45 protein-coding genes and 1 pseudogene (2 of these 46 cut by a window edge) are annotated in these 57,315 nt (G+C 72.3%); 23 read left to right on the forward strand and 23 right to left on the reverse strand.

The annotated features are described in order from the left end of the window. The 6 genes from ACZ6C6_RS33075 to ACZ6C6_RS33100 all read right to left on the reverse strand — a co-directional run. Window positions 1-470 carry the 5' end (the start) of a condensation domain-containing protein gene (locus tag ACZ6C6_RS33075; protein ID WP_469208272.1) on the reverse strand. The gene continues 3,349 nt to the left of window position 1, outside the view, so 470 of the gene's 3,819 nt are visible here — the first part of the coding sequence; the start codon lies at window positions 468-470; its stop codon lies off the left edge, out of view. Between the two features lie 62 nt (window positions 471-532). Further along, on the reverse strand, window positions 533-2,353 hold the full coding sequence (locus tag ACZ6C6_RS33080; RefSeq protein ID WP_469208274.1) for a non-ribosomal peptide synthetase: 1,821 nt from the start codon (window positions 2,351-2,353) through the stop codon (window positions 533-535). A gap of 8 nt (window positions 2,354-2,361) precedes the next feature. Continuing rightward, window positions 2,362-3,399, reverse strand: a complete 1,038-nt coding sequence (locus ACZ6C6_RS33085) for a TauD/TfdA family dioxygenase (RefSeq protein WP_469208276.1) — start codon at window positions 3,397-3,399, stop codon at window positions 2,362-2,364. A gap of 45 nt (window positions 3,400-3,444) precedes the next feature. Beyond that, window positions 3,445-4,227 (reverse strand): thioesterase II family protein, encoded by a 783-nt coding sequence (locus ACZ6C6_RS33090; RefSeq protein WP_330314387.1) that lies wholly within the window; start codon window positions 4,225-4,227, stop codon window positions 3,445-3,447. Next, window positions 4,224-16,868, reverse strand: coding sequence for a non-ribosomal peptide synthetase (locus tag ACZ6C6_RS33095; RefSeq protein ID WP_469208279.1), 12,645 nt, complete (start codon window positions 16,866-16,868; stop codon window positions 4,224-4,226). The genes ACZ6C6_RS33090 and ACZ6C6_RS33095 overlap by 4 nt, the downstream gene beginning before the upstream one ends. Window positions 16,869-17,035: 167 nt before the next feature. Then, complete coding sequence (locus ACZ6C6_RS33100) at window positions 17,036-18,385, reverse strand: helix-turn-helix domain-containing protein (protein WP_469208280.1); 1,350 nt, start codon at window positions 18,383-18,385, stop codon at window positions 17,036-17,038. Window positions 18,386-18,699: 314 nt separating this feature from the next. On the opposite strand from ACZ6C6_RS33100, the gene ACZ6C6_RS33105 reads away from it, so the two are divergent. Beyond that, complete coding sequence (locus ACZ6C6_RS33105; protein ID WP_469208282.1) at window positions 18,700-18,891, forward strand: hypothetical protein; 192 nt, start codon at window positions 18,700-18,702, stop codon at window positions 18,889-18,891. 12 nt (window positions 18,892-18,903) lie between these two features. On the opposite strand, the gene ACZ6C6_RS33110 is transcribed toward ACZ6C6_RS33105, so the two are convergent. After that, window positions 18,904-22,089, reverse strand: coding sequence for an AfsR/SARP family transcriptional regulator (locus tag ACZ6C6_RS33110; protein WP_469208284.1), 3,186 nt, complete (start codon window positions 22,087-22,089; stop codon window positions 18,904-18,906). Window positions 22,090-22,217: 128 nt separating this feature from the next. Here ACZ6C6_RS33110 and ACZ6C6_RS33115 point away from each other — a divergent pair, with 128 nt between their 5' ends. Continuing rightward, on the forward strand, window positions 22,218-22,616 hold the full coding sequence (locus tag ACZ6C6_RS33115; RefSeq protein WP_469208286.1) for a nuclear transport factor 2 family protein: 399 nt from the start codon (window positions 22,218-22,220) through the stop codon (window positions 22,614-22,616). Here ACZ6C6_RS33115 and ACZ6C6_RS33120 read toward each other — a convergent pair. The 4 genes from ACZ6C6_RS33120 to ACZ6C6_RS33135 form a co-directional block, all read right to left on the reverse strand. Next, on the reverse strand, window positions 22,598-23,608 hold the full coding sequence (locus ACZ6C6_RS33120; RefSeq protein ID WP_469208288.1) for an AraC-like ligand-binding domain-containing protein: 1,011 nt from the start codon (window positions 23,606-23,608) through the stop codon (window positions 22,598-22,600). The genes ACZ6C6_RS33115 and ACZ6C6_RS33120 overlap by 19 nt on opposite strands. Before the next feature lie 100 nt (window positions 23,609-23,708). Beyond that, entirely contained in the window at window positions 23,709-24,926 is a 1,218-nt protein-coding gene (locus tag ACZ6C6_RS33125) for a metallophosphoesterase (protein ID WP_469208290.1), read from the reverse strand. Between the two features lie 99 nt (window positions 24,927-25,025). Then, window positions 25,026-25,232: a hypothetical protein gene (locus ACZ6C6_RS33130; protein ID WP_469208292.1), complete on the reverse strand. Its 207-nt coding sequence runs from the start codon at window positions 25,230-25,232 to the stop codon at window positions 25,026-25,028. A gap of 13 nt (window positions 25,233-25,245) precedes the next feature. Next, on the reverse strand, window positions 25,246-25,827 hold the full coding sequence (locus ACZ6C6_RS33135; RefSeq protein ID WP_469208293.1) for an ArsR/SmtB family transcription factor: 582 nt from the start codon (window positions 25,825-25,827) through the stop codon (window positions 25,246-25,248). A gap of 131 nt (window positions 25,828-25,958) precedes the next feature. Here ACZ6C6_RS33135 and pcaDC point away from each other — a divergent pair, with 131 nt between their 5' ends. The 8 genes from pcaDC to ACZ6C6_RS33175 all read left to right on the forward strand — a co-directional run bounded on the left by pcaDC (window position 25,959) and on the right by ACZ6C6_RS33175 (window position 32,577). Further along, the gene (gene pcaDC, locus ACZ6C6_RS33140; RefSeq protein ID WP_469208295.1) at window positions 25,959-27,245 is read left to right on the forward strand and encodes a bifunctional 3-oxoadipate enol-lactonase/4-carboxymuconolactone decarboxylase PcaDC; all 1,287 of its coding nucleotides are present in this window, start codon (window positions 25,959-25,961) and stop codon (window positions 27,243-27,245) included. Between the two features lie 12 nt (window positions 27,246-27,257). Further along, window positions 27,258-27,917: an MBL fold metallo-hydrolase gene (locus ACZ6C6_RS33145; protein WP_469208297.1), complete on the forward strand. Its 660-nt coding sequence runs from the start codon at window positions 27,258-27,260 to the stop codon at window positions 27,915-27,917. Between the two features lie 48 nt (window positions 27,918-27,965). Beyond that, on the forward strand, window positions 27,966-28,745 hold the full coding sequence (locus ACZ6C6_RS33150) for an exodeoxyribonuclease III (RefSeq protein WP_469208299.1): 780 nt from the start codon (window positions 27,966-27,968) through the stop codon (window positions 28,743-28,745). A 54-nt stretch (window positions 28,746-28,799) separates the two neighbouring features. Then, entirely contained in the window at window positions 28,800-29,240 is a 441-nt protein-coding gene (locus ACZ6C6_RS33155; RefSeq protein ID WP_469208301.1) for a DUF6278 family protein, read from the forward strand. Between the two features lie 137 nt (window positions 29,241-29,377). Continuing rightward, window positions 29,378-30,121: an amino acid ABC transporter ATP-binding protein gene (locus ACZ6C6_RS33160; protein WP_469208303.1), complete on the forward strand. Its 744-nt coding sequence runs from the start codon at window positions 29,378-29,380 to the stop codon at window positions 30,119-30,121. A gap of 14 nt (window positions 30,122-30,135) precedes the next feature. Beyond that, window positions 30,136-31,047 carry a glutamate ABC transporter substrate-binding protein gene (locus ACZ6C6_RS33165; RefSeq protein ID WP_469208305.1) on the forward strand — a complete coding sequence of 304 codons (912 nt, stop codon included), beginning with the start codon at window positions 30,136-30,138 and terminating at the stop codon, window positions 31,045-31,047. A 16-nt stretch (window positions 31,048-31,063) separates the two neighbouring features. Beyond that, window positions 31,064-31,708 (forward strand): amino acid ABC transporter permease, encoded by a 645-nt coding sequence (locus tag ACZ6C6_RS33170; protein ID WP_469208307.1) that lies wholly within the window; start codon window positions 31,064-31,066, stop codon window positions 31,706-31,708. After that, on the forward strand, window positions 31,705-32,577 hold the full coding sequence (locus tag ACZ6C6_RS33175) for an amino acid ABC transporter permease (protein ID WP_469208309.1): 873 nt from the start codon (window positions 31,705-31,707) through the stop codon (window positions 32,575-32,577). The genes ACZ6C6_RS33170 and ACZ6C6_RS33175 overlap by 4 nt, the downstream gene beginning before the upstream one ends. An 86-nt stretch (window positions 32,578-32,663) precedes the next feature. Here ACZ6C6_RS33175 and ACZ6C6_RS33180 read toward each other — a convergent pair whose 3' ends face one another. Next, entirely contained in the window at window positions 32,664-33,854 is a 1,191-nt protein-coding gene (locus ACZ6C6_RS33180) for a L,D-transpeptidase (protein ID WP_469208385.1), read from the reverse strand. Window positions 33,855-34,098: 244 nt separating this feature from the next. On the opposite strand from ACZ6C6_RS33180, the gene ACZ6C6_RS33185 reads away from it, so the two are divergent. From ACZ6C6_RS33185 to ACZ6C6_RS33205, 5 genes and pseudogenes are all read left to right on the forward strand, one after another. Further along, on the forward strand, window positions 34,099-35,262 hold the full coding sequence (locus tag ACZ6C6_RS33185; protein ID WP_469208311.1) for a lipid II:glycine glycyltransferase FemX: 1,164 nt from the start codon (window positions 34,099-34,101) through the stop codon (window positions 35,260-35,262). Next, window positions 35,259-36,953, forward strand: a complete 1,695-nt coding sequence (gene murJ, locus ACZ6C6_RS33190; protein WP_469208312.1) for a murein biosynthesis integral membrane protein MurJ — start codon at window positions 35,259-35,261, stop codon at window positions 36,951-36,953. Before ACZ6C6_RS33185 ends, murJ begins: the two co-directional genes overlap by 4 nt. Window positions 36,954-37,012: 59 nt before the next feature. Next, window positions 37,013-37,690 (forward strand): annotated as a pseudogene (locus ACZ6C6_RS33195) (response regulator); the annotation flags it as partial. Between the two features lie 165 nt (window positions 37,691-37,855). Then, entirely contained in the window at window positions 37,856-39,277 is a 1,422-nt protein-coding gene (locus ACZ6C6_RS33200; RefSeq protein ID WP_469208314.1) for an ATP-binding protein, read from the forward strand. An 11-nt stretch (window positions 39,278-39,288) separates the two neighbouring features. Beyond that, window positions 39,289-39,801 carry a hypothetical protein gene (locus ACZ6C6_RS33205; RefSeq protein ID WP_469208316.1) on the forward strand — a complete coding sequence of 171 codons (513 nt, stop codon included), beginning with the start codon at window positions 39,289-39,291 and terminating at the stop codon, window positions 39,799-39,801. A gap of 15 nt (window positions 39,802-39,816) precedes the next feature. On the opposite strand, the gene ACZ6C6_RS33210 is transcribed toward ACZ6C6_RS33205, so the two are convergent. After that, a complete protein-coding gene (locus tag ACZ6C6_RS33210; RefSeq protein ID WP_469208318.1) occupies window positions 39,817-40,614 on the reverse strand; it encodes an SAM-dependent methyltransferase in 798 nt (265 codons plus the stop codon). Window positions 40,615-40,846: 232 nt separating this feature from the next. Between ACZ6C6_RS33210 and ACZ6C6_RS33215 the strand changes: the two genes are divergently transcribed. Next, window positions 40,847-41,311 carry a hypothetical protein gene (locus tag ACZ6C6_RS33215; protein ID WP_469208320.1) on the forward strand — a complete coding sequence of 155 codons (465 nt, stop codon included), beginning with the start codon at window positions 40,847-40,849 and terminating at the stop codon, window positions 41,309-41,311. Then, on the forward strand, window positions 41,311-42,081 hold the full coding sequence (locus tag ACZ6C6_RS33220; protein WP_469208321.1) for a hypothetical protein: 771 nt from the start codon (window positions 41,311-41,313) through the stop codon (window positions 42,079-42,081). Before ACZ6C6_RS33215 ends, ACZ6C6_RS33220 begins: the two co-directional genes overlap by 1 nt. Window positions 42,082-42,251: 170 nt before the next feature. Here the strand turns inward: ACZ6C6_RS33220 and ACZ6C6_RS33225 are convergent, their stop codons facing one another. Genes ACZ6C6_RS33225 through ACZ6C6_RS33235 form a run of 3 tightly spaced genes read right to left on the reverse strand, consistent with a single transcriptional unit; the run spans window position 42,252 to window position 44,616 of the window. Then, on the reverse strand, window positions 42,252-42,656 hold the full coding sequence (locus tag ACZ6C6_RS33225; protein ID WP_469208323.1) for a RidA family protein: 405 nt from the start codon (window positions 42,654-42,656) through the stop codon (window positions 42,252-42,254). Beyond that, window positions 42,653-43,780 (reverse strand): mandelate racemase/muconate lactonizing enzyme family protein, encoded by a 1,128-nt coding sequence (locus ACZ6C6_RS33230; protein WP_469208325.1) that lies wholly within the window; start codon window positions 43,778-43,780, stop codon window positions 42,653-42,655. Before ACZ6C6_RS33230 ends, ACZ6C6_RS33225 begins: the two co-directional genes overlap by 4 nt. Window positions 43,781-43,809: 29 nt before the next feature. Beyond that, a complete protein-coding gene (locus ACZ6C6_RS33235) occupies window positions 43,810-44,616 on the reverse strand; it encodes a creatininase family protein (RefSeq protein ID WP_469208327.1) in 807 nt (268 codons plus the stop codon). A 41-nt stretch (window positions 44,617-44,657) separates the two neighbouring features. Here ACZ6C6_RS33235 and ACZ6C6_RS33240 point away from each other — a divergent pair, with 41 nt between their 5' ends. Continuing rightward, window positions 44,658-45,611, forward strand: a complete 954-nt coding sequence (locus tag ACZ6C6_RS33240) for an ROK family protein (protein WP_469208329.1) — start codon at window positions 44,658-44,660, stop codon at window positions 45,609-45,611. Between the two features lie 8 nt (window positions 45,612-45,619). Here ACZ6C6_RS33240 and ACZ6C6_RS33245 read toward each other — a convergent pair whose 3' ends face one another. Genes ACZ6C6_RS33245 through ACZ6C6_RS33265 form a run of 5 tightly spaced genes read right to left on the reverse strand, consistent with a single transcriptional unit; the run spans window position 45,620 to window position 50,715 of the window. Continuing rightward, a complete protein-coding gene (locus ACZ6C6_RS33245; RefSeq protein ID WP_469208331.1) occupies window positions 45,620-46,438 on the reverse strand; it encodes an ATP-binding cassette domain-containing protein in 819 nt (272 codons plus the stop codon). Further along, the gene (locus ACZ6C6_RS33250; RefSeq protein WP_469208333.1) at window positions 46,435-47,262 is read right to left on the reverse strand and encodes an ATP-binding cassette domain-containing protein; all 828 of its coding nucleotides are present in this window, start codon (window positions 47,260-47,262) and stop codon (window positions 46,435-46,437) included. The genes ACZ6C6_RS33245 and ACZ6C6_RS33250 overlap by 4 nt, the downstream gene beginning before the upstream one ends. After that, window positions 47,259-48,164, reverse strand: a complete 906-nt coding sequence (locus tag ACZ6C6_RS33255) for an ABC transporter permease (protein WP_469208335.1) — start codon at window positions 48,162-48,164, stop codon at window positions 47,259-47,261. Before ACZ6C6_RS33255 ends, ACZ6C6_RS33250 begins: the two co-directional genes overlap by 4 nt. Beyond that, window positions 48,161-49,141 carry an ABC transporter permease gene (locus ACZ6C6_RS33260; RefSeq protein WP_469208337.1) on the reverse strand — a complete coding sequence of 327 codons (981 nt, stop codon included), beginning with the start codon at window positions 49,139-49,141 and terminating at the stop codon, window positions 48,161-48,163. Before ACZ6C6_RS33260 ends, ACZ6C6_RS33255 begins: the two co-directional genes overlap by 4 nt. Then, complete coding sequence (locus tag ACZ6C6_RS33265) at window positions 49,141-50,715, reverse strand: ABC transporter substrate-binding protein (RefSeq protein ID WP_469208339.1); 1,575 nt, start codon at window positions 50,713-50,715, stop codon at window positions 49,141-49,143. Before ACZ6C6_RS33265 ends, ACZ6C6_RS33260 begins: the two co-directional genes overlap by 1 nt. Before the next feature lie 54 nt (window positions 50,716-50,769). On the opposite strand from ACZ6C6_RS33265, the gene ACZ6C6_RS33270 reads away from it, so the two are divergent. Next, a complete protein-coding gene (locus ACZ6C6_RS33270; RefSeq protein ID WP_469208341.1) occupies window positions 50,770-51,645 on the forward strand; it encodes an IclR family transcriptional regulator in 876 nt (291 codons plus the stop codon). A 29-nt stretch (window positions 51,646-51,674) separates the two neighbouring features. After that, window positions 51,675-52,754 carry a serine hydrolase domain-containing protein gene (locus ACZ6C6_RS33275; protein ID WP_469208343.1) on the forward strand — a complete coding sequence of 360 codons (1,080 nt, stop codon included), beginning with the start codon at window positions 51,675-51,677 and terminating at the stop codon, window positions 52,752-52,754. A 19-nt stretch (window positions 52,755-52,773) separates the two neighbouring features. Here ACZ6C6_RS33275 and ACZ6C6_RS33280 read toward each other — a convergent pair whose 3' ends face one another. Further along, window positions 52,774-53,517: a hypothetical protein gene (locus ACZ6C6_RS33280; RefSeq protein WP_469208344.1), complete on the reverse strand. Its 744-nt coding sequence runs from the start codon at window positions 53,515-53,517 to the stop codon at window positions 52,774-52,776. Between the two features lie 105 nt (window positions 53,518-53,622). Between ACZ6C6_RS33280 and ggt the strand changes: the two genes are divergently transcribed. Together ggt and ACZ6C6_RS33290 are read left to right on the forward strand one after the other, a co-directional pair. Next, window positions 53,623-55,440, forward strand: a complete 1,818-nt coding sequence (gene ggt, locus ACZ6C6_RS33285; protein WP_469208347.1) for a gamma-glutamyltransferase — start codon at window positions 53,623-53,625, stop codon at window positions 55,438-55,440. A 63-nt stretch (window positions 55,441-55,503) separates the two neighbouring features. Further along, window positions 55,504-56,325, forward strand: a complete 822-nt coding sequence (locus ACZ6C6_RS33290) for a glycoside hydrolase family 75 protein (RefSeq protein ID WP_469208386.1) — start codon at window positions 55,504-55,506, stop codon at window positions 56,323-56,325. On the opposite strand, the gene map is transcribed toward ACZ6C6_RS33290, so the two are convergent. Continuing rightward, on the reverse strand, window positions 56,322-57,089 hold the full coding sequence (gene map, locus ACZ6C6_RS33295; RefSeq protein ID WP_469208349.1) for a type I methionyl aminopeptidase: 768 nt from the start codon (window positions 57,087-57,089) through the stop codon (window positions 56,322-56,324). The two genes, ACZ6C6_RS33290 and map, sit on opposite strands and share 4 nt — an antisense overlap. A 55-nt stretch (window positions 57,090-57,144) precedes the next feature. Between map and ACZ6C6_RS33300 the strand changes: the two genes are divergently transcribed. Continuing rightward, window positions 57,145-57,315, forward strand: partial view of a helix-turn-helix domain-containing protein gene (locus ACZ6C6_RS33300; protein ID WP_469208351.1) — the 5' portion only. 99 nt of this gene lie beyond the right edge of the window; the window shows 171 of its 270 coding nt (coding positions 1-171); it begins with the start codon at window positions 57,145-57,147; its stop codon lies off the right edge, out of view.

Consider the following 57,315-nt stretch of genomic DNA (forward strand, 5'->3'; position numbering starts at 1 on the left):
GGTGCGCGGCCCTCGCACCGGGCCGCGTAAGCCCGGTCGAGGTCGGTGAGCAGGCAGCCGACGGACCATCCGTCGGTCGCGATGTGGTGAACGAGCAGCACGAGCACGGCACTTCCGTCCTGCACCGTGAACAGCCGTGCCCGCAACGGCAGATCGCGCGTGACATCGAACGGCAGCCGCACGAAGCCGGTGACCAGCGCGTCCACGTCGTCGCCCGGCCCGCACTCCCGCACCTCCAGGCGCACGCCGGGATCGCCGACGACCTCCTGGTACGGCTCCCCGTCCACGGCCTTGTAGACCGTACGGAGCACTTCGTGGCGGTCCACCACGTCACGGACCGCCGCCTCCAGGGCGCGCCGGTCGGGCGCGGCCTCCAGGCGCAGCACGACGGGCGCGTTGTACGCGGCCGACGGGCCTTCGAGACGGTTCAGGAACCACAGCCGGTGCTGGGCGTACGAGAGGGGGATCACGGTTGCTGCTCCTCGGGGACGACGGGGGAGGGCGGGAGAACGGGACGGGGCACAGACGGCGGTCAGCCATCCTTGGCGGCCGTCAACTCCTCGATGTGGGCGGCGAGATCACGCAGCCTCGGGTGGGCGTACACCGCCTTCACAGGAAGCGCGACGGCGAGTTCGGCACGTACGCGGGACACCAGCTTGATGGCGAGCAGCGAGTGGCCGCCCAGCTTGAAGAAGTTGTCGTCCGGGCCGATCGACGCGGCGCCCAGCACCTGCGCCCACACCCGGCCGATCAGTTCCTCCGCCCGCCCGTTCAGCCCGGCGCCCCGCTCCGGCGCCTCGACCGGCGAGGCCGCCTCGATCCGGGCCGGCAGCGCGGACCGGTCCAGCTTGCCGCTGGGTGTCGTCGCGAACCGGTCGACCGCGACGAACGCGGACGGCGTCATGTACGTGGGCAGCGCCCCCGCCACGGCGCTGCGCAGCGCGCTGGCGTCCCCGCCCCGGTGGTAGGCGATCAGGCACGGTGTGCCCCCGGCGTCCTCGCCCAGGACCACCGCCGCCTCCGTGGCGCCCGCCCGGCTCAGCGTCGCCTCGATCTCCTGCACCTCGATGCGGTGGCCGCGCAGCTTCACCTGCCCGTCGAGCCGCCCGAGGTGCACGAGGCGCCCGTCCGGCAGCAGCCGGCAGCGGTCCCCGGTGCGGTACATGCGGCTCCCCGGCGCGCCGAACGGGTCGGCGACGAAACGCTGGGCGGTCAGGTGGGGGCTGCGCCGGTAGCCGCGCGCGATCCGGGGCCCGGCGAGATACAGTTCCCCGGCCTCACCCGGCCCGACCGGCACCATGCGGGCGTCGAGCAGCCGCATCCGCAGCCCGGGGAGCACGGCACCGATGTGCGGCTCGCCCGGCTCCTCGATCCAGCCGGCCGTCGCGTCGACCGTGCACTCGGTAGGCCCGTACACGTTCACCGCGCGCAGCACACCCGCCCGGTGGGCGTCGGCCAGGCGGTCCCACAGCGCCGGGCCGATCGCCTCGCCGCCGACGAGCAGCGTCAGCGGGCGCGGGCCGCCGTCCGGGGTGAGCAGGTCCAGGAGCGGTTCGGCGTGCGACGGGGTGATGTCCAGGTCGGTGAGCCCCTGCGCGTCGATGAAGGCGGCCAGCATGGCCGGGTCGCGCCGGGTCTCCTCGTCCATCATCACCAGCGTGTCCCCGCGCGACAGCCGCACCCACTGCTGCACCGACGCGTCGAACGACGGCGACGCGTTCCATCCGACCCGCCGCCCCTCACCGCGCGCCGCACCCTCGTCCTCCAGCTCCCGCAGCAGCAGCGAGGCCGCACCGCGCGCGATCTCCACACCCTTGGGCCGGCCCGTGGAGCCGGAGGTGTAGATGACGTACGCGAGTGCGTCCGGCCCCACCGGCACCGGCGCGAACGCCCCGCCGGGGAGCGCGGTCAGCTCGCCGACCGTGACGGCCCGGTGGCCGGGAAGCGCCGGACCGGTGCCGTCGGTGACCACCAGGTCGGCGCCGGAGTCCTCGAGGAGCAGCCGCCGCCGCTCCTCGGGGAGCGCCGGGTCCACGGGCAGGTAGGCGGCGCCCGCCGTGAGGGTGCCGACGATCGCGGTGACCAGGTCGGCCCCGCGCGGCAGGCAGAGCGCCACGACGCTCTCCGGACCGGCGCCCAGCCGGGCGATCCCGGCCGCGAACGACGCTGCGTGCTGCCGGAACTGAGCAAACGTCAGCTCTTGGTCGCCGGCGACCACGGCGGTGCGGTCGCCGGGCACGGCCGCGAGCCGGGCCATCAGGTCGGCGGCGCCGGTCCCGGCGGCCGTGAACGTCTCGCAGGGGCGGCAGCCGGCCGGGTGGGCGGTCGCGCGCTCGGGGAGTACGGCGGTCATGGCGGGGCTCACTTTCCGTACAGGGTGGTGGAGGGGGCGGAGGCGGGCGAGCAGTCGGACAGCGGCACCGGCTCGCCCATCGCGACGAGGATCTTCCGCTCGCCGGTGAACGCCTCGCGGCCGTGCGCGCAGAGGATGTTGTCCACGAGCATCACGTCACCGTTCTGCCAGCTCTCCCGTACGGTGACCGCCTGGTACGCGTCGTTGATCGCGTCCACCTCCGCGTCGGTGAGGGCGGTGCCGTCCCCGAGGAAGGTGTTGAACGGCAGCCCCTCCGCGCCGAACGTCTCGACCAGCACGTCACGGACGTCCTCGTCCAGGCTGCGGGCGTTCCAGAACGCGAAGTGGTTGAACCAGACCTTCTCGCCGGTCACCGGGTGCGTGATGATCGCCGAACGCCGCTGCCGCGTCCGCAGGGTGTCCTCGTCCAGCCAGTCGTAGCCGATGGCGTGCGCGTCGCAGTACTCCTCGGCACCGGCCGGGTCCTCCGAGGAGAACGCCTTGCGCCACGGCATGCCCGCCAGGTCCGAGTAGTTGCGTACGAGGAGCCAGCCGGCCTCCGCGAACCGCGCGGTCAGCTCCGGCGGCAGCTTCGCGAGCGCCGCCCGCATGTCGCCGACCGTCGTCGCGCCGCCGGTCTCGGGCGCGGTGACGCAGCCGAAGAGCAGCACACCGGGGAAGTCCAGCGTGTAGCTGTTCTCGTTGTGCAGCCGGATCGGCTGGACGGCCGGCAGGTCCGTGGACGAGAACACGCCCTCACCGAAGTCGGTGCGCGGGGTGGCCTTCTCCTTGTAGCCGGCCCGCTCCGCGATCAGCGCGTCACGTGCCTCGGCGAACGTCGCCGCGTCCCGCACCGGCAGTCCGCGCAGCATGACCGCGCCGGAGCGGTGCAACTCGGCCTGGATCGCATGCCGCTGGGCGTTCAGCCACGCGGTGGCCTCCGCCATGGTGCCGAACTCCGGCGTGTGGACGATCACCGGCTTGCCCGGCTCGCGAACGGGGGCGATACCGGTGGCGGCGGCAGGCGGCTGGGCGAGAGCGGTCACGATGGGTTCCTCTTTCTCGGCTTGGTTCGAACGAAGTGGGTGGGGTTACGCGGACGCGGCGGCGGAGTCGCGCAGGGCGTCGAGGACCGGGTTCAGACGGGCGAAGAAGCCCGCCAGGTCCTGCTGGAAGTAGAAGTGGTCACCGGGCAGCACCTGCGGCTCGACCTCGTGCCCGGTCACCAGCGACCAGCCCGCCAGCATCTCCGCCGGGACGATCGGGTCGGCGTCCCCGCCGAACACCGCCACGGGGCAGTCCAGTTGGGCGTTCGGGGCGGTGCACCGGTAGGCATCGTCGATCGCGAAGTCGGCGCGGATGGACGGCAGGACGATCTCGCGCAGCTCGGGGTCGTCGAGGATGCCGTCGTCGGTGCCGCCGCGCTCCTTGATGGCCGCGACCAGCTGGTCGTCGTCCAGCAGTTCCGGATGCACGGGGCACTGGTTCGGCAGCACCGGCGCCCGGCACGCGGAGGCGATCAGCAGGCGCGGAGTGCGGCCGGCGGCCCGCAGGGCGCGTACCACCTCGAAGGCCACCAGCGACCCCATGCTGTGCCCCAGCACCACCAGCTCACCGGTGTCGGCGGGCAGCGAGTCCACCACGGGCTGCGCCAGGTCGTCCACGGACAGCGGCAGGTCCTCGCAGTAGCGGGCGCCGCGGCCCGGGTACTGGCCGATCAGCAGCCGCACATCGGCCGGCAGGTGCTCGCGCCAGCCGCCGTAGGCGTGGGCGTTGCCCCCGGCGTGCGGCAGCACCAGCAGCGAGAGGCGGTGCGGGCCGTCACCGGGAAGGTCCCAGACGACGTCTTCGGGGGCGGGGGACACGGAGGTCATGAGCTGATCCGTTCTGTCTCGGTACGACGGCGGAGGGTGGGCCGGGCCTTCTTGGCGGCCGGCGCGGACTTCAGCGCGGTGATGTGCTCGGCGAGTCGGGCCGGTGTCGGGTGCTCGAAGACGTCGCGGACGGTGAGCCGGACGTCCAGGGAGACCGCGATGTGGTTGGTGAGGCGGGCGCCCAGGAGGGAGTGGCCGCCGTGGTGGAAGAAGTCGTCATCGATGGTCAGTGCTTCCTCGGCCCCCAGCGTGCGGGCGAAGAGGCCGGTGAGGGTCTCTTCCAGCGGGTTGCGCGGGGCGCGGCCCTGCGAGGCGACGGCGGCCGGTTGGGGCAGGGCGCGTCGGTCGATCTTGCCGTTGGGGGTGAGGGGGAGCCGGTCCAGGACGGTGAGGTAGGCGGGGACCATGTGCTCGGGGAGCCGGTCGGTGAGGTGTCGGCGGATGTCTTCCGTGGCGGTCTCGGTGTCGGTGACCACGTAGGCGGCGAGTTGGTCGCGGTGGGTGGTGACGGTGGCCTGGGTCAGGTGGGGGTGGGTGAGGAGCGCGGCCTCGATCTCACCGGGTTCGATGCGGAAGCCTCGGATCTTCACCTGGTTGTCGGCGCGGCCCTGGTAGTGCAGGTGGCCTTCGTGGTCGAAGTGGGCGAGGTCTCCGGTGCGGTAGAGGCGGGTGCCGGGTTCGCCGTAGGGGTTGGGGATGAAGGTGGTGGCGGTGAGGTCGGGGCGGTTGAGGTAGCCGTGGGCGAGGCCGTGGCCGGTGAGGTGGAGGTGGCCGGTGACGCCGGGTGGGACGGGTTGGAGGGTGGTGTCGAGGATGTAGGCGGCCTTGTTGGTGAGGGGTGAGCCGATCGGGATGGTGGGGTGGGGTTCGGTGGTGGGTGTGATGGTGTGGGTGGTGGTGAAGCCCATGGACTCGGCGGGGCCGTATCCGTTGACGACGGTGGTGTGGGGCGAGAGCTGTTGGAGTTTGTGGACGTGGGCGGGGGAGGCTGCCTCGCCGCCGGTGTAGGCGATGGTGACGGTGGTGAATGCCTCGGGGTGTTCGTCGGTGAGGTAGTTGAAGAGGCTTGCGGAGAGTTGGAGCATCGTGACGCCGTGTTTGTGGGACAGCTCGGCGATCAGAGCGGGTTCCGGCTTTTGGCCGGGCTGGAGGATGGTGGTGCCGCCGTGGAGGAGTGCGCCCCAGAATTCGAGGCTGAAGGCGTCCCAGGAGACGGGTGAGCACTGGAGGAACACCTCGTCCGGGCCGAAGTTGCCGTATGTCTGCGCGGTGACCGTGGAGACGAGGTTGCGGTGCGAGGACAGGATGCCCTTGGGCCGTCCGGTGGAGCCGGAGGTGAACATCACGCAGGCCACGTCCTGGCCCTGGATCGGCAGGCCGAGGTTGCCGGTGTCGTGGTGGGTCAGGTCGTCCGGGTTTTCGGTGCAGGTGGTCCAGGTTCCGGGGAGGCGGTCGGTGAGTGCGGTGTGGGTGACGAGGTGGCTGATGGCGGCCTCGGTCGCGGCGGACCGCAGGCGCTCGTCAGGGAAGTCCGGGTCGAGCAGCACGTGCCCGGCGCCGGTCTTCAGTACGGCGATGAGCGCGGCGGCGAAGGTGGCGTTGCGTTCCAGGAGGATGCCGGCAAGGTCGCCCCGGCCGAGGCCGCGTGCGCGCAGGTGGTGGGCCCAGCGGTTGGCGGTGGCGTTGAGCTCCGCGTACGTGAAGCTGTTCTCGCCGTCGATGAGCGCGACGGCCTCCGGGGTTCGGGCGGCCTGGTCCTCGAACCGCGCGACCAGCGAAGTCTCGGCGATGTCGGCGGTGGTCCCCGCCCAGGGCCCGAGGATCAGCCCCCGTTCGGCGGCCGACACCACGTCCAGCTCACCGACGCGCAGCTCGGGATCGGCCAGTGCCTGGCGCAGCACCTCGCCGAGCACCCTCACCATGCGCTCGACGGTGGACCGGTCGAACAGGTCCTCCGCGTAGATCACCGTGCCCCGCAGCCCCCGGCTGTCGTCCGTTCGGAGCAGGAACTCCACGTCGAACTTGGCCGCGCCGCTCGTGACATCCGGCATCGCGGTGACCGTCGCGTCCCCGAGCCGCAGCTCCGGAACGCCTCCGGATTCCAGCGTGAGGCAGATTTGGAAGAGGGGATGGCGGGCGAGTGTGCGGGTGGGGTTGAGGGTGTCGAGGACGAGGTCGAAGGGTGCGTCCTGGTGGGCGAAGGCGTCGAGGTCGGTGGTGCGGACGCGTTCCAGGAGTTCCCGGAAGGTGGGGTTGCCGTCGGTGTGGGTGCGCAGGACCAGGGTGTTGACGAAGAACCCGACCAGATCGCGCAGGGCCTCGTCGGTGCGTCCTGCGACGGGTGAGCCGATGGCCAGGTCGGTGCCGGCGCCCAGTCGGGTGAGCGCTGCGGCCAGGGCCGCGTGCACCACCATGAAGGGGGTGCAGCCCTCGGCCCGGGCCAGCGCGCCGATGCGCTCGAACAGGTCGTCTCCCAGGGCCACTTCGAACTGACCGCCCCGGTGCGAGGCGCGTGCGGGGCGCGGGCGGTCCAGGTTCAGCGCGTGCTCCTCGGGGAGCCCTTCCAGCGTCTTGTGCCAGAACGCCAACTCCTGGGAGAGCACGCTGTCCGCGTCGTCGACGGCCCCCAGCGCCCGCTGCTGCCAGACCGCGTAGTCCGCGTACCGCACCGGCAACGGTTCCAGGACACTCGCGGTCGCACCCGCGCTCCGCGCCTCGTAGGCCCGGGACAGGTCATCGAACAGCACTCCGGTGGACCGGCCGTCCGTCGCGATGTGGTGGAGCAGGAGGAGGAGCACCGAGGAGTCGTCATCGACCTCGAACAGGGTGGCCCGGACCGGGAGTTCGCTGCGGAGATCGAAGACGTGGCGCGCGGCCCCGGCCATGGCGCGGTCCAGCTCGCCGGAGGTCACCTCGCGGCACTCGAAGGGCACCTGGATCTCCGCGGCCGGCACGACGTGCTGGAGCGGTTCGCCGTCGACCGTCGCGAACACGGTCCGCAGCGGGGTGTGGCGTACGACCACGTCGTGCAGCGCCGCGTCGAGCACCCCGGCGTCCAGCGGGCCGGTCAGCCTTACCGCCATCGGTACGTTGTACGCGGCGCTGCCGCCGTCCAGCTCCGCCATCAGCCACAGGCGGCGCTGGGCGAAGGACACGGGCGCGTCGCCGTCACCGGACCAGGCCCCGGCGGTGAGCGGCGGGAGCGCGGGCCGGCCGTCGAGGGTGGCGATGTGCTGGGCGAGGCGTGCGGGCGTCGGGTGCTGGAACACGTCCCGCATGGTCAGCCGGATGCCCAGCACCTCGGCGAGGTGGTTCGTGAGGCGGGCCGCCAGCAGCGAGTGCCCGCCATGGGCGAAGAAGCTGTCCTCGACACCCACGGGCACCGGTGTGCCCAGAACCTTGCTGAACAGGGCGACCGTGACCTCTTCGAGCTGGCTCCCCGGCGCACGGCCCTGCGAGACGACGGCGGCCGGTTCGGGCAGGGCGCGCCGGTCGATCTTGCCGTTGGGGGTGAGGGGGAGCCGGTCCAGGACGGTGAGGTAGGCGGGGACCATGTGCTCGGGGAGCCGGTCGGTGAGGTGTCGGCGGATGTCTTCCGTGGCGGTCTCGGTGTCGGTGACCACGTAGGCGGCGAGTTGGTCGCGGTGGGTGGTGACGGTGGCCTGGGTCAGGTGGGGGTGGGTGAGGAGCGCGGCCTCGATCTCACCGGGTTCGATGCGGAAGCCGCGCACCTTGACCTGGCTGTCCGCCCGGCCTTCGTAGTGCAGGTGGCCTTCGCGGTCGAACCGGGCGAGGTCTCCGGTGCGGTAGAGCCGGGTGCCGGGCTCGCCGTAGGGGTTGGGGATGAAGGTGGTGGCGGTGAGGTCGGGGCGGTTGAGGTAGCCGTGGGCGAGGCCGTGTCCGGTGAGGTAGAGGTGGCCGGTGACACCGGGCGGGACGGGTCGGAGGGTGGCGTCGAGGACGTAGGCGGCCTTGTTGGTCAGAGGCGCGCCGATCGGGATGGTGGGGTGGGGCGCGTCGGCGCGGGCGATGGTGTGGGTGGTGGTGAACCCCATGGACTCGGCGGGGCCGTATCCGTTGACGACAGTGGTGTGGGGCGAGAGCTGTTGGAGTTTGTGGACGTGGGCAGGGGAGGCTGCCTCGCCGCCGGTGTAGGCGACGGTGACCGATGCGAACGCTTCGGGGTGTTCGTCGGTGAGGTAGTTGAAGAGGCTGGCGGAGAGTTGGAGCATCGTGACGCCGTGGCGGTGCGACAGCTCGGCGATGAGGGCGGGTTCGGGCTTCTGGCCGGGCTGGAGGACGGTGGTGCCGCCGTGGAGGAGTGCGCCCCAGAATTCGAGGCTGAAGGCGTCCCAGGAGACCGGCGAGCACTGAAGGAACACCTCGTCCGGGCCGAAGTTGCCGTACGTCTGCGCGGTGACCGTGGAGACGAGGTTGCGGTGCGAGGACAGGATGCCCTTGGGTCGCCCGGTGGACCCCGACGTGAACATCAGGCACGCAACGTCGTTCCCCGTGACCGTCACACCCAGGTTGTCCGCCGCCGCATCCGCCGGCACCCCGCCGGAGCACGAGACCACACCCCAGGGGCCGGTCACGCGCTGCCCGAGGACGTCGTCAGTGACGAGCAGGACGATGCCCGCATCCTGCCCGGCCGAGCGAAGGCGCTCGTCCGGGAAATCGGGGTCGAGCAGGGTGTAACCGGCGCCGGTCTTGAGTACGGCGATGAGGGCGGCAGCGAAGGTGGCGTTGCGTTCCAGGAGGATGCCGGCGAGGTCGCCCCGGCCGAGGCCGCGTTCGCGCAGGTGGTGGGCCCAGCGGTTGGCGGTGGCGTTGAGCTCCGCGTACGTGAAGCTGCGCTCACCGTCGATGAGCGCGACGGCCTCCGGGGTTCGGGCGGCCTGGTCCTCGAAGCGCGCGACCAGCGAAGTCTCGGCGATGTCGGCGGTGGTCCCCGCCCAGGGCCCGAGGATCAGCCCCCGCTCGGCGGCCGACAGCACCTCCACGTCCCCGATGTGTGCTTCTGGGGCGTCCAGGGCCTGGTGCAGCACCCCGCCGAGCACGGTCACCATGCGCTCCACGGTTGCCCGGTCGAACACGTCCTCCGCGAAGACGACGACCCCGTGCAGGCCCCGGCTGTCGTCCGACCGGAGCAGGAACTCCAGGTCGAACTTGGCCGAACCGTTGGTCAGCCCCCGCACCTCGGCCGTCTGGCCGCCCAGTTCCAGCGCCGGAGCCTCCCCGGCCTCCAGAGCGAGGCAGATTTGGAAGAGGGGGTGGCGGGCGAGTGTGCGGGTGGGGTTGAGGGTGTCGAGGACGAGGTCGAAGGGGGCGTCCTGGTGGGCGAAGGCGTCGAGGTCGGTGGTGCGGACGCGTTCCAGGAGTTCCCGGAAGGTGGGGTTGCCGGTCGTGTCGGTGCGCAGGACCAGGGTGTTGACGAAGAACCCGACAAGTTCGCTGAGTGCCTCATCGGTGCGTCCTGCGACGGGTGAGCCGATGGCCAGGTCGGTGCCGGCGCCCAGTCTGGTGAGGGCTGCGGCGAGCGCGGCGTGCACCACCATGAAGGGGGTGCAGCCCTCGGACCGGGCCAGCTCGCCGATGCGCTCGAACAGGTCGTCTCCCAGGGCCACTTCGACCTGGCCGCCCCTGTGCGAGGCCACCGCCGGACGGGGCCGGTCGAGGCTCAGCCCGTGCTCCTCCGGAAGGTCCGCCAAGGCGCCCTTCCAGAAGGCGAGTTCGCGGGAGAGCACGCTGTCCGCGTCTTCGGCCGAGCCCAACACCCGCTGCTGCCAGACCGCGTAGTCCGCGTACTGCACCGGAAGCGGCTCAAGCACGCTCGCGGTCGCACCCGCGCTCCGCGCCTCGTAGGCCCGGGACAGATCATCGAAGAAGACACCGGCCGAGCGGCCGTCCGTCGCGATGTGGTGGAAGAGCAGGAACAGGACGGGGTGCCCGTCTTCGAGGTCGAACAGGGTGGCCCGCAGCGGGTTTCCGGTCCTGAGGTCGAACCGGTGCCGGGTGGCCGCGTCCAGGTCACCGTCCAGCGAGGCCGCCGTCGACGTCCGGCGCTCGATGACGACCCGGGCTCCGGCAGCCGGCTGGACGCGCTGCCGGGGCTCGCCGTCGCCCGTCGTGAACACGGTGCGCAGCGGCGCATGGCGCTCCACGACGTCGTTGAGCGCGGCTTCCAGGGCATCGACGTCCGGGGCGCCTCCCAGGCGTACGGCCATCGGCACGTTGTACGCGGTGCTCCCGCCGTCCAGCTCGGCGAGCAGCCACAGGCGGCGCTGGGCGAACGAGACGGGGCTGCCCGGCCCGTCGCCCGCCTCGCCCGCGACCAGGGGCGGCAGCGCGGGCCGCCCCTTCAGCGAGGCGATGTACTGCGCGAGGCGCGCGGGCGTGGGGTGCTGGAACACGTCCCGGATGGTCAGCCGTACGCCCAGCACATCGGCCATGTGGTTGGTGAGGCGGGCCGCCAGCAGCGAGTGCCCGCCGTGGGCGAAGAAGCTGTCGTCCACACCCACCGGCTCCGAGGTGCGCAGCACCCGGCTGAAGAGGGCAACTGTCACCTCTTCCAGCTGCGTCTGCGGCACCCGCTCGGTGCTTACCACCGCGACCGGCTCGGGCAGTGCGCGCTTGTCGATCTTCCCGTTCGGCATGAGGGGGAAGCGGTCGAGTGGCGTGAGGTAGGCGGGGACGAGGTGTTCGGGGAGTCGGTCGGCGAGGTGGCGGCGGAGCTCGACGGGGTCGGCGCTGGTGACGACGTAGGCGGAGAGCTGGTCGTGGTGCTTGGTGACGACGGCCTGGGTGACCTGTGCGTGGGTGAGGAGTGCGGCTTCGACCTCGGCGGGTTCGATGCGGAAGCCGCGGATCTTGATCTGGTGGTCGGCGCGGCCTTCGTAGTGGAGGCGTCCGCGGTGGTCGAAGTGGGCGAGGTCGCCGGTGCGGTAGAGCCGGGTCCCGGGCTCGCCGTACGGGTTCGGTACGAAGCTGGTGGCGGTGAGGTCAGGGCGGTTGAGGTAGCCGTGGGCGAGGCCGTCGCCGGATACGTACAGCTCACCGGTGGCGCCGGGTGCGCAGAGCCGGAGCGCGGTGTCGAGCACGTACAGCGGCTTGTTGACCAGCGGGGTGCCGATGGGGATGGCGGTGTGGGGCTCGTCGGCGGGCTCGATGGTGTGGGTGGTGGCGTAGATCATCGCCTCCGCCGGCCCGTACCCGTTGAGCACCTTGATGCCCGGCCTGGCGCTGTGCAGCTTGTGTACGTGGACGGGCGAGGCGGCTTCCCCGACGGTGTAGGCCGTGGTCACCGAGTCGAACGTCTCGGGGTGTTCGTCGGTGAGGTAGTTGAAGAGGCTGGCCGACAGCAGCAGCGTCGTGACGCGGTGCTTGGGGACCAACTCCGCAATGAGCGCCGGTTCCGGCTTCTGCCCCGGCTGGAGGACGACGCGTGCGCCGTGGAGGAGCGGGCCCCAGAATTCGAGGCTGAAGGCGTCCCAGGAGATGGGCGAGGACTGGAGGTACACCTCGTCCGGGCCCGTCGGCAGGTAGGTCTGCCCGACCAGGGTCGATACGAGGTTGCGGTGCGAGGAGACGATGCCCTTGGGCCGTCCGGTGGAGCCGGAGGTGAACATCACGCAGGCCACGTCCTGGCCCTGGATCGGCAGACCGAGGTTGCCGGTGTCGTGGTGGGTCAGGTCGTCCGGGTTTTCGGTGCAGGTGGTCCAGGTTCCGGGGAGGCGGTCGGTGAGTGCGGTGTGGGTGACGAGGTGGCTGATGGCGGCTTCGGTCGCGGCGGACCGCAGGCGCTCGTCGGGGAAGTCGGGGTCGAGCAGTACGTGTCCGGCGCCGGTCTTGAGTACGGCGATGAGGGCGGTGGCGAAGGTGGCGTTGCGTTCGAGGAGGACGCCCGCCAGGTCACCCCGTCCGAGGCCGCGTCCGCGCAGCTCGCGCGCCCAGCGGTTGGCGGTGGCGTTGAGCTCCGCGTACGTATAGCTGCGGTCACCGTCGATCAGCGCGACCGCATCCGGGACCCGCGCCACCTGCTCCTCGAAGCGCTGCACAAGTGACACATCGTCCCGAGCGGCCACCTCCCCGGCCCACTCCCCGAGCAGCACCGCTCGCTCACCGGCCGACAGCACATCGACGTCACCGATGCGTGCCTCCGGGTCGGCCAGCGCCTGGCGCAGCACCTCGCTGAGCACCCTCACCATGCGCTCGACGGTGGACCGGTCGAACAGGTCCTCCGCGAAGACGACCATGCCGCGCAGGCCCTCGCCGTCGTCCGTGCGGAGCAGGAACTCCAGGTCGAACTTGGCCGCGCCGTTGGCGAACGTCTGCACGGCTTGCGGTCGCACCCCGGGCAGAGCCAGCACCGGTGTGCCGGTCTCCAGCGTGAGGCAGATTTGGAAGAGGGGGTGGCGGGCGAGTGTGCGGGTGGGGTTGAGGGTGTCGAGGACGAGGTCGAAGGGTGCGTCCTGGTGGGCGAAGGCGTCGAGGTCGGTGGTGCGGACGCGTTCCAGGAGTTCCCGGAAGGTGGGGTTGCCGTCGGTGTGGGTGCGCAGGACCAGGGTGTTGACGAAGAACCCGACCAGATCGCGCAGCGCCTCATCGGTGCGCCCGGCCACGGGTGTGCCGATGGCCAGGTCGGTGCCGGCGCCGAGGCGGGTGAGCGCTGCGGCCAGGGCCGCGTGCACCACCATGAAGGGGGTGCACCCCTCGGCGCGAGCCAGCTCGCCCACGCGGGCGAACAGGTCGTCACCGAGGTCGACGGGCACCTCACCGCCCCGGTGCGAGGCGCGCGCTGGCCGCGGCCGGTCCAGATGGAGACCGTGCTCCTCCGGAAGGTCCGCCAAGGCGCCCTTCCAGAAAGCGAGTTCGCGGGAGAGCACGCTGTCCGCGTCTTCGGCCGAGCCCAACACCCGCTGCTGCCATACCGCGTAGTCCGCGTACTGCACCGCCAGCAGCTCAAGCACCCGCCCCTCGACCCCGGCCATCCGTGCCTCGTACGCACGGGCCAGGTCGGTCACGTACACCTCGCCCGACTGGCCGTCCGTGGCGATGTGGTGCAGCACGAAGACCAGGTGGTGCGTGGTGTCGTCCAGCCGGAACAGCGTTACGGCGAGCGGAAGTTCACTGCGGAGGTCGAAGACATGGCGACCCGTCTCGGCCACCGCGTGGTCCAGCTCCCCGGCGGTCACCTCGCGGCGCTCCATGCGCACCCGCGCCCCGGTGGCCGGGAGGATGCGCTGGCGCGGTTCGCCGTCCACCGTTTCGTACAGGGTGCGCAGGGGCGCGTGGCGCTCGATGACGTCGTTGAGCGCGGCTTCCAGGGCGTCGGCGTCCAGGGTGCCGTCCAGGCGTACGGCCATCGGCACGTTGTACGCGGTGCTCCCGCCGTCCAGGTCCGCCAGCAGCCACAACCGGCGCTGGGCGAACGACATGGGGGCCAGTCCCTCGCCCGGACCCTCACCGGCGGACGGAGGAGGCAGCGCCGGAATGCCCTTCGCCGCACCGACCTTCTCCGCGAGCCCCGCCACGGTCGGGTTCTCGAACACGTCCCGGATCGTCAGCCGGACACCGAGAGCCTGCGCGATCCGGTTGGTGAGGCGGGCCGCGAGGATCGAGTGGCCGCCGTGGTGGAAGAAGTCGTCATCGATCGTCAGCGTGCCCGGCACGTCGAGCGTGCTGGTGAAGAGGCCGGTCAGGGCCTCTTCCAGCAGGGTGCGCGGGGTACGACCGCCCGACGACACCGCGACCGGTTCGGGCAGTGCGCGCTTGTCGATCTTCCCGTTCGGCATGAGGGGGAAGCGGTCGAGCGGGGTGAGGTAGGCGGGGACGAGGTGTTCGGGGAGTCGGTCGGCGAGGTGGCGGCGGAGCTCCGCCGGGTCAGCGCTCGTCACGACGTGGGCCGAGAGCTGGTCGTGGTGCTTGGTGACGACGGCCTGGGTGACCTGTGTGTGGGTGAGGAGTGCGGCTTCGACCTCGGCGGGTTCGATGCGGAAGCCGCGGATCTTGATCTGGTGGTCGGCGCGGCCTTCGTAGTGGAGGCGTCCGCGGTGGTCGAAGTGGGCGAGGTCTCCGGTGCGGTAGAGCCGGGTGCCGGGCTCGCCGTACGGGTTCGGTACGAAGCTGGTGGCGGTGAGGTCGGGGCGGTTCAGATAGCCGTGGGCGAGGCCGTCGCCGGACACGTACAGCTCACCGGTGGCGCCCGGCGGGCACAGCCGCAGTGACGTATCGAGGACGTAGAGCGGCTTGTTGACCAGCGGCGTGCCGATGGGGATCACGGTGTGTGGGGCGTCGCCGGGCTCGATGACGTGCGTGGTGGCGTAGATCATCGCCTCCGCCGGGCCGTACCCGTTGAGCACCTTGATGCCGGGCCGGAGGGTCTGAAGCTTGTGCACGTGTACCGGGGACGCCGCCTCACCCACCGTGTATGCGGTGGTGACCGAGTCGAAGGTCTCGAGGTGTTCGTCGGTGAGGTAGTTGAAGAGGCTGGCCGACAGCAGCAGCGTCGTGACGCGGTGCTTGGGGGCCAACTCCGCAATGAGCGAGGGCTCCGGCTTCTGCCCCGGCTGGAGGACGACGCGTGCGCCGTGGAGGAGCGGGCCCCAGAATTCGAGGCTGAAGGCGTCCCAGGAGATGGGCGAGGACTGGAGGTAGACCTCGTCCGGGCCCGTCGGCAGATAGGTCTGCCCGACCAGGGTCGATACGAGGTTGCGGTGCGAGGAGACGATGCCCTTCGGACGCCCCGTGGAGCCCGACGTAAACATGACGCAGGCGAGGTCATCACCGTGGAGCGGCACACCCAGGTTGCCCGCCTCATGGTGGGCCACATCATCCGGGCCCTCCACACACGTAACCCATGCACCTTCAAGGCGACCCGCCAGCCCCGTACGTGTGACCAGATGGCTGATCGCGGCCTCGTCCGCCGCCGAGCGCAGACGCTCGTCCGGGAAGTCCGGGTCGAGCAGCACATGTCCGGCGCCGGTCTTGAGTACGGCGATGAGCGCGGTGGCGAAGGTGGCGTTGCGTTCGAGGAGGACGCCCGCCAGGTCACCCCGTCCGAGGCCGCGCCCGCGCAGCTCGCGCGCCCAGCGGTTGGCGGTGGCGTTGAGCTCCGCGTACGTATAGCTGCGGTCACCGTCGATCAGCGCGACCGCATCCGGGACCCGCGCCACCTGCTCCTCGAAGCGCTGCACAAGTGACACATCGTCCCGAGCGGCCACCTCCCCGGCCCACTCCCCGAGCAGCACCTCCCGCTCACCCGCGGTCAGCACCTCCAGCTCTGCCGCGCTCCGCTCGGCCGGCTCGACCCTGTCGGGGGACGGCGCGACCGCATGGGTGAAGAAGGCGGCCAGGCGGTCCTGGTGGGCGGCCACGGCGGAAACGTCGACGCCCTCCACCGTTGTATCGAAGTCGATGCGGAAACCGTCCGACGCGCCCAGGTCGTACACGGTGACGTTGAGGTCCTCCACCGGGCCGCTGGTCACGTTGTGGTTCACCGTGGTGCTTCCGCAGACCGTCAGGTCCGCGTTGAAGGCCATGATGTTGAGCACCGGTCCGGTCAGCCTGCGACCGCCGGTGAGCGTCCCCGCGTCCCGGCGCATGTCCTCGAACCGCGTCAACTGGTGGCGCAGACCGTGCTTGACCTCGGCGGCCACCGCACGTACCAGGGTCCGCAGGGACTCGTCCGCGCCCACACGGAGCCGCAGGGGCACGATGTTCGACGTCATGCCCGGCGTGCTGCGGGCCGTCTTCGTGGCTCGGCCCGCCACCGGCAGGGCGACCATCAGCTCGTCCAGGCCCGTGACACGGTGCAGGTAGACCGTGAACAGCGCGACCACGAACACCGGCCAGGAGACCCGCTCGGCGCGCGCCATGGCACGCAGCCGGTCGGCCTCCGCTGCCGGGATGAGGACGGTGCGCCGGGCGAAGGGCAGCAGAGCTCGGGCGGGGGCGGCCCGTCCGACGCCCCTTACCAGGCTGGGGAACGTCTCCGGAGCGCCCGCCAAGTGCTGCCGCCAGGCAGCCCGTTCGACCGTGGCCTGCTCGGAGGCTCGGTAAGCGGAGTCCTCGGCGTACAGCTCGGCGAGCCCACCGAAGGGGGAGCCACCCCACGGCTCCCCGGCGACCGCCCGTTCGTACAACTCGACGAGCCGTTGCAGCAGCATGCCCATGCCCGCGCCGTCGACGACCAAGTGATGGAAGGCGTAGAAGTAGAAGTACCGGTCGTCGGCCAGCTTGATCAGCATGCAGCGGACCGGGCATTCGCCGGTCAGATCGAAGGACGCCCCGACCGCCGCGTCCACCAGCCCCCAGGCCGCGCCCTCCGGGTCCGCCGCACCGCTCACATCGGTGTAGGGGAGCGTGCGCTCTCCCGCATCGGTGTCGATCAGCTGCCACACCTGCTCGCCGTCGTCCTCGAAGCAGCGGGTGCGCATGACGTCCGCCTCCTCCACGAGGCGGCGCCAGGCGGCACCCATCAGCACCGGGTCGACCGGGCCCAGGACGTCCCGGCACTCCGCGACGTTGTACTTCAGGCGGGTGGGGTCCAGGGTGTGCGCCGTCCAGATATCGCGCTGGGCCTCCGAGAGCGGCAGCCGGAAGACGGCCGGAGCGGGTGCGACGGTGGCGTCGGACGGCATGAGGTCTCCTGTGAGTCGCGGCGGGAGGGGGCGGGGCGAGTGCCATACAACCGCCGGGGCCGGGCGCCGAGAGGCAGTTGTTCCGGCGGTAGGGCCAGCAGTTCGGCGGTGCGGCGGCAGTCGAACGGCAGGCGCGGCGCGCCCCGTCCGCCGCCGCACCGGAGCCGTCACACCCCGGCCGTCGCCCTCGCCGCCGCCCGCACCACGCACAGCACGCGGAACGCCGAGCGCCCGCCGTCCGCGCTGGTCCGGATCACGCCGCCGACCAGCAGTTCGCGGATCAGCCGGCCGCACTCCGGCAGCGGGCGGCCGATGAGCCGCACGACGTCCTGGAGAAGGAACTCCCCGTCGCCCACCTCGCCCAGGTCGCCGATCAGGGCCCGGTAGGGGGCGGGCAGCGCGGCGAGCGTGCGGCTCACCCGGACCTGGAGGCGGGAGCCGTCCGGGCCGTCGGCCAGGTGGTCGAGGAGCGGGGCCGGGTCGGAGTCCACGATGTTCCGCAGGGTCGACAGGTCGCACACGGTGAGCCAGGAAGCGGCGGCACCGAGCGCCGCCGGGTGGCCGTCGAGGCGGTGGCAGATCCAGGCCACATCCGCGAGTGCCTGCTCATCGGGCACGATGTCGGGCCGGACTCGGCGGAGCTGGCTGAGGAAGAACCGTACGGCGGGCGCGTCCGGATGCCCGGCGGCCGGGTCCGGCGCCTCCAAAGGTGAGAGCAGAAAGAGGCGTTCACCGGGCACGTTCCAGGGCCGCTCACCGGTGATCAGCAACCGCAGGCCCGGGAACGTACGCAGGAGCCGGCTCAGGCGGCCGAAGTCCAGGGCGGCGGTGTCGGCACCGTCGAGGACGAGCACGGCCGCACCGCGTACGGAGGAACCGCCGTCGTCGAGGGTGGTCAGCGCGTCCGCCAGCGCGGGGAGCACCTCCTCGGACGCGCCGCTGCGCAGGAACCGGGCGCACTGCTCGGCGAGTTGGGGCATCGGGTCGTCGTCGGGGCGCAGGCAGTCGGCGGTGGCGCCGTCACCGTAGTGCCAGAGCACCGGCAGCCCGGCGTCGTGCAGACGGGCGGCCACCTCCAGGGCGAGCCGGGTCTTGCCCACGCCGCTCAACCCGACGAGGGTCACCAGCCGTTCGGTGCCGGACCCCAGCTCCTCCACCAGGACACCGGTCTCCGCGTCCCGGCCGACCAGCGGGTACAGCGGCACGGGCGGTGCGGCGCGCTCCATGGACAGCCGCCGGACGTCACCGTCCGCCCGGGCCCCGCTGCGGGCCGCCGCCTCCAGCGCGGCTCGGGCCCGGGGGCCGAGCCTGAGCGCGTCGGCGATGAGCCGCACCGTATCCGTCCTGGGCCGCTGGGCCTTCCCCTTCTCCAGGTCCCGGATGGCCCGGACGCTGATGGTGGACAGATCCGCCAGCTCCCGCTGGGTCAGGCCGATACGGAGCCGGTGGCCGCGTATCAGGGAACCGAGCGGGGCGGTGGTGGCCGGGATGTCCTGCGGGGGGTGGCTGAGCGTCATGGAAAGGACTCCTGCTCGTCGGGGGATGGGCGCCCCGGAAGCGGCTGCGGGCCGGGGTGCCGGAGGGACGGCTGTCGTGCCTTGCTGCTGCCGGAATCCTCCGCGCGCGCCCTATCCGGGAGGCATCGCGAGACCAACGCCGCCACCGGCCCGGCCGGCCCTTCGGGATAGGCGGCAGTAGCCCCCGCCCGGTCCGGCGATAGGGGCCCAGTGCCGTGATAGCGGGGGGATAGGGGCGGGGGCGGTGCCGTGAATCCGCCCGTTCCTAACTTGGTGTCCAGAAGGAAACGGAACACCGACGAAGGGACAGTCCGATGAACCGCAACACCACCGCCCGCAACGCCCTCCGCGCCGCCTTCGCCACCGTCGCGGTCGTGATCGTCACCGGCATCGGCGTCCAGGTGGGCTGGGCCGACGACACGTCAGGCACCGGCAGCCAGCCGACCACCAGCAGCACCCCCACCCCGGGCGCCACCGGCTCCACCGACAACAACCCCTGGGACTGACCCCCGCAGGACTCAGCCGGCGCCCAAAAGCCGGCGAGTCTCCGCCAGTTCCCGCTTCATCCCCCGGGTCGTGAAGACCTCCACCGCAGGGGCCAGCAGCTCCCGGGACAGCACCGGCTCCTCCTCGCCGAGCAGCCGCGCCAGATCCAGGCGGGCCAGAGCACCACCGCCGAAATCCATGATCTGCTCCCGGGCCGCGACGGCCCGGTCGAAGAAATACCTCGCCCGGTCGGGCCGCCCCATCAGGACGAACGCCTGGCCGAGGTCCCGCAGCAGATGCCCCTCGCCGATCACATCACCGGAATCCCGGCACAGCTCCAGGACCTCCGTGAACGTCAGCACCGCGAGGTCCAGCTCACCCCGCTCCAGCAGCAGTTGGCCCACCCGGCGCAAGGTCCGCGCCCGGCCCCCGAGATAGCCCACCCCGTCGTATATCTCCAGCGCCTCGTCCAACTGCGCCTGCGCCACGTCCATGTCACCCCGGCGCATCCGGATGTGGGCGCTCTGCGTCAGCACGATCGCCCGCCCCACCACGTCACCCGCCCGATCGAAATCCGCCAGCGACCGCCCGTACAGATCGAGGGCGGTGTCGGCGTCCCCGTTCGTCCGTGCGATTAGGGCCATGTCACGCCGGCACAGCGCCTCGCCCTGCGGTTCGTCCAGCGCCTGGAAGACGTCGAGCGCCGAACTCAGCGCCTGGCGCGCCATGTCGAACTCGTTGCGGCTCATGTACAGCGAACCCAGCGAGGCCCGGACGGCGGCCGTACCCCGCAGATTGCCCGCCTTGCGCACCGCGGCCAGTGCCCGTACGTGGGTCTGCTCCCACAGGTCGTAGTGGCCCCGCACCTCGAACAACGTCACCAGGGTCGTCGCCAGATTCCAGCTGACGTCGTGCAGGCCCTCATCGGCGGCGTGCTCCACCATTCCGCACAGGGCACCCTGCTCCGCGTCGAACCAGGCCAGCGGATCGGCGAGCAGGTCGCTCGTGCACGACGGGGGCGGCGCCCAGCGCTGGGCGTCGCCGTGCAGGACCGTGAAGTCACCGCCGTACACCTTGCGATGGGCCTCCTGCGCCAGATACATCCAGCCGCCCGCCATCCGGACGAGCGCATCCCGGCGCAGCTCCGGCGCGTCCTGCGCGGCCAGCTGCTCGCGCGCGTAGACGCGGATGATATCGTGGAACTGGTACCGGTAGACGCCGTTCCGTTCCACCCCGACCACGTCCAGCATCTGCATGTCGACCAGCGGTTCCAGCAGGTCCGACGGCACGGGCCGGTCGTCGTCGAGCAGTGCACCCGCGAGCCAGCCCGGCAGTGTCGGCGTCCGCGACATGGAGAGCAGCCGCAGCAGCCCCCGGTCCTCGGGCGCCAGACCGTTGTACGTGAGCGACAGGCTGGCGCGCATCGTCATCTCGCCGTGCGCCAGCTCGTCCAGCCGGTGCCGCTCGTTGGCCAGCCGGTGCACCATCGACGCGAGCGTCCAGTGCGGGCGGGCGGCGAGCCGGGCCGCCACGATGCGCAGCGCGAGCGGCAGCCGTCCCACCGTACGCACCAGGGCCTCCGCCGACGCGGCCTCGCCCTCCACCCGCTCCTCCCCGATGATCCGGGAGAGCAGCTTCAGCGCCCGCTCCTCGTCCAGGACGTCCAGCTCCACGCGGTGCGCACCCGGTAGCGCGGTCAGCCGGGCCCGGCTGGTGACCAGGACCGCGCAGTCCCGGCTCCCCGGCAGCAACGGCTGCACCTGGCTCTCCGAGGCGGCGTCGTCCAGGACCACCAGGAGGCGGCGGGAGGCGAGCCGGGTGCGGTACATCTCCGCCCGCTCGTCCAGCGAGTCCGGGATCAGCTGGCCCGGGATGCCCAGGGCGCGCAGGAAGCGGCCCAGCACCTCCGCGGTGGTGGCCGGGGTGCCGGTGCCGCGCAGATCGCAGTAAAGCTGGCCGTCGGGGAACCCCGTCTCCGCGAGCCGGTGCGCGAGATTCACGGCCAGCGTGGACTTGCCGGTGCCCGGCTTCCCGGTGATCACGGCAAGACCGACCGCCTTGCGCTCTCCACCGGTCAGCGCCCTCTCCAAGGCGGCGAGCTGGGCGTCGTCCGCCACGAAGTCCGAGGTTGCGGCGGGGAGTTGCTGCGGTCGGGCGTCGTGCGGTTGCGGTTCGGCCGGGGCGGCGGGGGAGTCCTGGGCGGCCCCGGACACCGGCTGGGCGCCCGGGGCGGCGGCGCGTTCCGCGTCGCTACGGCTTGGCTCGCCGCGGTCGGCGCCGACGGCCGGGCGCAGGGGCGCGGCGGGCTCGACGGCGGCAGCGCCGGAGTCGGCGCTCCCGCCCGTGGACCGGGGCGCCTGCCCCCGTACCGGCGGAGGCAGTTCCCCGGCGAGGATCGCCGCCTCCAACCGGCGCAGTTCCCGGCCCGGTTCAAGGCCCAGCTCCTGGTCGAGGATCCGGCGCCCGTCCCGGAACGCTTCCAGCGCCTCCGCCTGCCGGCCGGACCAGTAGAGGGCGCACATCAGCTGGCCCCGGAGCCGTTCCCGCAACGGGTTCTCATGGGTGAGGAGTTGGAGCTCACCCACCAGCCGGTCGTGACGGCCGAGCTCCAGCTCCAACTGCATCCGCAGCTCGACGGCGCTCAGCCGCTCCTCGTCCAGCTGGCGCGCCTTGTTGGCCAGGGGACCGCTGTCCAGGCCGGTCAGGGAGTCCCCCTGCCACAGCGCCACCGCGGACTTCAGGAGCGCCACCGCCTTCTCGGACTCGCCCTCGTCGCGCTGTCGCCTCGCCATCGCGACCAGGCCGGTGAAGAGCAGCGAGTCCACGTCCCCCGTGTCCACGTGCAGGACGTATCCCGGCGGGCGGGTCGATATGGAGACCGTGCTGTCCGCGCCGGCCAGGAGTTTCCGCAGCCGGGACACGCAGATCTGGACCTGGGTGCGGGCGGTCTCCGGCGGGCTGTCCTCCCAGATGAGGTCCACCAGATAGTTCGTGCTGACCACCCGGTTTGCTTCGAGCAGCAGAGCGGCGAGGATGACCTCCTGCCGGCCCGGCGGCACCCGCAGCGGCCCGTCCTTGCCCCGCACCTGGAGCGGGCCCAGCAATTGGAAGGGCGGTCTCGCCGCGCCCGGGGCATCCTGGACCGTGTGCGTCGTACCCTCGGCCACCGAGACCCCCAGCTCGTAAGCGCGTTGATGCTCCGGGATCAACGTCCCCAAAGTTTTCACAACCCTCACGCATCTGTCCATCCTGCATGCCCAGCGTGACCGTCCCGCGAATAGCCGCGCGATAGGCGGGGGTTGGCGCGGCCCGGAAGAGTGCGGGGCGGAGGAGAAAGGAGGCGTCCATGCACACCGACGCCTGGACGAGCAGCGACCCGTACACCGGGGGTGATCTGGTCACCGCCGCGGGGGCCGACCACGTCCGTCTCGTCTACGAATACCTCGACGCCGGGGACCTCGACGCGTGCGCCTCCCTGCTGCACGATCACGTCGCCCTGGACCTGCCCGGCGCCCCGACGGCCCACGGCCGGACCGCCTTCCTGCAGGCCCACCGCGACCACCCGGGAGCGCCCGCGCGCCACGAGATCGACCAGGTCGTCGCCCACTCCCGGACCGTGGTGGCGGCGGGCCGCCGCCTCGGCACGGGCGCCGATGACACGGGCGTGCGCTTCGTGGACTTCTTCCGTATCGCCGAGGACGGCATGGTGGAGTCCTGCACCCGCTACTACCACGTGGTGCCCTGACCGGCCCCGTCCGCCGAGCGCAGGGCCGTCGCCCGGTAGTCGCGCGGAGCCATCCCGTACGCCGTCCGGAACGCCCGGCTGAACACGGTCGCGTCGCTGAAGCCCCACCGGGCGGCGACGGCCTGGATGGGCTGCCGGCGCAGTTCGGGGCGGGCCAGATCCGTGCGGCAGCCGTCGAGCCGGCGGCGGCGGATCATCGCGGCGACGCTCTCGGGCTGGTCCCGGAAGAGCGCGTGCAGGCTCCGCAGCGACAGGTGGTGGCGGGCGGCGATGAGGCTCGGGGACAGTCCGGGGTCAGCGATGTGGTGGTCGACGAAGGCGCTGATCCGCCGCAGCAGCACGTGCGTCCGCAGCTCGGCGGGGGCCTCCACCGGGGACGACCCGATCCGGTCGGCCAGGCAGGACGCCGCCATGTCCACGGCCATCTCACCCAGCACGCCCAGCTGTTGGGGGGAGCACTCGGCCCCCGTGGCGGCGAGGTTCGTCAGGAATCCGGCCAGGATCGCGCCCATCCCCGCATCGCCCGGGACACTGCGCGCGAGGATGCGGTCCACCCGCTGCGACGGCAGCGTCATCCGGGCCTTGGGTATCTGGAGGACGAGCACCTCGACCTCCCGCCCGTCCGTCCCCGAGCCGGACTCGTACGGACGGGAGGTGTCCCACAACGCCATTCCCCCGACGCCCAGTTCGGCCTCGCCGCCCTCCTGCGCGAACCACGCCGAGCCGCGGGTCACCAGCGCCAGCTGGTACTGCTCCGGATCCCCCTTCCGGATCAGTGCCGGGGTCCTGCGCGAGCGCAGCGGCCCGTAGCTGAAGCGGGCCAGCTGGACGGTCCCGAGAGCGAGCATCCCGCCCTGCGCGTCGAAACCGTCCGGGTCCGCGGCGCGGAACTCCGTGGGGAGCAGGACGTCGGACACCACCTGCTCGAACCACTCGAACCGGTTGTCCGGCGCCATCTCGGCCGCCGCCATCTCCTGCCACACCGTCGGCACCCCCGTCACGCCTGACCAGCCGCCGGAGGACGTCCGGCCGTGTGCAGTCTGATGGATCGGCCAAGATCGCGACAAGCGGTGTCCGCGGCCCGGTCGCGGGTCAGGACGAGGCCGGGACCTCCGGGGAGCGCAGCACCAGCAGGGTGATCTCGCTGGGCGCGAAGACCCGGAACGGCGGGCCCCAGAATCCGGTGCCCCGGCTGGTGTACAGCTGCGTGCGGTCGCCGTGGCGGCTCAGCCCGGCGACGGCCGGCTGGTCGAGGCGGACCAGGTAGTGGAACGGCCAGATCTGGCCACCGTGGGTGTGGCCCGACAGCTGGAGGTCGACGCCGCCCTCGGCGGCGCGGTCGATGAACTTCGGCTGGTGCGCCAGGAGCAGCACCGGCAGTCCGGGGTCGGCGCCGTCCAACGCCCCGGCCAGGTGCGCCCGGTGACCGGCCAGACCGGAGGACTCGGCGGTGACGTCGTCCACACCGGCGACCACGAGGGTGTCGCCGCCGCGTTCGAGCAGCACATGGCGGTTGCGCAGCGGCTGCCAGCCCAGCTCGTCCATCAGGTCCACCCAGCCCTGCGCCTCGCTGTAGTACTCGTGGTTCCCGGTGACGTAGACGCGGGCGTGGGCGGCGCGCACCGTGCCGAGCGGGGCGGCCTGGGCGCGGCGGCGGTCGGCGGTGCCGTCCGCGATGTCACCGGTGTGGCAGACCAGGTCCGCGTCCAGCGCGTTGACCTCCGCGCACACCCGCTCCGACCAGCGGGCCCGGTCCAGTGGACCGTAGTGCGTGTCGGTGATGAGGGCGACCCGCGTCCCGTCCAGGCCCGGTCCCAGGCGCGGCAGTTGTACGTCGACCCGGCGCACCCTCGGCACCCGGCGCGCCTCGGCGTACCCCCAGCCGAGCAGGGCGGCGGCGGCCCCGAGCACCGACCAGGTGACGATCCGGGCCCGGTCCTGCCCGTCGCCGGTCCCGGCCAGGGCCAGGGTGAGCCGGAGCAGGACGCCGAGCAGTACGGACCAGGTGAACAGCACCCAGACGGACCCGAGCAGGCTGTCCCCGATGATGGCGGCCCGGTCCTGCTGCCGCCTGCCGTGCCCCCGCATCATCGCGACCGGCATGGTGACGAGGCCGAGTACGAAGAGGCAGGTGCCGGCGGCGGTGACGGGGAGCGGCCAGTGCTGTCCGGCGTACAGCAGCACCCAGCACGGGACGGCCCAGAGCAGGACCGGGGCGACCAGGGGGATGTAACGCATCAGGCGCCGCACCCGGCTCGGCGGTGCCGCCGCCCCGCCCTCCGCGGACCGGGCCTCGCTCGTGTCGGTCACGTTTCCTCCTCGGACGGCCGGAATGCCGCCGGGCACTGTACCCCTCGGCCCCTTGGGGTCAGCGGGGGGCCCGGGGCGGCGGCCGTCCGCCGCCGGGGCTCAGCCGCGGGAGAGCGCGACGGTCCGGGACGGGGCGGCGGAGGGCGCGGTGGTCAGACGGAGACCGACCTCGATGAGGGTCCACCCGAGGACGGTGCGCAGGGGCCGGGGGGTCCGGACGGAGCGGGAGAGGCGGTATTCGTCGGCCTCGGCGTGGAGTTCGGCGGCGCGGAGGTTGTGCAGGGCGAGGTGGGCATCGGCGTGCATCGGTGGTTCTCCTTTACTCGGTGGTGAGGGGGAACGCATGGGTGTGGACGCGTAGGCGGGCGCTGTCGCCCTCGTCCTCGTCGGTGATCCGGTCGCGGTACTCGTCGATGAGCGCGTGCATCTTCGCGATGAGCTCTCCGGCCAGCCCGGGTGTCAGCCGCAGGGTCGCGCTGCTCATGTCCCAGGTGCTCTGCCACTCCTCGGGCCAGGCCGCGCGGTCGCCGAGCCAGGTCGACAGGTCCCGGGCCTGGGTGAGCGCGACCTCGTGCAGATACATCTCGGCGGCGCCGCGCACCTCCGGGCTGGAGTGGGTGAGCAGGGAGTCGTCGAAGCGCACGCCCAGGCTCACCGCCTGCCACCAGCGCTCCCGCCCCTTGCCGTACTCGGGGGCGTCCTTGATGAAGCCGTGCGCCGCGAGCTGGCGCAGGTGGTAGCTGGTGGCCCCGCTCGACTCGCCCAGTTTCGCGCCGAGTTGGGAGGCGGTTGCGGGCCCTTCGAAGCGCAGCGTGTCGAGCAGTCGCATGCGCAGCGGATGGGCGAGCCCCCGCAGCGAGCGGGCGTCGAGGTTGATTGTTCCGTCGGGCTGTTCTGGCATGACTCCAAGGTAGACATGCAAAGACTCGGTTGCAAGACTTTCTTTGCAACTAATCCTTTGCAGCCGTCTCTTTGGATAGCGGTGAGAACCCGCCCATGGGCAGCGGGCTGTTACGTGAGAGGGTCGAGGGCGTGAGTGAGACGCCACCGAACACCCCGAACACCCTGCAATACCGCTTCGACGGCCCCGAGGACGCGCCGGTCCTGGTCATCGGCCCCTCACTCGGCACCACCTGGCACATGTGGGACCGCCAGATACCCGAGCTCACCCAGCACTGGAGAGTCTTCCGGTACGACCTCCCCGGTCACGGCGGCGCCCCCGCCCGGCCCGCGACCGCCGTGGCCGAGCTGGGGGACCGGCTCCTCGCGACGCTCGACGGGGTCGGGGTCCAGCGGTTCGGGTACGCGGGGTGCTCCATCGGAGGGGCGATCGGAGCGGACCTGGCGCTGCGGCACCCGCACCGGGTCGCCGCGCTCGCCCTCGTGGCGTCCTCCGCCCGGTTCGGCAGCGCCGACGAGTTCCGGCAGCGCGGCGTCATCGTCCGCACGAACGGCCTGGAGCCCATGGCGCGCACCGCGCCCGAGCGCTGGTTCACGCCCGCCTTCGCCGCGGCGCAGCCCGCCATCGTGGAGTGGGCGGTCCAGATGGTGCGGACCACCGACCCGGGGTGCTACATCGCCGCCTGCGAGGCCCTGGCAGCGTTCGACGTCCGTACGGAACTGAGCCGCATCCCCGTCCCCACCCTCGTCGTGGTCGGCGCCGAGGACCGGGTGACCGGCCCCGGCGACGCCCGCACCCTGGTCGCGGGGATTCCGGACGCCCGGCTCGCGCTGGTGCCCGCGGCCTCGCACCTGGCGCCCGTCGAGCAGCCCGGGGCGGTCACCGATCTGCTGCTCACCCACTTCTCCACCGCCTGGCAGGACACCCAGGCGGCCATCCCGATGCCCGACTCCGTGCCCCGGCTCTCCGCCCCCGTCCAGCCCGTCGCGGAGATCGCCCCCGCCCGGCCGGCCCCCGAGGCCGCGGCCGACGGGCGCCCCGATCCGTACGCGCCGGGCATGCGGCTGCGGCGCGAGGTGCTGGGCGACGCGCAGGTGGACGGGGTCATGGCCGCCGCCGACGACTTCACCGGGGACTTCCAGGAGCTGGTCACCCGGTACGCCTGGGGCGAGGTGTGGAGCAGGGAAGGACTGGACCGGCGCACCCGCTCCGCCGTCACGCTCACCGCGCTCGTCGCCTCCGGGCGGATGGAGAGCCTGGCCGCGCACACCAGGGCCGCCCTGCGCAACGGACTCACGCCCGCCGAGATCCGGGAGGTGCTGATGCAGACGGCCGTGTACTGCGGGGTTCCGGCCGCGAGCGCCGCCTTCACGATCGCGCAGTCGGTGATTCGGGCGGAAACGACGCCGCCCGCGTAGCAGGATGGACCCATGAGCAGCCACCCCGGGAACACCGCGCCGACCCTGACCAAGCAGTCGCACTCCTGCATCCGCCTGGAGAAGAACGGGCGCACGCTCGTCATCGACCCGGGCGGCTTCTCGGAGGGCGACGCGGCGATCGGCGCCGAGGCGATCCTCGTGACGCACGAGCACCCCGACCACTTCGACGAGGGACGCATCCGGGCCGGTCTCGAAGCCGACCCGGAGGCCCGGGTCTGGACCCTGCGCAGCGTCGCGGAGCGGCTGAGCGCGGCCTTTCCCGGGCGCGTCCACACGGTCGGCCACGGCGACACCTTCTCGGCAGCCGGGTTCGACATCGAGGTGCACGGCGAGCTGCACGCGGTGATCCACCCGGACATCCCGCGCGTCACCAACATCGGCTTCCTGGCCGACGGACACGTCTTCCACCCGGGCGACGCCCTGACGGTGCCCGGCCGGGCCGTCGACACGCTCCTGCTCCCGGTGATGGCCCCGTGGAACAAGATCTCCGAAGTGATCGACTACGTACGCGAGGTGAAGCCGCGCCGCGCGATCGACATCCACGACGCGCTCCTCACCGACCTGGCCCGGCCGATCTACGACCGGCAGATCGGCGAGCTGGGCGGCTCCGACCACGGCCGGATGGCACCGGGCGACTCGACGGGCCTGTGACGGCCGCCGCCCCGGCGGCTGTCAGTGGCAGGCGTTAGGTTTACGTACATGCGCATCGCCACCTGGAACGTCAACTCGATCACCGCCCGCCTGCCGAGGCTGCTGGCCTGGCTGGAGAGCAGCGGCACCGACGTGCTGTGCCTCCAGGAGACCAAGTGCACCGCCGAGCAGTTCCCCGCGGACGCGCTCCGCGAGGCCGGCTACGACTCCGCGGTCAACGCCAACGGGCGGTGGAACGGGGTCGCGCTGATCTCCCGCGCCGGCCTGTCCGACATCGTGATGGGCCTGCCCGACGGCCCGGCCTACGAGACCGCGCAGGAGCCCCGCGCGATCAGCGCGACCTGCGGCCCGGTGCGCCTCTGGTCGGTGTACGTGCCCAACGGCCGCGAGGTCGCCCACGAGCACTACGCGTACAAGCTGCGCTGGCTGGAGGCGCTGCGCAAGGCAGTCACCGCCGACGCCGCCGGTGCGGCCCCCTTCGCCGTGCTCGGTGACTTCAACGTGGCCCCGACCGACGAGGACGTCTGGGACCCGGCCCTCTTCGAGGGGGCCACGCATGTCACGCCCGCCGAGCGCGAAGCCCTGGCCGCTCTGCGTGCCGAGGGCCTGTCCGACGTCATGCCCCGCCCCCTGAAGTACGACCGCCCGTACACCTTCTGGGACTACCGCGAGCTGCGCTTCCCGAAGAACAGGGGCATGCGCATCGACCTCGTCTACGGCAACGCCCCCTTCACCGCAGCCGTCAAGGACAGCTATGTGGACCGCGAGGAGCGCAAGGGCAAGGGCGCGTCCGACCACGCCCCGGTCGTGGTCGACCTCGACCTCTGAGCGGGCCGCGCGCCCTGTGGTGCGCAGGCGCGCCGGGATGCGATTCTGAGTGGTATGAACATCCCTTTCCTGGACAACTGGCGTAAGCGTCATGACGGGCCGCGGAAGACGGGCCTCGCGGGCGCCGTCGACGCCGATCCGGAGGGCGTGGCCGAACTGCTCGCCGAATGCGAGCTGCTCCGGGTCCGGGTGGGGGAGCGCGGTATCGAACTGGACGACACCCCCGCCTCGTTGACGGCCCTCGACCAGCTGGTGCCGCGCTGGCGCGACGACCCGGAGGAGCTGCCCTGGCTGGGCAACGACGCCGGGCTCTACCTCGGCACCGTCCTGGTGCGCAATGTCGCCGGTGCGCACTGGCACATCTGGCCGAGCGGTCAGCCCGTCGTGCGGCTCGCCTCCGGCCGCGAGATCGACGTGGTCGAGGCGGGCCTCGACTGGGCGATGTCCGGCAGCCCCGAGCTGTCCCAGGTGTACGCGGAGTCCGCCGAGGGCTGAGCGCCCCGCCGCCCGGCGGACCGCGCGAAGCGATAAGAATCCTTTTGCCCCATTGGTGCGTGTCGGTCGAGAAGTCCCTTGCCGGGCTGGTTAGTTTGCGCTGACCTCGACCGAGCGACAAGTGGGTAGGGCAGCGTATGGCCGTCGATCCGTTGATCGAGCTGCGAGACGTCAACAAGTACTACGGAAAGTTGCACGTACTGCAGGACATCAATCTCACCGTCGGCCGCGGGGAGGTGGTGGTGGTCATCGGCCCGTCCGGCTCCGGCAAGTCGACGCTCTGCCGGACGATCAACCGGCTGGAGACCATCGAGTCGGGCCGCATCACCATCGACGGCAGACCCCTCCCCGAGGAGGGCCGCGGACTGGCCCAGCTGCGGGCCGAAGTCGGCATGGTCTTCCAGTCGTTCAACCTCTTCGCGCACAAGACCGTCCTCGCCAACGTCTCGCTGGCCCAGGTCAAGGTGCGCAAGCGGAAGAAGGACGAGGCGGACCAGCGCTCCCGCGAACTCCTGGACCGGGTGGGGCTCGGCGCACACGCCGACAAGTTCCCCGCCCAGCTCTCCGGCGGGCAGCAGCAGCGCGTCGCCATCGCCCGCGCGCTGGCCATGGACCCCAAGGCGCTGCTGTTCGACGAGCCGACATCGGCGCTCGACCCGGAGATGATCAACGAGGTCCTGGAGGTCATGCGGCAACTCGCCCGCGAGGGCATGACCATGGTCGTCGTCACCCATGAGATGGGCTTCGCCCGCTCCGCCGCCAACCGGGTCGTCTTCATGGCCGACGGCTGCGTCGTAGAGGACCGCAACCCGGAGGACTTCTTCACCTCCCCGGAGAGCGACCGGGCCAAGGACTTCCTGTCCAAGATCCTCAAGCACTGACGGGAGGCCCTGAGTTGCGTACGAGGAAACTGCTGGCCCTCTGTGCCGGCCTCCTGCTCGCCCTCTTCGCCGCCGCCTGCGGCAAGGAGGGCAGCCCGCCGGTCAAGGGCCCGAAGGCCGACCAACTGCCCGTCTACCAAGTCGACAAGGGGTTCGAACTGCCCGAATCCCGGACCTGGCGGAACGCGAAGAAGCGCGGCTACCTCCGGGTGGGTGCCAAGGAGGACCAGCCCTACCTGGGCGAGAAGGACCCGGCCACCGGCGTCTACTCCGGCTTCGACATCGAGATCGCCCGCATGATGTCCGCCTCCCTGGGCTTCGACCCGAAGACGATCCGCTTCAAGACGATCGCCTCCGCCAACCGCGAGACCGCCCTCCAGAACGGCCAGATCGACTACTACGTCGGCACCTACACCATCAACGACATGCGCAAGAAGCTCGTCGGCTTCGCCGGGCCCTACTACATGGCCGGCCAGGGGCTCCTGGTGCGCACCGACGAGGACGACATCCACGGCCCGCAGGACCTGGCCGGCAAGACGGTCTGCTCGGCCGCGGGCTCGACCCCGTACCAGCGGATCGCCGCGGACTACCCGAAGGCGAAGCTCGTCGCCTACGACACGTACTCGATCTGCGTCGACAACCTGCTGACGTTCCAGGTCGACGTCGTCACCACCGACGACGCGATCCTGCTCGGCTTCGCCGCCAAGGCGCCCGACGAGATGAAGGTCGTCGGCAAGCCCTTCTCCGAGGAGCCGTACGGCATCGGCGTCCCGCGCAGCGACAACGCACTGCGCTTCGCACTCAACGACGCGCTGGAGGAGAACGAGAAGAACGGCAACTGGAAGAAGGCGTTCGAGGCGACCCTCGGCCTGTCGGGCACGCCCGCGCCCAAGCCGCCGCCCATCGACCGCTACCCGGCGAACTGAGAGGACGGCCCATCCCATGGACGTACTCACCGACAACTTCTCGCTCTACGGCAAGGGCTTCCTCGGCACCGTCGAACTCACCGTCTACGCCTCGGTCCTGGCCCTGGTCCTCGGCTTCGTCATGGCATCGTTCCGGGTGGCGCCCGTCGGCTCGCTCCGGGTGTTCGGCACCGTGTGGGTGACGGTCCTGCGCAACACCCCGCTCACCCTGCTCTTCTTCGCCGTGCTCCTCGGCCTGCCGCGCTTCGGGCTCGTCCTGCCGTTCAACGTGTTCGCGATCCTCGCGCTCGGGTGCTACACCTCCGCCTTCATCTGCGAGGTGCTGCGCTCCGGCATCAACACGGTGCCCACCGGTCAGGGGGAGGCGGCCCGGAGCCTCGGGATGACCTTCGGGCAGAGCCTCGGCTCCATCGTGCTGCCGCAGGCGTTCCGCTCGGTGATCCCGCCGATCGGCTCGACGCTCATCGCGCTCGCCAAGAACTCGGCGATCGCCGGGGCGTTCAGCGTCACCGAACTCCTCGGCACCTACAAGACCCTCAACGAGCTGGGATACAGCATCATCTGGACCTTCGTGTGGATCGCCGTGGGGTACCTGATCATCACCCTCGCCATCAGCGCGCTCTTCCACGTCATGGAAAAGCGCTGGGGAGTCGCCCGATGACCACCCACACCGCACCCACCGCCAACGCCCTGTACGACATCCCGGGACCGCACACCCGCAAACGGCACCGCCTCTACGGAATCCTGTCGACGGTCCTCATCCTCGCCCTGATCGGCTGGGTGATCTATCTCCTCTTCGACACCGACCAGTTCACCGCCGCCAAGTGGACGCCCTTCCAGTACAAGGGCATCCAGGAGCTCCTGTTGCGCGGGCTCGGCAACACCCTCAAGGCGTTCGCGTACGCCGCCGTCCTCTCGCTGGTCCTCGGCGCCGTCCTCGCGGTCGGGCGGCTCTCCGAACACCGCCCGGTGCGCTGGGTGGCGACGATCCTCGTCGAGTTCTTCCGCGCCATGCCCGTCCTGGTGATGATCTTCTTCATCTTCGTGGCGTTGAAGGTGCAGCCGCTGCCCGCGCTGGTCGCCGGACTGACGCTCTACAACGGCTCGGTCCTCGCGGAGGTGTTCCGTACCGGCATCAACTCGGTGGAGCGCGGCCAGCGCGAGGCGGCGTACGCGCTGGGCATGCGGAAGACGCAGGTCACCACCTTCGTCCTGGCGCCGCAGGCGATCCGCGCGATGCTCCCCACCATCATCAGCCAGCTGGTGGTGGCCCTGAAGGACACCTCGCTCGGCTACCTCATCACGTACGAGGAATTCCTCCACGCGGGCAAGCTCATCGCCTCCAATTTGGACTACGATCTGCCTTTCATCCCCGTGGTGATGGTGATCTCACCGATCTACATCGGGATGTGCATGCTGCTCTCCTGGTTCGCCACCTGGGTGGCGAGGCGGCAACGGCGCAATCCGAAGACGGAGGCGGTGGGCGTCGGACCGGCACAGCCCGGCACGCTCATGCCGGGAGGGCGGTAGAGGGACGGGAGCGGGGTCCGCCCGGCAGCAGCCGGTGATCACTTCTCGCACGCGGGAAGAAGGTCAGCTGCGCGCCGGCGGACCGGTCAGCCGAGGGCGCTCCTCGTCTGCCACTCGTCCCACGAGACGTTCCACGCCCCGTAGCCGTTGCCCTCCGCGACCGTGCCCTTGGTCTCCGCGCCCGTGATCTCGAACGGGTCGCCGACGCGGGCCTGCCGGTAGAGGGCGGCGGCGTCCGCGTCGCTCATCCCGATACATCCCGAACTGTGGTTGGCGCGGCCGAAGTACGCCGCGTTCCACGGCGCGGCGTGGGCGTACATGCCCGACCAGGTCAGCCGCATCGAGTAGTCGACCATCTTGTCGTACGTGTGTCCCAGGCCCACCGTCTCGGAGCGCATGTTGATCGTGCCCTCCTTCGCCATCAGCACGGCCGTCCCGCGCCACGACCGCTTGTCGCCGCCCGGGGTGCCGCCGGACACCGGCACGTCCATGACCGTGCGCCCGTCCCGCTTCATCGCCAGCCGGTGCCGGTCCAGGTCCACCTTGACCACCGTGCTCGCGCCCACCGTGAACGTCGTCGCGTAGTCCCGTACGAAGAAGCCGCCCCCGGGACCCGAGTCGACACCGTTCAGCTCGGCGTCGAGCGTGATGCGCGTCCCGGACTTCCAGTACTCCTCGGGGCGCCAGTCGACGCGGTCGCGGCCCGAGTAGTCGCGCAGCCAGCCCCAGGAGCCCTCGGTGTGGTTCGAGGTCGACACCTTGAGCGCCTTCTCGACGGCCGCCTTGTCCTTGACCGGGTTGTCGAACACGATCGACAGCGGCTGGGCGATGCCCACGGTCGTGTTCTTGCCGGGCGCCAGCGTCAGCTTGTTCACCTTGTCCGCCGCCCGCGTCGTGAACGAGGCCGTGTCGCTGCCGCCCGAGGTGTCGTGGGCCTCCACGCGGTACGCGGTGCCGGGCGCCGCCACCCGGTCGGACGTCCAGGTCCGCCCGTCGGCGGATATCCGGCCGGTGAGCGCCCCGCCCTCCCCGGCCGAGACGGTCACCTCACGCAGCTTCCCGGCCGCCAGGGTCACCGTCACCGGCTGACCCGCGGCGGCCGCGGTGCCGTGCGGGCTGACCGAGATGGAGGCCGGCGCCGCCGCCTTCGAGGGGGCCGCGTCGCCGTTCTTGTCCGAAGCGGCCGCGCCACCGGAACAGGCCGTGAGGGTGACGCCCAGCACCGCGCAGCCGGCGATCAGCGCGAGCCGGGCGGGGCGCAGCGGGCGCGCCGGCATCAGGAATGCGGGAATCAACGGAAGACCTCCAAGGCCGTACTCGGTCATCGGTGAAGAGGAACGCACCGGAGCCTAAGTTCCGTAAATCTGCGGAAAAGCAGGAATTCCCTGTGTGACGGGAAGCGCAGCGCAACGGTCATCGTCCGGTCACATTCGGCGCGCGGACCCGTCACGGACCGCTGTGAGCATCCTGTGCAGCCCCGCAGAGCGGACCGCGGGGGCCACGAGGGGGAGGGCCACCGACATGTCAGCGCTGCTCGCGACCGGAGACCGCAGCAGGGAACGGGACCTACGCGTCCATGGCCTCACGGCGCACGAGCACCGTGCCCACCTGGCCACGCGGGCCGACGCGAGCTTTCTGCAGTACCCCTCCTGGGCCGGGGTGAAAGAGGGCTGGTCCTCGGAAAGGCTCGGCTGGCATGACGACGACGGCACCCTGAAGGGCAGCGCACTCGTCCTCTACCGGCAATTCCCGGGCACCCGGAAATACTTCGCCTATCTTCCGGAGGGCCCCGCGGCCGACTGGGCGGACCCCGGAATGGACCGCTGGCTGCGCCCCCTGCTCGCCCACCTGCGCGCGGCCGGCGCGTTCGCCGTACGCATCGGGCCCAGCCCCGCCTACCGCCGCTGGACCGGAGCCCGCCTCAAGGCCGCCACCGGCCCGGGTCGCGTCGTCGGCGACGTCCTGGCGAGCGAGGTCGACCCGCTCGGGGCCGCCGTGGCCGACCGGCTGCGGGCGCGCGGCTGGCGGCGCTGCGGCGGGGACGGCGACGACGCGGACGCCCAGCCCCGGTACGTCTTCCGGGTGCCGGTAGCCGGACGCACCACCGAGGACCTGTGGTCCGGGCTCAACCAGGAGTGGCGCCGCAACGTCCGCCGCGCCCAGAAGGCCGGGGTGCGGATCGTGACCGGGAGCGCGGCCGAACTGCCCGAGTTCCACCGGCTGCTGAGGATCACCGAGGAGCGCGACGGCTTCCGGCTCGGCCGTTCCCTCGGCTACTACCAGCGCCAGTACGCCGCGCTCAACGCCGAGGAGCCCGGCCGGATGAAGCTCTGCCTCGCGGTGCACGACGGGGAGATCCTGGCCGCCCACACCATGATCAGCACCGGTCGCCGGGTCTGGTACCAGACGGGCGCCTCCGCCGACCACCGCCGCGAGGTCCGCCCCAGCAACGCCCTGCAGTGGCAGATGATGTGCGACGCCCTCGCCGGTGGCGCCGAGGTGTACGACATGCGCGGGGTATCCTCCACCCTCGATCCCGGTGACCGGCCCTTCGGGCTGCTGCGCTGGAAGCTGGGCACCGGCGGCGAGGTCGTCGAGACCCTCGGAGAGTGGGAGACATCGGTGGGCGGAGCCGCCAACAACACGTTGTACCGGGCGTTCCAGGCGTACCTGGCACGCCGATGACGGCCGCCGGAGCCGCCCCGGAGGCGGCCGCCCCCGAGCAGACGAGCGGCGGGCGCGGCTCCGGCTCGGTGCTGCGCAGCGGTGCGGTCATGGCCGCCGGCTCCGTCGTCTCGCGGGCCACGGGCTTCGTGCGCTCGGCCGTCGTCGTCGCCGCGCTCGGCACCGGACTGCGGGCCGACGGGTACGCCGTCGCCAACACCGTGCCCAACATCCTCTACATGCTGCTCATCGGCGGCGCCCTCAACGCGGTCTTCGTCCCGGAACTCGTCCGCGCCGCCAAGGAACACGGCGACGGCGGGGCGGCGTACACCGACCGGCTGCTCACCCTGTGCACGGTGGGCCTGCTCGCCCTCACCGCGCTCGCGGTCCTCGGCGCACCGCTGATCATCCAGGTGTACGCCCCCACCTACGACGGCGACCAGGCCGAACTCACCATCGCGCTCGCCCGCTACTGCCTGCCGCAGATCCTCTTCTACGGCCTGTTCACGCTTCTCGGCCAAGTCCTCAACGCCCGCGACCGCTTCGGCGCGATGATGTGGACGCCGGTCCTCAACAACCTCGTGATCATCGCCGTGTTCGGGCTCTACCTCTGGACGGCGGCGGGCTCCGACGGCACCCTCACCTCCGCGCAGGCGCAGTGGCTGGGCTGGGGAACCACCGCGGGCATCGCCGTGCAGAGCCTCGCCCTGGTGCCCTCGCTGCGCGCCGCGAAGTTCCGCTGGCGGCCCCGGTTCGACTGGCGTGGCAGTGGGCTGACCCGGCCGCTGCGCGCCGCCGGCTGGCTCGTCATGCTCGTCCTCACCAACCAGGCCGCGTACTGGGTGATCACCCGGCTCGCCACCGCGAGCGGCCAGCACGCGGCGGACCAGCACCTCGCGGGCGGCGCGGGATACACCGCGTACAGCTACGCCTACCAGCTCTGGGTCGTCCCGCAGGGGATCGTCACCGTCAGCCTCGTCACCGCGCTGATGCCGCGCATGAGCCGGGCGGCGGCCGGCGGCGATCTCGCCGGAGTGCGTCGGGACCTCTCGTACGCGCTGCGCACCTCCGCCGCCGTGGTCGTCCCGGCCGCCGCGCTGCTGCTGGTGCTCGCGCCCTGGGTGATGGGCTCGGTCTTCGGCTACGGGCGCACCGGCCCGGCGGACATCACGGTGATGGCGGGCATGATGGCCGCCTTCGCCCCCGGGCTCATCGCCTTCTCCGGGCAGTACGTGCTCTCGCGCGGCTTCTACGCGATGAGCGACACCCGTACCCCGTTCCTGCTGAACCTGGTCATCGCGGCCCTCAACGCCGGTCTCTCGGTCGCCGCCTATCTCACGCTGCCCGCGCGGTGGGCGGTGACCGGCATGGCGGGGGCGTACTCCGTCGCGCTGCTCACCGGCTTCGCCGTCACCGCGTACGTGCTGCACCGCAGGCTCTCCCCGCGCGGTGCGCCGCGCTCCCCGCTCGGGCGCTCGCCCGGGATGTGGGCGCATGTGCGGCTGGTGGCCGCCTGTGTGCCGGCCGGGGCGCTGGCGTACGGGGCCGCCCGCGCCGTCGACACGGAGGGCTCGGGCCTCGGGGACTTCGCCGCGCTGGGCGCCGGGACGCTCGTCCTCGCGCTGGTCGTGGCGGTGCTGGCCCGGCCGCTGCGGCTCACCGAGGTGAGCGCCGCGCTGAACGCCGCCCGGGGCCGGCTGCGGCGCGGCTGAACCGGGCCGCACCGCCTGCCTGTTCGCATCCATTCCTTGATCGCTGGGATACAGACGCCATGCCTCGCGTGCTCCTCATAGAAGACGACCCCTCCGTACGCGAAGGGGTCGAGCTGGGCCTGCGCAGGCGCGGCCACGAGCTGCGTGCCGTCGGCACCGGCGAGGCCGGGCTCGCCGCGCTCGGCGAGTTCCGGCCGGACCTGGTCATCCTCGACCTGATGCTGCCCGGCATGAACGGCGTCCAGGTCTGCCGCCGCATCCGCGAGACCAGCCAGCTCCCCGTGATCATGCTGACCGCGCGCGGCGACGACTTCGACGTCGTCGTGGGCCTGGAGGCCGGCGCCGACGACTACATCGTCAAGCCCGCCCGCACCGAGGTCATCGAGGCCCGCATCCGGGCCGTCCTGCGCCGCCTCGCCGTCCCCGCCGGGCGCGGCGGCATCGAGGCCCACGGCGAACTGACCGTCGACCGGGCGGGCCTCGCCGTCGCCAAGGCAGGCGAACGGCTGCTCCTCGCCCCCTCCGAACTGAAGCTGCTGCTCCACCTCTCGGCCTCGCCCGAACAGGTCTTCAGCCGCCAGCAGCTCCTGGAACACGTGTGGGAGCACAGCTACCACGGCGACGCCCGCCTGGTCGACGCCTGCGTCCGCCGCCTCCGCCAGAAGATCGAGGACGTCCCGGGCAGCCCCCGCTACATCCAGACGGTCCGAGGCTTCGGCTACCGCTTCGGACCTCTGGGGGGCGCCTTGTCGGTCAGGGCCGGGTCCGCGACGCCCGGCACGGGACCTCGCCGCGTTGCCGAAGCGCCCGAACCGCACCGCGACGAGGGCACTCCGGCGCCTGGCGATGCACCGCACCAGACGCCGCGGCCCGACCGGCCCTGACCGACAAGGCGCCCCTACGTGAAACTGTTCGCCGCCCGCCTCGGCCTCCGTACCCGGCTGATCGCGGCGTTCCTGTTCGTCGCGGCCGTCAGTGCCGGCACCACCGCCGCGCTCACCTACCGCGAGGCCCGCTCCGCGATCCTCCAGCAGGCGCAGGACTCCGCCGTCGACCAGTTCCGCGACCGGGTCGGCGGCCAGGCCGTCAGCCTCCCCATCGACGACGAGCAGCTGCGCCGGGTCTGCCTGGCGCTGGCCCGCGCGGGCGGCGGGCGCGGCTGGACCGTGTTCGCCGAGTACGGGAAGCTGCGGGCCTCCTCCTCGGACCGGCCCTCCTCCGGGGTGATCACCGCCGACCTGCGCACCGCCACCCGCGACAACACCCACGGCTCCTTCCAGCGCGTCGTCAAGGACGGCAGGCCCTGGCTGACGGTCGGCATGCCCGCTCTCTTCGACCGGGGCGACGGCAGACAGCCCACCGGCCTCGTCCTCTACGCCGTGATGCCGCTGTCCACCGAGGAGGCCAACGTGGCCGCCATGGTCACGGCCGCCCGCGACGGCGCCCTGCCCGCGCTGCTCGTCGCCCTGGTGCCCGCCCTGCTCGCCGCCCGCAGCGTCCTGCGACCGGTCCGCGACCTGCGCCGGGCGGCGGCGGGCATCGGCAGGGGCGAGCTCGACACCCGGATCACGGTGCGCGGCTCGGACGAACTCGCCGAACTGGCCTGGACGTTCAACGAGTCGTCCACCAAGCTCCAGGAATCCGTGGAGGAGTTGCGCAGGGCCGAGGAGCGGGCCAGGCGCTTCGCCTCCGACGTATCCCACGAACTGCGCACCCCGCTCGCCGGTATGCTCGCCGTGACCGAGGTCCTGGACGAGGACGCCGGTGAACTGCGCTCCGACACCGCCGCCGCCGTCCGCCTGATCAGCACGGAGACCGGCAAACTGGCCACCCTGGTCGAGGACCTGATGGAGATATCCCGCTTCGACGCCCGCGCGGCCGAGCTGCACCTCGACGAGGTCGACGTCGCCGAGACCGTACGCAAAACGCTCCAGGGCCGCCGCTGGGAGGACCGGGTCACCACCGAACTCCCGGACGGCCTGCGGGCGGTGCTCGATCCCCGCCGCTTCGACGTCGTCGTCGCCAACCTGGTCGGCAACGCCCTGCGGCACGGCGCCGAGCCCGTCACCGTACGGGTACGCGGGAGCGACCGGCTCGTCGTGGAGGTGGAGGACAGCGGGCCGGGCATCGACGCGGCGGTGCTCCCGCACATCTTCGACCGGTTCTACAAGGCCGACGCGGCCCGGACCCGGTCGGCGGGCAGCGGCCTCGGCCTCGCCATCGCCCAGGAGAACGTACGGCTGCACGGGGGCACGGTCGGCGCGGCGAACCGGCCCGGGGGCGGCGCGGTGTTCACCGTGGAGCTGCCGCTGGGGGAGCGGTGAGGGGCGGGCGCGTGCTCGGCGCGCTGCTGCCCGTGCTGCTCGCCACCGGGTGCGGGATCCGTGCCACGGACGTCGTGGAGGCGGGTGAACCGGCGACCGTGGAGGTGGCTCCGGCCGACCAGCTCGGCACCCTGCTGTACTTCGTGTCCTCGTCCTCCGCCTCCCGGCTGATGCCGGTCGTCCGGCAGGCCCGCACCGTGGAGGCCGGTGACAGCGGGGGCTTGGGGGAGGCCGGGTCCACCGGGGCGCCCGACGCCCTCTCCCTCCTCTTCCTGGGGCCCACCAGGACGGAGCACGATGCCGGTCTCCGCTCGGAGCTGCCCAGCGGCCGGACGCGCGTGGCCGTCGAGCTGAGCGCGGACGGCGTCCGGGTCACCGTGGACATCCCGGTCACCGGGCTCTCCCAGGCGGCCCGCCAGCAGCTCATCTGTACGGCGGCCCGGGCCCGTACGGCGGACCGGAGCGAGGCGGTCACGGTGACCGGTACGGACGGCGTCATCGGCCCGGCGCACTGCGCGGTCTGACCGCGCCGCGGCCCTTCAGCCGGCCTTGAGGGCGACCGCCCCGTAGATGCCGATCGGGGCCGGCCGCGCCGGTACGGGTGCGTCCGGCCGCCAGGACGGGACGGGGACGAGACCGGGCGTCAGGAGCTCGAAGCCGTCGAAGAACTTCTCGATCTCGCTGTGGGAGCGCGGGGTGAGGGGCGTGGTCGCGTGGGCGTAGACGGCCTGGGCCGCCCTGCAGTCGGCGAAGTCGTCGGTGGCGTGCGAGAGCACCAGGCAGCTGCCGGCCGGGAGCGCGTCCCGCAGGGCGGCGACGACGTGCTGGGGTCCTTGCGCGTCGGTGAGGAAGTGCAGCACCGCGGTGAGGACCAGGGCGACCGGCCGTTCGAAGTCGATGACCGCGCGGACCTGGGGATGCTCCACGACGGCCCGCGGGTCGCGGAGGTCGGCGAGCGCGACGCCGACCAGGTCGGAGCTGCGCAGCAAGGCGTCCGCGTGTGCGGTGACGATCGGGTCGTTGTCGACGTACGCGACGCGCACGTCGGGTGCCGCTTCGAGGGCGACCTCGTGCACGTTGGGGGAGTGGGGGAGCCCGGTGCCGATGTCGAGGACCTGCCGCAGGCCCGCACCGACGACGTGGCGGACGGCGCGTTCCAGGAAGGCGCGGTTGGCCCGGGCACCGGCCCGCTCCTGGGCCGCGGCGGCCACGAGCGCGTCGCCGGCCTGCTGGTCCACCCGGTAGTTGTCCTTGCCGCCGAGCAGGTAGTCGTAGATCCTTGCGGAATGAGGCCGACCGGTGTCGATCACCGGGGCGGGTAAGCCGTGCTGCCTCACGTGGCGCTCCTCTCGGCGGCCGCTGCGGTCGGATTCCAGAGTCTGCCGATGCCGCGATCCTGCCTTTGCGCGCGACAACGTGTCAACTAAAGTACACAAGAGCAAGATCCATGATGGCGAGAGAGACCACCACGTGAGCGCGAGCTGTGACGAGGGAGAGCCCCGAGGGGGCGCTGCCGCCGAAGGGCCGCACCCGCGACCGCACTCCCTCGCGCACAAGCTGAAGTCGCTCATGGCCCACCGGAAGGACGCACGGGGCAGGGCCTATGTCTCCCGCACCCTGTCGCAGGCCGTCGACGACCTGCCCGACCCGCCCGCGACGACCTCGTTCGCGCTCATCGCGAAACTCGCCGGCGGCCAGCAGGACAACCCGACGATCAAGACCGTGCTCGCCCTGTGCCAGGCACTCGGCGACGTGCCGCCGGCCTACTTGCTGCCGCATCCCGGCTACGACGACCTCGCGGCGCTCGAAGCCTTCGAGAACCCGCTCGCCCGGCGCGTGCTCGTCCTGCTGGGCGATCTGCCGGAGAGCGAGGTCCGCAAGGTGATCGCGCAGCTGGAACACCGGCGCGCAACCCTCGGCCTCCCCGCCGTACCGGACGACGGAACGGGCGCGGAGAAGCCGAAGCGCGCCCGACGACGACGGACCGAAACCGAAGCCGCCCAGTACGCGGCCGATGCACTGGAAGGTCTCTGATGGACGGCATGATATTCGGCGCCTGCACCGTCGCGGGGGTGCTCGTCACTGCTCTCTGCGCCCGCAGAGCCCTTCACCGCCCGCGCGTGTTCACCTGGTTAATCGCCCTCGCGTTCGGCGTGTGCACCGTGGGTGTCTTCTTCGCGGTCCCCGCGGTCGCCAGGACGGCCGAGGACGTCACCGGCCTGGACAACGCCGGGAAACTGGTGGCGCACATCTGCGCCATCCTCTGGTGCGCGGCACTGCAGATGACGATGGTGGACCTGGCCTACCGCCCGGAGTACCTGCGCGCCGCCCTGTACCAACGCGTCTGCCTGGCCGTCATCGTGCTGGCCGTCATGGTCCCGCTCTTCCTCGCCACGAACGGCCAGGACGTCGGGTTCACCACGGAGTACGCCGACCACTCGTCCGTGACCGCCTACTTGCTGGTCTACCTCTTCTACGTCCTGATCACCTGCGCCGAACTCGCCTTCATGTGCGGCCGCACCGCCCTCCGGTGCCGGACCACCCGCCCCTGGACCGGCGCCGGCTTCGCCCTGTGCGCGCTCGCGGCCGTCCTGGGCGTCGGCTACACGATGTCGAAGGGGTCCTACCTCGTCTGCTACGCACTCGGCAGCCCCTGGTCCCTCGATGTCGAGGAGGCGGTGAGCCCGGCACTGAGCGGGCTCGCCGTCCTCTTCCTCTTCGCCGGTCTGACCATGCCGATGCTCGGCGGGATGCGACAGCGGCTGCGCGGCGGCGAGCGGACGGCGGAGGGCCTCGGGCAGTAGCGGGCGCAGGTCGCTCGGTGTTAAGCCTGGGCGCCCCCGCCGGACCACGAGCGCGCGGACGCGGCCGCCATGCCCGCGGTGGTGGAGCGAGCCGCCGGTAGGTGCGCGCGGGCACACGACGAGTGGGCCGGACCGTCGCGGACGGACCGGCCCACTCGTGCGTACCGCTGTCAGGGTGCGTGTCGCAGCGCCACCACGTCGATCTCCACGAGGATGCCCATCAGCTGGGAGCCGACCGTGGTGCGCACCGGGCGCGGCGCGCCGAAGTGCTCCCGGTACACCCGGTCGAAACCGGCGAAGTCGCGGTGCACGTCCTGGAGGTGGACCGTCGCCTTGACCACGTCGTCGAGGGTGAGCCCGTCGGCGGCGAGGAGGGCGCTCACGTTCGCCAGGACCTGGCGGGTCTGCTCCTCGATGGTGTCACCGAGTGCGCCGGTGACCGGGTCCTGCGGGCCGAAGCCGGAGGTGAACAGGTACGGACCCGCCGCGATGCCCTGGCTGTACCCGCCGATCGGGGCCGGGGCCCCGGCCGTGGTGACGGCGCGTCGCGAGGGAAGGGGACTGTCGGCGGTCACTTGGTGAGGTCTCCTTCCGCGGCGTTGACCCCCGCGTAGTGGCGCAGCTTGTCCTCGTCCACGGTGACGCCGAGGCCGGGCCCGTCCGGGACCCGCAGGCTGCCGCCGGACAGCGTGAGCGGCTCGATGATGTCGTCCGCGTGCAGGTAGTACATGGAGTCGATGGCACGCGACAGCACCGGGGTGCTGGCGACCACCGCGAGGTGCGCCGCCGTGGCGATGCCCAGCTCGCCGCCGCTGTGCAGGTTCATGCCCAGGCCGAAGGTCTCGCAGTGCGCGGCCAGCGCCTTCGTGGCGGATATCCCTCCCCACTTGTAGACGTCACCGTGGATCACGTCGACGGCGTTCAGCCGCATCGCGGGCGCGAAGTCCTCGAACCGGACCACGCACATGTTGGTGCACAGCGGGATGCGGATCTTCTGGCGGACCTGGCTCATCCCCTCGATCCCGACGCACGGGTCCTCCAGGTACTCCAGGTCCAGTTCCTCCAGCGCGATGCCGGCCCGGATCGAGTCCGGCACCGACCAGGCGGCGTTCGGGTCGACGCGCAGGTTCACCCCGGGCAGCGCGGCGCGCACGGCCCGCAGGATCGCCACATCGCCCTCGACGTCCTTGGTGCCCTTGAGCTTCACGGCCGTGAAGCCGCCCTCGGCCACCACGCGCTCGGCGTGCTCGGCCAGGGCGCGCGGCAGGTCGTCCGCACCGGCCCCGGGCGCGTCGGCGCGCGTGATCAGGGCGGTCAGCGGCACCTCGTCGCGCACCGGGCCGCCCAGCAGGTCGGTCACCGACTGCCCGGTGGCCTTGCCCATGGCGTCCCAGCAGGCGACGTCGATCGCGGCCAGGGCGGCGTACCCCAGGTATCCGTAGAAGAACGGCACCATGTGGTGGCGGCGGTGGAACGCCTCCAGGGCGAACGGGCTGGTGCCGATCAGGTCCTCGGCGAGGTCGCGGACGATCGCGGCGACCGGGCGGCCCCACATCGTCTCGCCCCAGCCCTCGACGCCGGAGTCGGTCCTGATGCGCACCACGGTGCGCGTCTCGCCGGTCTTCGTCTCGAAGGAGCTGGTGAACGGGTTGACCAGGGGCAGGTTGACGACGTGGACGTCGACCTCTGTGATCTTCATGAGGACTTCCTTGTCTGGGGTGGTGGGGGTCACGCGAGGGGGCGGGACGCGGCATCGAAGGCGAGCACTGCGCGGGCCAGGCCGCGGGCGCGGCGGTCGAGCAGGCGCTCGCCGTGCACGGCGTCGGCACCGGACGCGTCGTCGGTGGCGCCGCCCACCCGCTCCCACTCGCCGTGCCGCTCCACGGTCAGCCCGGGGTAGGGCGGCCTGTCGAACAGGGCCGGCGGGTCGACCGGCGCGTGCTCCGCGCGCTCGGCGCGTACCAGCGACGGATGGGCGGCGAGCATCAGCGACGTCTCGAACCAGCCGGCGTGGCCGGGCACCAGCTCGGCGTGGAGCCCGTCCGGGTCCTCCTCGACGGCGGGCTCGCCGGTTTCGGTGAGCGTCCAGTACGAGCACGCGGCCGCCGTCACTTCGGCGCGCAGCGCGAAGCGCTTGACCGCGAGCCGCATGATCTCGTCATTGCCCCCGTGTCCGTTGACCACGAGCACCCGGCGGTAGCCGCAGGCGGCCAGCGAGTCGAGGAGCTCGTCCAGCACCATGCCGAGCACCGGTGCCGACAGCGTGAGCGCCGCCGCGAACAGATGGTGCGGGCTGTGTCCGTACGGCAGGGTCGGCAGGCGTACGAGGGAGGGCACGGCCTCGCCGGCGGCCGCCCGCTCGTCGAGCAGGGCCAGGGCCCGGGAGACCACGGCGTCGGCGAGCATCGTGTCCGTGCCCATCGGCAGGTGCTCGGCGTGCTGCTCCTGCGAGCCGATCGGCAGGACGGCGATCGCCTCGGGCGCCGCCGCCCGGGTCTCGCGCCAGGTGGTCTCGGTCAGATTGCGGTGGGTCATGCCGCTGTCTCCCCGGTCCGGGGGCATGACAGAGTCGGCGCATGGCGCATGAACGTATTCCTTTGCGGTTGGTTCCCGACCCGCGGCCGGACGAGCCGGCCGGTCGGGACGGCGGTGTGCTGGGCGCCGTCGAGGTGCTGCCCGGTCTGGTGCGCGCCGCGCTGCTCACCCGCGCCGGAGCCGTGCGCGCCCGGACACAGGCCCGCTTCGACCCGGCGGTCGCGGACCCGTCCCTCGTGGACGCTGCGCTGCGCGGGGCGGCCGCGGTCTTCGACGGGCAGCCGCTGCTCGGCGTCGGCGTGGCGGCGGCCGGTGTGGTGGACCCGGTGGCGGGCCGGATCATCGAGGTGAACGACGCCCCGGCGCTGCGCGGCTACCCGGTGGCCGACCGGCTCGCGGCCCTGGCGGGCGCACCCGTGCGGATCGAGCACCGGGCGCGGGTGCAGGTGCTCGGTGACCGCTGGTTCGGCGCCGGGCGCGGCCGGCGCTCCTTCGCCTCCGTCGCGACCGGTGAGGTGCTCGGCGTCGGCATCCTCTACGAGGGGGAGGTGCTCGCTCCGTCCGGTGGCCGCAGCGGCGCCCATATGACGGTCACGGCGAGTGGTGAGCTCTGCACCTGCGGGCGGCGCGGCTGCTGGAAGACCGTGGCGACGACGCGCTGGCTGCGCGAGCGGGCGGCCGAGCACGGCTTCGCCCGGGGCGCGGCCACCCTGGGGGCGCTGGTGGCGTCCGACGCCCCGGACGCCGCCCGTCTCGTCGACCGGTACGCGGAGAACCTGGTGCTCGGCCTCGCCACGGTCCAGCAGCTCTTCGCGTGCGGCCTGTTCGTGCTGCACGGCGAGGCCCTGGACGGCGGCGAGCCGTTCCGGGCCCTGGTCGAGTCGCGGCTGCGCGCCGACGCGCTCGGCGGTGAGCTCCCCACCGTGGTCCTCGGCGAGCCCGCCGACACCGGCACGCTGCTGGGGGCGGCGGGCCTGGTCCTCTCGGGGGCGTAGGGCGGACCTCACGCGCCGACTCCCCCCAGAATCCGGCGGCCGGGTTCGGGAACGGGTACGGCGTCCAGGAGGCGCCGGGTGTACGCGTCCGCGGGCGCGGTGAACACCTGGTCCGCGGTCCCGGACTCGACGATCCGGCCCTGTCGCATCACGGCCACCCGGTCGGCGATCTGCCGCACCACGGCCAGGTTGTGCGAGATGAAGACGTAGGTCAGGCCGAGGCGGTCCTGGAGATCGGCGAGCAGGTCGAGCACCCGGGCCTGGACGGACACGTCGAGCGCGCTCGTCGGCTCGTCCAGCACGACCAGGCGCGGTTCCAGCGCGAGGGCGCGGGCGATGGAGATGCGCTGGCGCTGCCCGCCGGAGAACTCGTGCGGATAGCGGTCGAGGATGCCCGCGTCCAGGCCGACCGCTGCGAGGAGCTCCCCGGCCCGGTCGCGTACCTTCGCCCGGCCGCGCCGCCCGCGCGCCCACTCCTCGTGCGTGACAAGGGGCTCCCCGACGATGTCGGCGATCCGCAGCCGCGGGTTCATGCTGGAGTACGGGTCCTGGAGCACGACCTGCATCTGCCGGCGCAGCGGCCGCAGCGCGGCCCCCTTCAGGGCGAGCAGATCCGTGCCGTCGAACCGCACGCTGCCCGCGGTGGGGTCGAGCAGCCGCAGCAGCAGCCGGGTCAGCGTCGTCTTGCCGCAGCCGGACTCACCGACCAGGGCGTAGGTCTCGCCCTCCCGGACGGTGAGGGAGACGTCGTCGACCGCGACGCTCGGCGGGCGGCCGGGGAACTCCTTGCGCAGTCCTTCGATCTCCAGCAGCGGGGTCGTGGTCATGCGACGGGCTCCAGTCGGGGAGTGGCGGCCAGCAGTTCGCGGGTGTACGCGGCGGCGGGACGCGCGAAGACCTGTTCGACGTCGCCGGTCTCGACGACCTCGCCGTGCCGCATCACGACGACGCGGTCGGCCGTCTCGGCGACGACGCCCAGGTCGTGGGTGATGAGCAGGACGGCCATGCCGTGGCGTCGCTGGAGCCGCACGAGCAGCTCCAGGATCTGCCGCTGCACCGTCACGTCGAGCGCGGTGGTGGGCTCGTCCGCGATGAGGACGCGGGGGCGGGCGACGAGCGCGGAGGCGATCATGACGCGTTGGCGCAGACCGCCGGACAGCTCGTGCGGGTACTGGCGGTAGCGCCGTTCCGGATCGGGGATGCCGACCTCGTCCAGCGCGGTCAGGGCGGCCCGGCGGGCCTCGGCCCGAGTGTGGTCGCCGTGCAGCCGCAGCACCTCGGAGACCTGGTCGCCCACCCGTTGCAGCGGGTCGAGGCTGGTCATCGGGTCCTGGAAGACCATGGAGATCCGGGACCCGCGGACCCTGCGCAACTCCTTCTCGCGCAGGCCGAGTACGTCCCGGCCGTCGAGCAGCACCTGGCCGCCCGCGTACACGCAGGGAGGTTCCGGGTTCAGCCGCATCGCGGACAGGGCGGTGGCCGACTTGCCGCTGCCGGACTCGCCGACGACGGCCAGGGTCTCTCCGGCGGCGACCGAGAAGTTCACTCCGCGCACGGCGTGCACGGTCGAGGAGGCGAGCGCGAAGTCGACGCGCAGGTCGCGGAATTCGAGGACGGGCCCGGCGGGCGGGGTGGGTGCGGAGTCGGTCATCGGCGGTACGCCTTCGGGTCCGCGACGTCGCGCAGCGCGTCGCCCAGGATGTTGATGGAGAGGGAGGTGAGCATCAGGGCGATGCCGGGGAAGACGGCGATCCACCAGGATGTGCCGAGGTAGAGCTGTCCGTCGGCGAGCATGCCGCCCCAGGTCACGGTCTCCTTGGGGACGCCGAGGCCCAGGTAGCTGAGCGAGGCTTCGGCGACGATCGCGGACGCGATGTGCAGTGTGCCGATGGTGGCCAGCGGCGCCATGACGTTGGGCAGCAGGTGCCGCCGCATGATCGCCAGGTCGCCGACGCCGATCGCGCGGGCCTCGGTGACGAAGTCGCGGGTGCGCAGCGACAGCACCTCGGAGCGCACCACCCGGGCGTACGACACCCAGCCGGTGACGCCGAGCACGAGAATCACGTAGCCGAGGCCCGAGCCGACGAATCCGACGACGGCGAGCGCCAGCAGGATCGCGGGAAAGGCGAGCTGGACGTCCGCGAACCGCATCACGACCCGGTCGGTCCAGCCGCCGAGGTATCCGGAGGCGAGGCCCGCGACGGTGCCGATCACCCCGGCGAGCAGGGCCGCACCGGCGCCGACGAGCAGGGAGACACGGGTGCCGTAGACCACCCGGGAGAGCAGGTCGCGCCCGAGCTGGTCGGTGCCGAGCAGATGGGCGCTGTCACCGCCGGACTGCCAGGCGGGCGGCCGGAGCCTGCCGAGGAGGTTCTGGGCGGCCGGGTCGGCCGGCGCGATCAGGGGCGCGAACACCGCGCACACGACGATCAGGAGAAGGAAGACGAGCGCGACGGCGGCGAGCCGGTTGCGCAGCAGTGAGCGCAGCACGGAGGGCTGGGCCGGGGCGGGAGCGGGAGCGGCGGGAAGGGCCGCGGGGGCGATGGTGGTCATCGGGAGTTCCTCACCCTCGGGTCGAGGAGGCCGTAGGACAGGTCCACGAGCAGGTTCACCACGACGAAGGTGGCGGCGAAGAGCAGCACGGTGCCCTGGACCAGGGGGAAGTCGCGGTTGGCGATGGCCTGCACGGTCAGCTGGCCGACCCCCGGCCAGGAGAAGACCTGCTCGGTGAGGATCGCGCCGCCGAGCAGGCTGCCGACCTCCAGTCCGACGACCGTGACCACGGGCAGCGAGGCGTTGCGCAGACCGTGCCGGAGCACGGTGCGCACCGGTCCGAGACCCCGGGCGCGGGCCGTGCGGATGTGGTCGGAGCCGAGCACGTCGATCAGCGACGAGCGCAGCAGCCGCGCGACGACGGCGACGGAGTAGACGGCCAGGGTGACCGACGGCAGGACGAGATGCGCGAACGTGCCGTATCCGGAGGCGGGCAGCGCGTGCAGCCCGACGGCGAACACGAGGATGAGCAGGATGCCCACCCAGAACGCGGGGGTCGACTGGCCGATCAGGACGGCCGTGATGACGCCGCGGTCGGCGGCCTTGCCGCGCCGCATCGCCGCGATCGTGCCGGCGGGCAGGGCGATCACCAGCGTCACCACGAGGGCGCCCGCCGCGAGCAGCAGTGTGGCGGGGACGCGGTCGGCGAGGACCGTGCGGACCGGCTGGTTGTAGAAGAGGGAGTTGCCGAAGTCGAAGCGCGGCAGGCCCCACAGGTAGTCCAGGTACTGCGTGAGCAGCGAGCGGTCCAGGCCCAGGCTGTGCCGCAGCACGGCCTCCTGCTGGGCGGTGGCGTCGGGCGGCAGCATCACCTTCACCGGGTCGCCGGAGAGGCGTACCAGGAAGAACACGACGGTGGCGGTGCAGAGCAGGACCAGGAGTGCGGCGCCGAGCCGGGAGGCGGCGGGTCGCAGCACGGCCCACGCTCGGCTGTGCCCGGGGACCCGTACACCGGGTGCGGTCAGGGTCTGGCTCATCACACGGCCACCTTCGCGCTCGCCATGTCCAGCACCCCTGCGGCGCCGGGCGTCCAGCTCGGCCGGGTGTTGTGCACGTAGATGTTGTCGATCTGGTAGAGGGGCACGAACGGCGCCTCGTCCTTGATCAGTTGCTGGAGTCCCGAGAAGGCGCGGCGGCGCACGGCCGGGTCCACGGACAGCTCCTCGGTGTCCACGAGCCGGTCGGCGCCCTTGTGGTGCCAGCGGCTCTGCCGCCGGTCGCTGCGCACGTTCGACTGGAGCATGCTCTCGCCGTCCATGGTCCAGACGGTCGACGCGGCCAGGTAGACGGGGCCGAGCGCGCCGTGGTTGGAGGAGGTCAGGCGCTGGGAGTACGTGCCCGGGTCGAGCAGATTCACCCTGGCCCGGATACCGGCGCGGGACAGCAGCCCGGCGATGGCCTCGGCGACGTTGGCATCCAGGTTGGATGCCGTGATCGAGGTGCTGATGCCGTCGGGGTGCCCTGCCTCGGCCAGCAGCGCGCGGGCCTTGGTGAGCGAGCGCTCGAAGGGCTTCACGGACTCGTCGAAACCGAAGGCGCCGCGCGGGATCATCGCCGGGACCTCGGTGGCGTTCCCGCCGAGCACCGCCTTGATGAGCAGGGGCACGTCGATGGCGTGGTTGAGCGCCTGCCGTACGCGCCGGTCGCGCAGCGGCCCCTCGGAAAGGGTGTCCAGCGACAGGTACGAGGTGCGGATCCCGGTGTGGTGGTCGATCCGCACCCCCGGATAGCCGGCCAACTGCTGGGCCGCGTCCGGGGTCATGCCCGCCACGATGTCAACGCCGCCGCTCTGCAGCGCGGCCAGCGCGGAGGAGGAGTTGGGGGCGGGCACGAAGACCAGTTCGTCGACGTGCGGGCGCCCCTGCCAGTGGTGGTCGTAGGCCGCGAGGCGCAGTTCGTGGTCGCGCTGCCAGCGCCGGAACGTGAACGGGCCGGTGCCCACCGGGTGCGCGGCGAAGCCCTCGTCGCCGACCTTCGCGAGGTAGCGCGGAGGCACCACGACGCCCCCGAACAGGGACAGCTTCGCGGGCAGGATCGGGTCGTGCACCGAGGTGTGCACGTCCACCGTGTACGGTCCGGCCGCCTTGACGCCCTCGACGTAACGCAGTTCCACGATCGGCGACTTCGTCGCGGGGTCCAGCAGCCGCTCGATGCTGAAGCGGACGGCCTCGGCGTCGCACGGCTCCCCGTTGTGGAACGTGACGCCCCGGCGCAGCTCGAACCGCCACACCTTGGGCTCAACGGCCTTCCAGGACAGGGCGATCCGCGGCTGGAGCGAGTTGTCGCGCCCCCGCGTGGTGAGCGTGTCGAACATGTTGATCAGGGCGTTCATCGACGTCATGTCGCCCTGCTTGTGCGGGTCCATCGTCTTGGGGTCCCCGGTCTGGGAGACCCGCAGCACATTGCCGGCCGAGGTAGCCGACGGTGCTCCGCACCCGGTCAGCAGGGCGGGAGCGGCGAGAGCGGGCACCGCGAGGCCGGTCAGCCGCAGCACCGAACGGCGGGAGCACCCGACGCTCGGGCCGCCTCCCCCTTCACGTATTCGTTCCATTGGACAACACACTCGTTCCGGTGAATGGAATGCAGTTCGGGTAAGGTAGGCCACATGGGGAAACCGGTCAACAGTCGTTCGCAGCAGCAGACCTCCGCCGCGGTGCCCATCGGCGCCCTTGAGGGCGCCGGAGCGGACACCGCGCCGCCCGCGCCCGGCCCGGTGGACAAGGCGATGGAAGTCCTGACGGCGCTCGCCGGGGCAGGCGCCCCGCACCGCCTCGCGGACCTGGCCCGGCGTACGGGTCTGGCCAAGCCGACCGTGCACCGGCTGCTGCGCGCCCTCGCCGCGTCGGGCTACGCCGCGGCGGACCCGGGCGGCAGCTACCGTCCGGGCCCCCGGCTCCTCGGCCTCGCCGCCGCCGCGCTCGCCGACGACGCCGCGCTGCGCCGGGCCGGGCCGCTCCTGGACGAACTCCGCGTACGCACCGGACTGTTCGCCTCGTACGTGGTCCGCGACGACCGCACGGTCATCCATCTGGACGTCCGCGCCCCCGCGCAGGCCCTCGGCCCCGACCTGAGCCCCGGCTTCCGCGAACCGCTCACGGCCGGGGCGGCGGGCCTCGCCCTGCTCGCCGCCCTTCCGGCCGAGGAGCGCGAACAGCTGTCCGCCGGCCCCGACGGTGCCCCCGCCGACGAGGCGACCCGCGCCGCCCTGACCGCCGCGGCCCGGGACGGCTACGCCTTCGACGGCACCGACGCCTGGGCCGACCGGCGCGCGCTCGCCGCCCCGGTGCGCGACGCGGCCGGCCGCGTGGCCGGGGCCCTCGTCCTGACCGGGCTCGCCTTCACGCTGGACGAGGCGGCGGCACGGCAGTACGGGCCGATGGTGCGCTCGGCCGCGACCGCGGTATCGGCGAGCCTGGCCGCGCCGACCGGTGCGCGGCTCGGACTGGTCCCGGGGTCCGACCGGGAGGCGGACGAACGGTGAGTGGACGGACCCGAGAGGCAGGAGAAGTCATGGTGAACGCCCGGGACTTGGGCGTGGCGCCCTCCGGTGCGCAGGCGGCCGCCGCCGTCCGCCGCCGGCTGCTGGAGGACGGCCGGGCACGCGGCCTCTACTCGGGTGCCGCCTGGTCGGTCGGTGACGCGTCGGGCCCGCTGGACCGCGGCTGGACGGGCACCCGCGCGATCGGCGGGCCCGCGCTGGACGGCGACGACCTGTGGGACCTGGCCTCAGTGACCAAGCCGCTGGCGGGCCTGGTCGTCATGGCGCTCGTGGAGCGGGGCACCCTCCGCCTCGACGACACCGTCGGACAGCACCTGGCCCGCTACGCGGCGAGCCCGCACGCCCCGCGTACGATCGCCCAGCTCCTCGACCACACCTCGGGACTGCCGGGCGGGGTCCCGCTCTACCGCGACCACCCCACCCGCGAGTCGCTGCTCACGGCGCTCGGCACACTGCCGCGCGACGCCGAACCGGGAACCCGGGTCACGTACTCCTCCCAGGGGTTCATCCTGCTCGGCCTCATCGCCGAACAGGCCACGGGCCGGGGCCTGGACGAGCTGATGAACGAGCTCGTGTGCGCACCCCTCGGCCTCACCGGCACCCGCTTCCGCCCCGCCCCCGCCGACCGGGAACGCGCGGTGGCCACCGAAGCCTGCCCCTGGCGCGGCCGGACCGTCGTCGGCGAGGTGCACGACGAGAACGCCGTGGTACTCGGCGGCGTCGCCGGCCACGCGGGGCTCTTCTCCACCCTCGCGGACCTGGAACGCATCGCGCTCAGCCTGCTGGGCGGCGGCCCCCCGCTGCTGGAGCCGCACACCCTCACGCTGATGACCGCCCCGCGCACGGACCACCTCAATCTCCGCCGCGCACTGGCCTGGCAGGGGCAGGACCCGGCCGGCTCGCCGGTGGGCGACACCTTCGGCCCGGAATCGTACGGCCACACGGGGTTCACCGGTACGAGCCTGTGGCTCGACCCTGCGGCCGGCCGCTACGCCGTCCTGCTCGCCAATCGCGTCCACCCCAGCCGCGAGGAGCGCGGATTCAGCGAGCTGAGGCGGGAGTTCCACCGCACGGAGCGCCGTTCCGCGTGACCTTCCCTGCCGGTGGCCTTCAGGTCGCCGCGCGGTGCGAGGTGCGCGGCGCGGGCACCGGGGCCTGGGCGGCGCGGGTCACGTCGGCGACCAGCTCGACCACGTCGGGGCCGTAGGCCTGGGAGTTGACCACCTTCAGGAGCAGGCAGAAGGTGTTGTTGCCGTGCTTGCGGAAGAGGCGCTCGTGGTTGCGGGCCAGGTAGCGGGTGGCGGCCTGGTTGGTGATGGCCTGCTGGCCGCAGAAGAGGAAGACCGGTCTGGCGTCCTGACCGGTGGTCAGCCGGGCGAGCAGCACGTACTCGCTGACGCCCTTCTCGGCCCGGTAGCGCTCCGAGCCGATCTGGAAGGCGCCCCGGTCGGGGCCGGGCTCCGGTTCGGTGTTGATCCGCACTCCGGGGAGCAGGGAGTGCAGGTGGGCCGCCATCCGGCGGTTCGACACCGGGCCGCCGACGCAGAACTCGGTCCGCTCGCCGATGCCCTGCTGCGCGATGTCGTGGGACAGGATCTGGGCGTGCGCCTCGCAGTCCTTGATCAGAGCGGACAGTTCCAGCAGGGCGAAGACGTCGTGGCGGTGGACCGAGCCCTCACCGCCCGCGTCGCGGTTGACGACGAGCAGACACTCGGAGTTCCCCGGCAGCCCGAAGAACGCCTGCTTGCGGCGGAGCTTGCGGCGCCACAGATAAGTGCGCGCGAGCCAGCCGAGGGCGGCGCTGATCCCGGCGGCTATCACGCCCAGCGCGATGTTGCGTACGTCGTCAGTCATGGGCGGGCATGTTAGCGGGCATTCGGCCTCAAGTTCGAGGCGGTCCTGACGGGGCGGCCGGAGCGGCGTTACCCTGCGCGGACGATCCTTCACCGGAGGTTGCGCATGCGACGTTCCATCAGGCGAAATGTGTCGTTGGCGGCCATTCTGGCCGCCGTCGTATCGGTCGGGGCGGCCGCCCCCTCCTCGTCCGCCCACCCCGCGGGCCCCCCCGCGCCACCTCCCAAGTCACCCGTCGCGGTGGGATACGGGGGAGCGGTCTCCAGCGTCGACGCGGACGCCACGGCCGCCGGGATCGAGGTGCTGCGCAACGGCGGCAACGCGGTCGACGCGGCCGTGGCCACGGCCGCCGCGCTCGGCGTCACCGAGCCGTACTCGGCGGGGCTCGGCGGCGGAGGCTACTTCGTCTACTACGACGCCCGCAGCCACACCGTCCGCACCATCGACGGCCGCGAGACCGCACCGCGCAGCGCCGACGCCTCCCTCTTCCTGGAGAACGGCAAGCCGCTCGCCTTCGCGGACGCCGTGACCAGCGGGCTCGGCGTCGGCACCCCCGGCACGCCCGCCACCTGGGACACCGCCCTGAACAGCTGGGGCAGCAAGTCGCTCCGCCAGGTCCTGAAGCCCGCCGAGCGGATCGCCCGGGACGGCTTCGTCGTGGACGAAACGTTCCGCTCGCAGACGGCGGGCAACGAGGAGCGGTTCCGGGACTTCCCGGCCACCCGCAAGCTGTTCCTGCCCGGCGGGAAGCTCCCCGAGGTCGGCTCGGTCCTCAGGAACCCGGACCTGGCGCGCACCTACGAAAACGTCGGCCGCCGGGGCGTGGACGAGCTCTACCGGGGGGAGATCGCCGAGGACGTCGTACGGACCGTACGCAATCCGCCCGTCGACCCGGCGTCCGACCGGGTGGTGCGCCCCGGCGACCTGACCGCGAAGGACCTGAACTCCTACCGCGCGCTGCGTCAGGCGCCGACGAAGGTGAACTACCGGGGGCTCGACGTGTACGGCATGGCGCCGTCCTCCTCCGGCGGTACGACGGTGGGCGAGGCCCTCAACATCCTGGAGTCCACGGACCTCTCGCGGGCGAGCGAGGCCCAGTACCTGCACCGTTACATCGAGGCCAGTCGCATCGCGTTCGCCGACCGGGGGCGCTGGGTCGGCGACCCCGCGTTCGAGGACGTGCCGACCGAGGGCCTGCTCAGCCAGAGGTTCGCGGACGCGCGGGAATGCCTGATCAAGGACGACGCGGTGCTCAGCAGCCCGCTCGCCCCGGGCGACCCGCGCCACCCCGGGGCCTGCGGCTCCACGGGGCAGGCCGCGCCCACCACGTACGAGGGTGAGAACACGACGCACCTGACGACCGCCGACAAGTGGGGCAACGTCGTCGCGTACACACTGACCATCGAGCAGACCGGCGGCAGCGGGATCACCGTGCCGGGGCGCGGCTTCCTGCTCAACAACGAGCTGACCGACTTCTCCTTCGCGCCGGCCGACCCCGCCGTCCACGACCCGAATCTGCCCGGTCCCGGCAAGCGCCCGCGCTCCTCGATCTCGCCGACCATCGTGCTCCGGCACGGCGAGCCGGTCCTCGCCCTCGGCTCACCCGGCGGCGCCACCATCATCACCACCGTGCTCCAGACGCTGACCGGCAAGCTGGACCGAGGGCTCCCGCTGGTCGATGCCATCGCCGCGCCCCGGGCCAGCCAGCGCAACGCACCGGCCACGGAGCTGGAACCGGCGCTCTGGAACAGCCCGTTGCGGGCGAAGCTGGAATCCCTCGGCCACGTCTTCAAGCTCAACCCGGAGATCGGCGCGGCTACCGGCGTGCAGCGGCTGCCCGACGGGCGGTGGCTCGCCGCGGCCGAGAAGGAGCGGCGTGGCGGCGGTTCCGCGATGGTGGTGAGGCCGAGCGGGCGGTCCTGACCGCCGCGGACCGACAGGGGGGCGCAAGGAAATCCTCGCCAGGAAGGGCGCCCCTCAGTGCGTATCCGAACGCTTGCCCTCGTCACGGCCTCCGGTGCCGCGCTGCTGACCGCCGGCACACCGGCCCCCGTCACCCTCGCCGTGGCGGGGGACCCGGCCCCGGCCCTCGCCGCCCCCGCGCCCTCGGCCCGGCCCGTCCCGCCGGCCGTGCCGTTCGCCCTGGTGGCGCAGGTGCACCGGGCGCCCGCCCGGGCGCAGCGTTCCCGACCCGCGCCCGCCCCGGCCCCCGACCGGGAGGACACCGGGGTCGGCGCGGCCGACCTGCTGGGCAGGGTGTCCGCCTGCGAGCAGGTCTCGAACGGCAAGTACCGCACGGACGAGGCGGTTTCGGCGACCGTTCCGGTGTGCGGCGAGGGCGACGCGGTGTTCTGGAAGGCCGACCTGGACGTCGACTGCGACGGCCGGACGACCGCCGCCTGCAACCCCGCCACCGACCCCGCCTTCCACGGCGACACCGCCTTCCACACCTCGGACGGCCGGCCGCTGGACGCGGAGAAGCTGCCGTACGTGGTCGTGCCCGCGCCCTCCGGCGTCTGGGACCACGCGAAATCCGGCATCAGGGGAGGCGGGGTCGTCGCCGTCGTCCACGGCGAGAAGGTGGAGTACGCGGTCGTCGGCGACGTCGGCCCGGAGCACATCATCGGCGAGGCCTCGTACGCCGCGGCGAAGTCGCTCGGCATCGACCCGGACCCGGCCGGCGGCGGCGTGCCCTCCGGGGTGACGTACATCCTGTTCAAGGACTCCCGGGTCTCCCCGATCGAGGACCACGAGGCCGCCGTGCGTACGGGGCGGGCCCTCGCGGAGAATTTCGTGCGCGGTGACTAGAGCGCGGTCAGGATGCGGGGGCCGTCGTCCGTGATCGCCACCGTGTGCTCGGCGTGTGCGGCGCGGCTGCCGTCCGTCGTGCGCAGGGTCCAGCCGTCGTGGTCCGCGCGGTACGTGTCCACGCCGCCCCCGGTCAGCATCGGCTCGATGGCCAGCACCATGCCGTGGCGCAGCGGCATCCCGCGCCCCGGGCGGCCCTCGTTGGGCACCCCCGGGTCCTCGTGCATCTCGCGGCCCACGCCGTGCCCGCCGAACCCCTCGGGGATGCCGTAGCCGGCGGTGCGGCAGACGGTGCCGATGGCGTGCGCGATGTCGCCGATCCGGTTGCCCACGGTGGCCGCCGCGATGCCCGCCTCCAGGGCCTGGTACGCGGTGTCGACGAGCCGGGTGTCGGCGGGGCGGGCGCGGCCCACGGTGAAGCTGATCGCCGAGTCGCCGGCCCAGCCGTCCAGCGTGGCACCCGCGTCGATGCTGACCAGGTCGCCGTCGCGCAGCCGGTAGTCCGTGGGGATGCCGTGCACGATCGCGTCGTTGACCGACGCGCAGATGACCGCGGGGAAGGGGACCGGGGCGAAGTGCGGCCGGTAGCCGAGGAACGGCGAACCCGCGCCCGCCTCGCGCAGCACGCCGCGCGCCACTTCGTCCAGTTCGCGCAGCGAGACGCCGACCCCGGCGGCCTCCCGGGCGGCGGTGAGCATGCGGGCGACGACGCGGCCGGCCGCACGCATGGCTTCGATGGATGTGTCCGTCTTGAGTTGCACCATGCCAATTACAATACCGCAATTACTATACCGGTCCGAACGGTATTAGAATGACGGCATGGTCCGCACCCCCCTGACCCCCGAAGAGCGCCTGCGCGGCGAACGGCTCGGTCTGCTGCTGCGCGAGGCGCGAGGCGCCCGCAGCATGACCGAGATCGCCGCCCGAGCCGGAATCTCCGCCGAGACCCTGCGGAAGATCGAGACCGGCCGCGCCCCCACCCCGGCGTTC

The sequence above is a fragment of the Streptomyces sp. NPDC041814 genome, assembly GCF_055590565.1.

Excerpts from the sequence above, each read along its gene's own strand:
- ACZ6C6_RS33080 (WP_469208274.1), bottom strand. The coding sequence starts at position 2,353 with ATGACCGCCGTACTCCCCGAGCGCGCGACCGCCCACCCGGCCGGCTGC.
- ACZ6C6_RS33090 (WP_330314387.1), bottom strand. The coding sequence starts at position 4,227 with ATGACCTCCGTGTCCCCCGCCCCCGAAGACGTCGTCTGGGACCTTCCC.
- ACZ6C6_RS33095 (WP_469208279.1), bottom strand. The coding sequence starts at position 16,868 with ATGCCGTCCGACGCCACCGTCGCACCCGCTCCGGCCGTCTTCCGGCTG.
- ACZ6C6_RS33100 (WP_469208280.1), bottom strand. The coding sequence starts at position 18,385 with ATGACGCTCAGCCACCCCCCGCAGGACATCCCGGCCACCACCGCCCCG.
- ACZ6C6_RS33105 (WP_469208282.1), top strand. The coding sequence starts at position 18,700 with ATGAACCGCAACACCACCGCCCGCAACGCCCTCCGCGCCGCCTTCGCC.
- ACZ6C6_RS33115 (WP_469208286.1), top strand. The coding sequence starts at position 22,218 with ATGCACACCGACGCCTGGACGAGCAGCGACCCGTACACCGGGGGTGAT.
- ACZ6C6_RS33130 (WP_469208292.1), bottom strand. The coding sequence starts at position 25,232 with ATGCACGCCGATGCCCACCTCGCCCTGCACAACCTCCGCGCCGCCGAA.
- ACZ6C6_RS33135 (WP_469208293.1), bottom strand. The coding sequence starts at position 25,827 with ATGCCAGAACAGCCCGACGGAACAATCAACCTCGACGCCCGCTCGCTG.
- ACZ6C6_RS33145 (WP_469208297.1), top strand. The coding sequence starts at position 27,258 with ATGAGCAGCCACCCCGGGAACACCGCGCCGACCCTGACCAAGCAGTCG.
- ACZ6C6_RS33150 (WP_469208299.1), top strand. The coding sequence starts at position 27,966 with ATGCGCATCGCCACCTGGAACGTCAACTCGATCACCGCCCGCCTGCCG.
- ACZ6C6_RS33155 (WP_469208301.1), top strand. The coding sequence starts at position 28,800 with ATGAACATCCCTTTCCTGGACAACTGGCGTAAGCGTCATGACGGGCCG.
- ACZ6C6_RS33160 (WP_469208303.1), top strand. The coding sequence starts at position 29,378 with ATGGCCGTCGATCCGTTGATCGAGCTGCGAGACGTCAACAAGTACTAC.
- ACZ6C6_RS33170 (WP_469208307.1), top strand. The coding sequence starts at position 31,064 with ATGGACGTACTCACCGACAACTTCTCGCTCTACGGCAAGGGCTTCCTC.
- ACZ6C6_RS33175 (WP_469208309.1), top strand. The coding sequence starts at position 31,705 with ATGACCACCCACACCGCACCCACCGCCAACGCCCTGTACGACATCCCG.
- ACZ6C6_RS33180 (WP_469208385.1), bottom strand. The coding sequence starts at position 33,854 with ATGCCGGCGCGCCCGCTGCGCCCCGCCCGGCTCGCGCTGATCGCCGGC.
- ACZ6C6_RS33185 (WP_469208311.1), top strand. The coding sequence starts at position 34,099 with ATGTCAGCGCTGCTCGCGACCGGAGACCGCAGCAGGGAACGGGACCTA.
- murJ (WP_469208312.1), top strand. The coding sequence starts at position 35,259 with ATGACGGCCGCCGGAGCCGCCCCGGAGGCGGCCGCCCCCGAGCAGACG.
- ACZ6C6_RS33215 (WP_469208320.1), top strand. The coding sequence starts at position 40,847 with ATGGCCCACCGGAAGGACGCACGGGGCAGGGCCTATGTCTCCCGCACC.
- ACZ6C6_RS33220 (WP_469208321.1), top strand. The coding sequence starts at position 41,311 with ATGGACGGCATGATATTCGGCGCCTGCACCGTCGCGGGGGTGCTCGTC.
- ACZ6C6_RS33230 (WP_469208325.1), bottom strand. The coding sequence starts at position 43,780 with ATGAAGATCACAGAGGTCGACGTCCACGTCGTCAACCTGCCCCTGGTC.
- ACZ6C6_RS33235 (WP_469208327.1), bottom strand. The coding sequence starts at position 44,616 with ATGACCCACCGCAATCTGACCGAGACCACCTGGCGCGAGACCCGGGCG.
- ACZ6C6_RS33240 (WP_469208329.1), top strand. The coding sequence starts at position 44,658 with ATGGCGCATGAACGTATTCCTTTGCGGTTGGTTCCCGACCCGCGGCCG.
- ACZ6C6_RS33245 (WP_469208331.1), bottom strand. The coding sequence starts at position 46,438 with ATGACCACGACCCCGCTGCTGGAGATCGAAGGACTGCGCAAGGAGTTC.
- ACZ6C6_RS33250 (WP_469208333.1), bottom strand. The coding sequence starts at position 47,262 with ATGACCGACTCCGCACCCACCCCGCCCGCCGGGCCCGTCCTCGAATTC.
- ACZ6C6_RS33255 (WP_469208335.1), bottom strand. The coding sequence starts at position 48,164 with ATGACCACCATCGCCCCCGCGGCCCTTCCCGCCGCTCCCGCTCCCGCC.
- ACZ6C6_RS33260 (WP_469208337.1), bottom strand. The coding sequence starts at position 49,141 with ATGAGCCAGACCCTGACCGCACCCGGTGTACGGGTCCCCGGGCACAGC.
- ACZ6C6_RS33265 (WP_469208339.1), bottom strand. The coding sequence starts at position 50,715 with ATGGAACGAATACGTGAAGGGGGAGGCGGCCCGAGCGTCGGGTGCTCC.
- ACZ6C6_RS33270 (WP_469208341.1), top strand. The coding sequence starts at position 50,770 with ATGGGGAAACCGGTCAACAGTCGTTCGCAGCAGCAGACCTCCGCCGCG.
- ACZ6C6_RS33275 (WP_469208343.1), top strand. The coding sequence starts at position 51,675 with ATGGTGAACGCCCGGGACTTGGGCGTGGCGCCCTCCGGTGCGCAGGCG.
- ACZ6C6_RS33280 (WP_469208344.1), bottom strand. The coding sequence starts at position 53,517 with ATGACTGACGACGTACGCAACATCGCGCTGGGCGTGATAGCCGCCGGG.
- ggt (WP_469208347.1), top strand. The coding sequence starts at position 53,623 with ATGCGACGTTCCATCAGGCGAAATGTGTCGTTGGCGGCCATTCTGGCC.
- map (WP_469208349.1), bottom strand. The coding sequence starts at position 57,089 with ATGGTGCAACTCAAGACGGACACATCCATCGAAGCCATGCGTGCGGCC.